61 protein-coding genes (2 of these 61 only partly in view) are annotated in these 54,556 nt (G+C 67.9%); 36 read left to right on the plus strand and 25 right to left on the minus strand.

Annotated elements, in window-relative coordinates; translation table 11 throughout:
* Positions 1 to 85, minus strand: partial view of an Lrp/AsnC family transcriptional regulator gene (locus tag ACQPYH_RS43390; protein WP_432884191.1) — the beginning only. Its footprint begins 359 nt before the window's first position; the window shows 85 of its 444 coding nt (coding positions 1-85); its start codon is at positions 83 to 85; its stop codon lies off the left edge, out of view.
* An 86-nt stretch (positions 86 to 171) separates the two neighbouring features.
* On the opposite strand from ACQPYH_RS43390, the gene ACQPYH_RS43395 reads away from it, so the two are divergent.
* Entirely contained in the window at positions 172 to 1,068 is an 897-nt protein-coding gene (locus ACQPYH_RS43395) for a DMT family transporter (protein ID WP_432884193.1), read from the plus strand.
* Positions 1,065 to 2,039, plus strand: coding sequence for a TIGR03560 family F420-dependent LLM class oxidoreductase (locus ACQPYH_RS43400; protein ID WP_432884196.1), 975 nt, complete (start codon positions 1,065 to 1,067; stop codon positions 2,037 to 2,039). Before ACQPYH_RS43395 ends, ACQPYH_RS43400 begins: the two co-directional genes overlap by 4 nt.
* Here the strand turns inward: ACQPYH_RS43400 and ACQPYH_RS43405 are convergent.
* On the minus strand, positions 2,032 to 3,024 hold the full coding sequence (locus tag ACQPYH_RS43405; RefSeq protein ID WP_432884198.1) for an acetamidase/formamidase family protein: 993 nt from the start codon (positions 3,022 to 3,024) through the stop codon (positions 2,032 to 2,034). The genes ACQPYH_RS43400 and ACQPYH_RS43405 overlap by 8 nt on opposite strands.
* A gap of 116 nt (positions 3,025 to 3,140) precedes the next feature.
* Between ACQPYH_RS43405 and ACQPYH_RS43410 the strand changes: the two genes are divergently transcribed.
* From ACQPYH_RS43410 to ACQPYH_RS43430, 5 genes are all read left to right on the plus strand, one after another.
* Positions 3,141 to 3,833 carry a response regulator transcription factor gene (locus ACQPYH_RS43410; protein ID WP_432884200.1) on the plus strand — a complete coding sequence of 231 codons (693 nt, stop codon included), beginning with the start codon at positions 3,141 to 3,143 and terminating at the stop codon, positions 3,831 to 3,833.
* Positions 3,830 to 5,431: a sensor histidine kinase gene (locus ACQPYH_RS43415; RefSeq protein ID WP_432884203.1), complete on the plus strand. Its 1,602-nt coding sequence runs from the start codon at positions 3,830 to 3,832 to the stop codon at positions 5,429 to 5,431. The genes ACQPYH_RS43410 and ACQPYH_RS43415 overlap by 4 nt, the downstream gene beginning before the upstream one ends.
* Positions 5,432 to 5,532: 101 nt before the next feature.
* Positions 5,533 to 6,939, plus strand: coding sequence for a trypsin-like peptidase domain-containing protein (locus ACQPYH_RS43420; RefSeq protein ID WP_432884205.1), 1,407 nt, complete (start codon positions 5,533 to 5,535; stop codon positions 6,937 to 6,939).
* A gap of 90 nt (positions 6,940 to 7,029) precedes the next feature.
* Entirely contained in the window at positions 7,030 to 7,533 is a 504-nt protein-coding gene (locus tag ACQPYH_RS43425; RefSeq protein ID WP_432884208.1) for a DinB family protein, read from the plus strand.
* A gap of 5 nt (positions 7,534 to 7,538) precedes the next feature.
* A complete protein-coding gene (locus ACQPYH_RS43430) occupies positions 7,539 to 8,237 on the plus strand; it encodes a pirin family protein (RefSeq protein WP_432884211.1) in 699 nt (232 codons plus the stop codon).
* Here the strand turns inward: ACQPYH_RS43430 and ACQPYH_RS43435 are convergent.
* Entirely contained in the window at positions 8,234 to 8,563 is a 330-nt protein-coding gene (locus ACQPYH_RS43435) for an L-rhamnose mutarotase (protein ID WP_432884214.1), read from the minus strand. The two genes, ACQPYH_RS43430 and ACQPYH_RS43435, sit on opposite strands and share 4 nt — an antisense overlap.
* Positions 8,564 to 8,792: 229 nt before the next feature.
* Here ACQPYH_RS43435 and ACQPYH_RS43440 point away from each other — a divergent pair, with 229 nt between their 5' ends.
* The gene (locus tag ACQPYH_RS43440) at positions 8,793 to 10,694 is read left to right on the plus strand and encodes a penicillin-binding transpeptidase domain-containing protein (RefSeq protein WP_432884217.1); all 1,902 of its coding nucleotides are present in this window, start codon (positions 8,793 to 8,795) and stop codon (positions 10,692 to 10,694) included.
* A gap of 99 nt (positions 10,695 to 10,793) precedes the next feature.
* Positions 10,794 to 11,054 (plus strand): zf-TFIIB domain-containing protein, encoded by a 261-nt coding sequence (locus ACQPYH_RS43445; RefSeq protein ID WP_432884220.1) that lies wholly within the window; start codon positions 10,794 to 10,796, stop codon positions 11,052 to 11,054.
* Here ACQPYH_RS43445 and ACQPYH_RS43450 read toward each other — a convergent pair.
* Entirely contained in the window at positions 11,051 to 11,461 is a 411-nt protein-coding gene (locus ACQPYH_RS43450; protein ID WP_432884222.1) for a PaaI family thioesterase, read from the minus strand. The two genes, ACQPYH_RS43445 and ACQPYH_RS43450, sit on opposite strands and share 4 nt — an antisense overlap.
* Positions 11,462 to 11,530: 69 nt before the next feature.
* Between ACQPYH_RS43450 and ACQPYH_RS43455 the strand changes: the two genes are divergently transcribed.
* From ACQPYH_RS43455 to ACQPYH_RS43475, 5 genes are all read left to right on the plus strand, one after another.
* On the plus strand, positions 11,531 to 11,992 hold the full coding sequence (locus tag ACQPYH_RS43455) for an N-acetyltransferase family protein (protein WP_432884225.1): 462 nt from the start codon (positions 11,531 to 11,533) through the stop codon (positions 11,990 to 11,992).
* A 262-nt stretch (positions 11,993 to 12,254) separates the two neighbouring features.
* Entirely contained in the window at positions 12,255 to 13,274 is a 1,020-nt protein-coding gene (locus tag ACQPYH_RS43460; protein ID WP_432884228.1) for an ABC transporter ATP-binding protein, read from the plus strand.
* A complete protein-coding gene (locus ACQPYH_RS43465) occupies positions 13,274 to 14,086 on the plus strand; it encodes an ABC transporter permease (protein ID WP_432884230.1) in 813 nt (270 codons plus the stop codon). Before ACQPYH_RS43460 ends, ACQPYH_RS43465 begins: the two co-directional genes overlap by 1 nt.
* On the plus strand, positions 14,083 to 14,925 hold the full coding sequence (locus ACQPYH_RS43470; protein WP_432884233.1) for an ABC transporter permease: 843 nt from the start codon (positions 14,083 to 14,085) through the stop codon (positions 14,923 to 14,925). The genes ACQPYH_RS43465 and ACQPYH_RS43470 overlap by 4 nt, the downstream gene beginning before the upstream one ends.
* A gap of 18 nt (positions 14,926 to 14,943) precedes the next feature.
* Positions 14,944 to 16,134, plus strand: a complete 1,191-nt coding sequence (locus ACQPYH_RS43475) for a DNA polymerase IV (protein ID WP_432884236.1) — start codon at positions 14,944 to 14,946, stop codon at positions 16,132 to 16,134.
* Here ACQPYH_RS43475 and ACQPYH_RS43480 read toward each other — a convergent pair.
* The 3 genes from ACQPYH_RS43480 to ACQPYH_RS43490 are packed head-to-tail and all read right to left on the minus strand — an operon-like array spanning position 16,127 to position 18,982.
* Positions 16,127 to 17,044, minus strand: coding sequence for a phosphotransferase family protein (locus tag ACQPYH_RS43480; protein ID WP_432884239.1), 918 nt, complete (start codon positions 17,042 to 17,044; stop codon positions 16,127 to 16,129). The two genes, ACQPYH_RS43475 and ACQPYH_RS43480, sit on opposite strands and share 8 nt — an antisense overlap.
* Entirely contained in the window at positions 17,041 to 17,880 is an 840-nt protein-coding gene (locus ACQPYH_RS43485) for an amidohydrolase family protein (protein ID WP_432884242.1), read from the minus strand. The genes ACQPYH_RS43480 and ACQPYH_RS43485 overlap by 4 nt, the downstream gene beginning before the upstream one ends.
* 13 nt (positions 17,881 to 17,893) lie before the next feature.
* A complete protein-coding gene (locus ACQPYH_RS43490) occupies positions 17,894 to 18,982 on the minus strand; it encodes a mandelate racemase/muconate lactonizing enzyme family protein (RefSeq protein WP_432884245.1) in 1,089 nt (362 codons plus the stop codon).
* A 140-nt stretch (positions 18,983 to 19,122) separates the two neighbouring features.
* Between ACQPYH_RS43490 and ACQPYH_RS43495 the strand changes: the two genes are divergently transcribed.
* The 5 genes from ACQPYH_RS43495 to ACQPYH_RS43515 all read left to right on the plus strand — a co-directional run bounded on the left by ACQPYH_RS43495 (position 19,123) and on the right by ACQPYH_RS43515 (position 23,016).
* The gene (locus ACQPYH_RS43495; protein ID WP_130442950.1) at positions 19,123 to 19,824 is read left to right on the plus strand and encodes a GntR family transcriptional regulator; all 702 of its coding nucleotides are present in this window, start codon (positions 19,123 to 19,125) and stop codon (positions 19,822 to 19,824) included.
* A gap of 18 nt (positions 19,825 to 19,842) precedes the next feature.
* Positions 19,843 to 20,694, plus strand: a complete 852-nt coding sequence (locus tag ACQPYH_RS43500; RefSeq protein ID WP_432884248.1) for a fumarylacetoacetate hydrolase family protein — start codon at positions 19,843 to 19,845, stop codon at positions 20,692 to 20,694.
* Between the two features lie 33 nt (positions 20,695 to 20,727).
* Positions 20,728 to 21,330 (plus strand): class I SAM-dependent DNA methyltransferase, encoded by a 603-nt coding sequence (locus ACQPYH_RS43505; protein ID WP_432884251.1) that lies wholly within the window; start codon positions 20,728 to 20,730, stop codon positions 21,328 to 21,330.
* Positions 21,331 to 21,339: 9 nt separating this feature from the next.
* Complete coding sequence (locus ACQPYH_RS43510) at positions 21,340 to 21,717, plus strand: VOC family protein (RefSeq protein WP_432884254.1); 378 nt, start codon at positions 21,340 to 21,342, stop codon at positions 21,715 to 21,717.
* A gap of 390 nt (positions 21,718 to 22,107) precedes the next feature.
* Entirely contained in the window at positions 22,108 to 23,016 is a 909-nt protein-coding gene (locus ACQPYH_RS43515) for a phytanoyl-CoA dioxygenase family protein (protein WP_432884257.1), read from the plus strand.
* A 72-nt stretch (positions 23,017 to 23,088) separates the two neighbouring features.
* On the opposite strand, the gene ACQPYH_RS43520 is transcribed toward ACQPYH_RS43515, so the two are convergent.
* The 6 genes from ACQPYH_RS43520 to ACQPYH_RS43545 all read right to left on the minus strand — a co-directional run bounded on the left by ACQPYH_RS43520 (position 23,089) and on the right by ACQPYH_RS43545 (position 28,694).
* A complete protein-coding gene (locus ACQPYH_RS43520; RefSeq protein ID WP_432884259.1) occupies positions 23,089 to 23,472 on the minus strand; it encodes a hypothetical protein in 384 nt (127 codons plus the stop codon).
* A 56-nt stretch (positions 23,473 to 23,528) separates the two neighbouring features.
* Positions 23,529 to 23,864: a hypothetical protein gene (locus tag ACQPYH_RS43525; protein ID WP_432884262.1), complete on the minus strand. Its 336-nt coding sequence runs from the start codon at positions 23,862 to 23,864 to the stop codon at positions 23,529 to 23,531.
* A gap of 32 nt (positions 23,865 to 23,896) precedes the next feature.
* On the minus strand, positions 23,897 to 24,043 hold the full coding sequence (locus ACQPYH_RS43530; RefSeq protein ID WP_432884264.1) for a hypothetical protein: 147 nt from the start codon (positions 24,041 to 24,043) through the stop codon (positions 23,897 to 23,899).
* Positions 24,040 to 25,224: an alpha/beta hydrolase gene (locus ACQPYH_RS43535; RefSeq protein WP_432884267.1), complete on the minus strand. Its 1,185-nt coding sequence runs from the start codon at positions 25,222 to 25,224 to the stop codon at positions 24,040 to 24,042. Before ACQPYH_RS43535 ends, ACQPYH_RS43530 begins: the two co-directional genes overlap by 4 nt.
* A 117-nt stretch (positions 25,225 to 25,341) precedes the next feature.
* Complete coding sequence (locus ACQPYH_RS43540) at positions 25,342 to 25,893, minus strand: histidine phosphatase family protein (protein ID WP_432884270.1); 552 nt, start codon at positions 25,891 to 25,893, stop codon at positions 25,342 to 25,344.
* Between the two features lie 83 nt (positions 25,894 to 25,976).
* Positions 25,977 to 28,694 carry an AAA family ATPase gene (locus ACQPYH_RS43545; protein ID WP_432884273.1) on the minus strand — a complete coding sequence of 906 codons (2,718 nt, stop codon included), beginning with the start codon at positions 28,692 to 28,694 and terminating at the stop codon, positions 25,977 to 25,979.
* A 158-nt stretch (positions 28,695 to 28,852) separates the two neighbouring features.
* Here ACQPYH_RS43545 and ACQPYH_RS43550 point away from each other — a divergent pair, with 158 nt between their 5' ends.
* From ACQPYH_RS43550 to ACQPYH_RS43570, 5 genes are all read left to right on the plus strand, one after another.
* Positions 28,853 to 29,710, plus strand: coding sequence for a DUF427 domain-containing protein (locus ACQPYH_RS43550; RefSeq protein WP_432884276.1), 858 nt, complete (start codon positions 28,853 to 28,855; stop codon positions 29,708 to 29,710).
* Positions 29,707 to 31,347 carry an MOSC domain-containing protein gene (locus ACQPYH_RS43555; protein ID WP_432884279.1) on the plus strand — a complete coding sequence of 547 codons (1,641 nt, stop codon included), beginning with the start codon at positions 29,707 to 29,709 and terminating at the stop codon, positions 31,345 to 31,347. Before ACQPYH_RS43550 ends, ACQPYH_RS43555 begins: the two co-directional genes overlap by 4 nt.
* Positions 31,347 to 31,769, plus strand: coding sequence for a VOC family protein (locus tag ACQPYH_RS43560; protein WP_432884282.1), 423 nt, complete (start codon positions 31,347 to 31,349; stop codon positions 31,767 to 31,769). The genes ACQPYH_RS43555 and ACQPYH_RS43560 overlap by 1 nt, the downstream gene beginning before the upstream one ends.
* A complete protein-coding gene (locus ACQPYH_RS43565; RefSeq protein ID WP_432884284.1) occupies positions 31,766 to 33,616 on the plus strand; it encodes a Na+/H+ antiporter NhaA in 1,851 nt (616 codons plus the stop codon). The genes ACQPYH_RS43560 and ACQPYH_RS43565 overlap by 4 nt, the downstream gene beginning before the upstream one ends.
* Positions 33,617 to 33,686: 70 nt before the next feature.
* A complete protein-coding gene (locus tag ACQPYH_RS43570) occupies positions 33,687 to 34,328 on the plus strand; it encodes a LysE family translocator (protein ID WP_432884287.1) in 642 nt (213 codons plus the stop codon).
* Here the strand turns inward: ACQPYH_RS43570 and ACQPYH_RS43575 are convergent.
* The 4 genes from ACQPYH_RS43575 to ACQPYH_RS43590 all read right to left on the minus strand — a co-directional run bounded on the left by ACQPYH_RS43575 (position 34,318) and on the right by ACQPYH_RS43590 (position 38,767).
* Entirely contained in the window at positions 34,318 to 35,685 is a 1,368-nt protein-coding gene (locus ACQPYH_RS43575) for an MFS transporter (protein ID WP_432884290.1), read from the minus strand. The two genes, ACQPYH_RS43570 and ACQPYH_RS43575, sit on opposite strands and share 11 nt — an antisense overlap.
* A gap of 29 nt (positions 35,686 to 35,714) precedes the next feature.
* On the minus strand, positions 35,715 to 36,083 hold the full coding sequence (locus ACQPYH_RS43580) for a DUF1304 domain-containing protein (protein ID WP_432884292.1): 369 nt from the start codon (positions 36,081 to 36,083) through the stop codon (positions 35,715 to 35,717).
* A gap of 15 nt (positions 36,084 to 36,098) precedes the next feature.
* Complete coding sequence (locus tag ACQPYH_RS43585) at positions 36,099 to 37,007, minus strand: phosphotriesterase family protein (RefSeq protein ID WP_432884295.1); 909 nt, start codon at positions 37,005 to 37,007, stop codon at positions 36,099 to 36,101.
* A 62-nt stretch (positions 37,008 to 37,069) separates the two neighbouring features.
* Positions 37,070 to 38,767, minus strand: coding sequence for a DEAD/DEAH box helicase (locus tag ACQPYH_RS43590; protein WP_432884298.1), 1,698 nt, complete (start codon positions 38,765 to 38,767; stop codon positions 37,070 to 37,072).
* 204 nt (positions 38,768 to 38,971) lie between these two features.
* Between ACQPYH_RS43590 and ACQPYH_RS43595 the strand changes: the two genes are divergently transcribed.
* A complete protein-coding gene (locus ACQPYH_RS43595) occupies positions 38,972 to 39,481 on the plus strand; it encodes a DinB family protein (protein WP_432884300.1) in 510 nt (169 codons plus the stop codon).
* Positions 39,482 to 40,158: 677 nt separating this feature from the next.
* Here the strand turns inward: ACQPYH_RS43595 and ACQPYH_RS43600 are convergent.
* The 3 genes from ACQPYH_RS43600 to ACQPYH_RS43610 are packed head-to-tail and all read right to left on the minus strand — an operon-like array spanning position 40,159 to position 41,637.
* Entirely contained in the window at positions 40,159 to 40,827 is a 669-nt protein-coding gene (locus ACQPYH_RS43600; protein WP_432884302.1) for a TetR family transcriptional regulator, read from the minus strand.
* Entirely contained in the window at positions 40,799 to 41,209 is a 411-nt protein-coding gene (locus ACQPYH_RS43605) for a thiol-disulfide oxidoreductase DCC family protein (protein WP_432884305.1), read from the minus strand. The genes ACQPYH_RS43600 and ACQPYH_RS43605 overlap by 29 nt, the downstream gene beginning before the upstream one ends.
* Before the next feature lie 14 nt (positions 41,210 to 41,223).
* Positions 41,224 to 41,637, minus strand: a complete 414-nt coding sequence (locus ACQPYH_RS43610; RefSeq protein WP_432884307.1) for a hypothetical protein — start codon at positions 41,635 to 41,637, stop codon at positions 41,224 to 41,226.
* 126 nt (positions 41,638 to 41,763) lie between these two features.
* On the opposite strand from ACQPYH_RS43610, the gene ACQPYH_RS43615 reads away from it, so the two are divergent.
* The 3 genes from ACQPYH_RS43615 (at position 41,764) to ACQPYH_RS43625 (ending at position 44,744) form a co-directional block, all read left to right on the plus strand.
* The gene (locus ACQPYH_RS43615) at positions 41,764 to 42,801 is read left to right on the plus strand and encodes an amidohydrolase family protein (protein WP_432884310.1); all 1,038 of its coding nucleotides are present in this window, start codon (positions 41,764 to 41,766) and stop codon (positions 42,799 to 42,801) included.
* Entirely contained in the window at positions 42,798 to 43,157 is a 360-nt protein-coding gene (locus tag ACQPYH_RS43620; protein WP_432884313.1) for a YybH family protein, read from the plus strand. Before ACQPYH_RS43615 ends, ACQPYH_RS43620 begins: the two co-directional genes overlap by 4 nt.
* Positions 43,158 to 43,301: 144 nt before the next feature.
* Positions 43,302 to 44,744, plus strand: coding sequence for an ankyrin repeat domain-containing protein (locus tag ACQPYH_RS43625; RefSeq protein ID WP_432884315.1), 1,443 nt, complete (start codon positions 43,302 to 43,304; stop codon positions 44,742 to 44,744).
* Here the strand turns inward: ACQPYH_RS43625 and ACQPYH_RS43630 are convergent.
* The gene (locus tag ACQPYH_RS43630; RefSeq protein ID WP_432884317.1) at positions 44,710 to 45,816 is read right to left on the minus strand and encodes a calcium:proton antiporter; all 1,107 of its coding nucleotides are present in this window, start codon (positions 45,814 to 45,816) and stop codon (positions 44,710 to 44,712) included. The two genes, ACQPYH_RS43625 and ACQPYH_RS43630, sit on opposite strands and share 35 nt — an antisense overlap.
* 62 nt (positions 45,817 to 45,878) lie before the next feature.
* On the opposite strand from ACQPYH_RS43630, the gene ACQPYH_RS43635 reads away from it, so the two are divergent.
* Positions 45,879 to 46,385 (plus strand): N-acetyltransferase family protein, encoded by a 507-nt coding sequence (locus ACQPYH_RS43635; protein WP_432884320.1) that lies wholly within the window; start codon positions 45,879 to 45,881, stop codon positions 46,383 to 46,385.
* Entirely contained in the window at positions 46,382 to 47,251 is an 870-nt protein-coding gene (locus tag ACQPYH_RS43640) for an SCO6745 family protein (protein ID WP_432884323.1), read from the plus strand. Before ACQPYH_RS43635 ends, ACQPYH_RS43640 begins: the two co-directional genes overlap by 4 nt.
* Here ACQPYH_RS43640 and ACQPYH_RS43645 read toward each other — a convergent pair.
* Positions 47,235 to 47,903 (minus strand): TetR/AcrR family transcriptional regulator, encoded by a 669-nt coding sequence (locus ACQPYH_RS43645; protein WP_432884325.1) that lies wholly within the window; start codon positions 47,901 to 47,903, stop codon positions 47,235 to 47,237. The genes ACQPYH_RS43640 and ACQPYH_RS43645 overlap by 17 nt on opposite strands.
* A gap of 99 nt (positions 47,904 to 48,002) precedes the next feature.
* Between ACQPYH_RS43645 and ACQPYH_RS43650 the strand changes: the two genes are divergently transcribed.
* Together ACQPYH_RS43650 and ACQPYH_RS43655 are read left to right on the plus strand one after the other, a co-directional pair.
* Positions 48,003 to 48,989, plus strand: coding sequence for an FAD-dependent monooxygenase (locus ACQPYH_RS43650; protein ID WP_432884328.1), 987 nt, complete (start codon positions 48,003 to 48,005; stop codon positions 48,987 to 48,989).
* Positions 48,905 to 49,225: a hypothetical protein gene (locus ACQPYH_RS43655; protein WP_432884330.1), complete on the plus strand. Its 321-nt coding sequence runs from the start codon at positions 48,905 to 48,907 to the stop codon at positions 49,223 to 49,225. Before ACQPYH_RS43650 ends, ACQPYH_RS43655 begins: the two co-directional genes overlap by 85 nt.
* Here ACQPYH_RS43655 and ACQPYH_RS43660 read toward each other — a convergent pair.
* Complete coding sequence (locus ACQPYH_RS43660) at positions 49,161 to 50,063, minus strand: LysR family transcriptional regulator ArgP (RefSeq protein ID WP_432884332.1); 903 nt, start codon at positions 50,061 to 50,063, stop codon at positions 49,161 to 49,163. The genes ACQPYH_RS43655 and ACQPYH_RS43660 overlap by 65 nt on opposite strands.
* A gap of 73 nt (positions 50,064 to 50,136) precedes the next feature.
* Between ACQPYH_RS43660 and ACQPYH_RS43665 the strand changes: the two genes are divergently transcribed.
* The 3 genes from ACQPYH_RS43665 to ACQPYH_RS43675 all read left to right on the plus strand — a co-directional run bounded on the left by ACQPYH_RS43665 (position 50,137) and on the right by ACQPYH_RS43675 (position 52,600).
* Positions 50,137 to 50,733 carry a LysE/ArgO family amino acid transporter gene (locus ACQPYH_RS43665; RefSeq protein ID WP_432884335.1) on the plus strand — a complete coding sequence of 199 codons (597 nt, stop codon included), beginning with the start codon at positions 50,137 to 50,139 and terminating at the stop codon, positions 50,731 to 50,733.
* Positions 50,734 to 50,918: 185 nt separating this feature from the next.
* Entirely contained in the window at positions 50,919 to 51,809 is an 891-nt protein-coding gene (locus tag ACQPYH_RS43670; RefSeq protein WP_432884338.1) for an Abi family protein, read from the plus strand.
* Between the two features lie 149 nt (positions 51,810 to 51,958).
* Positions 51,959 to 52,600 carry an MBL fold metallo-hydrolase gene (locus ACQPYH_RS43675; protein WP_432884341.1) on the plus strand — a complete coding sequence of 214 codons (642 nt, stop codon included), beginning with the start codon at positions 51,959 to 51,961 and terminating at the stop codon, positions 52,598 to 52,600.
* Here ACQPYH_RS43675 and ACQPYH_RS43680 read toward each other — a convergent pair.
* A complete protein-coding gene (locus tag ACQPYH_RS43680) occupies positions 52,597 to 53,508 on the minus strand; it encodes an SDR family oxidoreductase (RefSeq protein ID WP_432884344.1) in 912 nt (303 codons plus the stop codon). The two genes, ACQPYH_RS43675 and ACQPYH_RS43680, sit on opposite strands and share 4 nt — an antisense overlap.
* Positions 53,509 to 53,554: 46 nt before the next feature.
* Here ACQPYH_RS43680 and ACQPYH_RS43685 point away from each other — a divergent pair, with 46 nt between their 5' ends.
* A complete protein-coding gene (locus tag ACQPYH_RS43685; protein WP_432884347.1) occupies positions 53,555 to 54,247 on the plus strand; it encodes a TetR/AcrR family transcriptional regulator in 693 nt (230 codons plus the stop codon).
* On the opposite strand, the gene ACQPYH_RS43690 is transcribed toward ACQPYH_RS43685, so the two are convergent.
* Positions 54,169 to 54,556: the 3' portion of a DMT family transporter gene (locus ACQPYH_RS43690; RefSeq protein WP_432884349.1), read on the minus strand. 542 nt of this gene lie beyond the right edge of the window; only the last 388 of its 930 coding nucleotides appear in the window; the start codon falls outside the window, past its right edge; its stop codon occupies positions 54,169 to 54,171. The two genes, ACQPYH_RS43685 and ACQPYH_RS43690, sit on opposite strands and share 79 nt — an antisense overlap.

Raw genomic sequence — 54,556 nt, forward strand, 5'->3', positions numbered from 1 at the left:
CGAGCCGGCGCGCCAGCTCGGTGGTCCGCAGCCGGGGGTCTGCGATCAGCTCGTCCAGGATTCGGGTATTGAGCTCATCCAGCATCTGGCTTCTCGTTTCGGTAAGCAAAACGCCTCCTAGGCTCCGATCTGCCATGGAAACTCGCAGACTCCGTTCCTACTGTAGTGACCGTGACAACCCTCGCAGAAGCCCCGCCCCGGACCGGTCTCGCCACCGGCGCCGCTGCCGTGACCGTCGTCCTGTGGGCCTCGTCGTTCGTCGCCATCCGGCACGTCGGCACCGAGATCTCCGCCGGCGCCCTCTCGTTGGCCCGGCTGGGACTCGGCAGCATCTTCCTCGGCGTACTGCTCTTCACCCGCTCCCGGCCGACGGCTGTACGCCGATGGCCCTCGCAGCGCGACTGGCTGCCGCTGATCGCCTGCGGAGTGCTGTGGTTCGGCGTCTACAACATCGCCCTCAACGAGGCCGAGCGCCGTCTCGACGCCGGTACGTCGGCCATGCTCGTGCACATCGCCCCGCTGCTGATCGCCGTACTCGCGGGCTTGGGCCTCGGCGAGGGCTTCCCGCGGCAGCTGGTGATCGGCGGCCTGGTCGCGTTCGCAGGCATCGTCATCATCGGTACGTCGACCTCCAGCGGCCGCGCCGAGACCTGGGGCGTGGTCCTCTGCGTCATCGCTGCGATCTCGTACGCCGTCGGCGTGGTCACACAGAAGCCACTGCTGAGCCGACTGCCTGCCGCAGAGGTCACCTGGCTCGCCTGCACGATCGGTGCGGTCGTTTGCCTGCCCTTCGCGCCCACGCTGGTCGATGAGCTCCGCACTGCCGACGCATCAACCATCTGGTGGGTCGTGTACCTGGCTGCCTTCCCCACCGCTCTCGGCTTCACCACCTGGGCCTTCGCGCTCCGCCGTACCAGTGCGGGACGCATGGGCGTGACGGTGTACGCCGTACCGGTCGTAGCGATCGTGCTCGGCTGGCTGTTCCTGGGCGAGACCCCTGCCGTGCTTGCGCTGGCCGGTGGGGCGCTGTGCCTGACTGGGGTCGCAATCTCTCGGAGGAGTGCATGAAGTTCGGAGTGTTCGTACCGCAGGGCTGGCGGATGGATCTGGTCGAGCTGGCAGACCCGGTCGAACAGTGGGAGGCCATGACCGCAGTGGCCAAAGCAGCGGACGCAGGTCCGTGGGACTCGATCTGGCTCTTCGACCACTTCCACACCGTCCCTGAGCCCGTCCGCGAAACCGTCTTCGAGATGTGGACCACGACGGCCGCTCTGGCGCGTGACACCTCGCGGGTGAACCTGGGCCAACTGGTCGGCTGCAACGGGTACCGCAACCCCGCACTGGTCGCCAAGATGGCCGCCACCGTCGATGTGGCGAGCCACGGGCGCATGTACGCCGGACTGGGCGCCGGCTGGTCCGAGCACGAGTGGAAGGCCTACGGCTATCCGTGGACGAGTCAGAAGGAGCGGATGAGCTCGTTCGTCGAGTCCATCGAGCTGTTGCACCGGCTGTGGACCGAGGACGACGTGGTGTTCGAGGGGCAGTATCACTCGGTCGACAAGCCGTTCGTCGTACCGCGGCGCAAACCCAAGCTCTGGATCGGCGGCGGCGGTGAACGCGTCACATTGCGACTAGTTGCAAAGTACGGCGACGCCTGCAACTTCGGCACCGGACGCGTCGACGTCATCAAGCACAAGCTCGCGATCCTCCGGCAGCACTGCGAGGAGGTCGGCCGCGACTACGACGAGATCATCAAGTCGACCAGCCTGAACGTGTTCCCGATCGAGTCCGGCGCCGATCCGGAAACGGCCACAGCCAAGGCCCGCGGGCGGTACAGCCTGGAGGAGTTCCTGGAGATCGGCTCCGGCGGCACGTCCCACGTGCTAGCGGACGTGATCACGACGAAGGAGCTCAGCGAGCACATCGAGCAGTTGGCCGAGGCAGGGGTCGACTACGTGATCTCGTACATCCCCGGCGTCGCGTACGACCACGAGCCGATGCAGCGCTACGCCGAGGACGTCGTACGGCAGTTCAGCTGAACGCGGAGCGCAGGTGCTGGTGGATGCCGTCGTACACCGTCACCGCCGGGAGTAGGCGCTTCGGGATCTTGGTGACCACGCTGTAGTTGACGTCGACGACGTTGGCCAGCGGGACTTCACTGACCTGGCTCAGCAACTGGTACGCGTCCAGCTTGTCGAGTCCGTAGAGGTCGCCGAGCCAGTGGACCATGTCCACCTGGCCGGCCCGCCAGGCGTCCTCGAGCGGCCTGCTCGACCCGACGACGGCCAGGTACTCGTCGTTCTCGATCCGCGGCCAGACCGGTCCGGGCGTCTTGAGCAGGTCGACGATCAGCACCACGTTCATCGCGCCCTCGACCGCGGTCCCGCAGGACTCGCCCTCGCCCTGGCGGTAGTGGCCGTCACCGACCGAGAACAGCGCGCCCTCGACGTTGACGTTGAGGTAACACGTCGCACCCGCGCGCATCTCCGGGGTGTCCATGTTGCCGCCGAACATGTCCGGCACCAGCGCCGAGCGAACCTCACCCGCGGCCGGCGCGACACCGACCGTTCCCAGCATCGGCTCCAGCGGCAGCGCGATCTCCAGGTCACTGCCCTGCGCCTGGAACCCGACGGTCTGCTTGTCCGAGTCGACCTCGTAGATCCAGGTCCGCTCCGGCAGCGGGTCCTGGAGCGTCGCCGTCCGGTCGGTGCTGGTCAGACCGCCGAAGTACGGGATGGTCGCGGACACGCCCCAGCTCCGGGCCGGCGTCAGCTCGACGAGGTGCAGCACCAGGGTGTCTCCCGGCTCGGCGCCCTCGACGTAGAACGGCCCGGTCTGCGGGTTCACGTACGGCATCTTGAGCGAGGCGCTGGCGAGATCCGTTGTGCTCCGGAGCGTGCCGCAGTACGCGTCCTCGGTCCACAACCGCAGGGCGGTACCCGGCCGGATCCTGCGGATCGGCGGCACTCCGCCGAAGGTCCAGGCGTACTCGGCGGGCTCAGGCGTGAATTCGATGACGTCCACCTCTGAAACCTAAGGTGTCCAGGAGGTAGTGGGCTACCGATCAGCGGGTTCTCAGGCGATTCTCACAGAAGCGACTTACTCTCGATTTCGGAACTTCGAGCGGAGCGGGGCAGACGATGCGGGTACTGGTGGTGGACGACGACCGGGCGGTCCGGGACTCGCTGCGCCGTTCGCTGGAGTTCAACGACTTCGAGGTGGTGACCGCGTCCGACGGCGCCGAGGCGCTCGCGGTGATCGGCAACGTCGAGCCGGACGTCATCGTGATGGACGTGATGATGCCCCGGCTGGACGGGCTCGAGACCACCAAGGCCTTGCGGGCCGCGGGCAACAATGTCCCGATCCTGGTGCTGACCGCGCGGGACGCGGTCGCGGACCGGGTCGACGGCCTGGACGCCGGCGGCGACGACTACCTGACCAAGCCGTTCGCGCTCGAGGAGCTGCTGGCCCGGCTGCGCGCGCTCCTGCGCCGTAGTACGACGCCCGGCGAGGGCGGCCAGCGCGGCGAGGTGCTGCAGTATGCCGACCTCGTGGTCGACGTCGACGCGCACGAGGTGCACCGGGGCGACGTCGCGATGCAGCTCACCCGGACCGAGTTCTCGCTGCTTGAGCTGCTGATCCGCAACCCGCGCCGAGTGCTCGAGCGCGCGGTCATCCTGGACGCGGTCTGGGGCTACGACTTCCCCACGACAGCGAACTCGCTCGAGGTCTACATCGGCTATCTGCGCCGTAAGACCGAGGTCAACGGCCTGCCCCGCCTGATCCACACCGTCCGCGGCATCGGGTACGTGCTGAGGGACACCCCGCCGTGAGTCAGCAACACCCCGACGAGTTCCCGTCGTACGCCGGACGACCGAAGCAGCCGCCGCAACCGCAACAACCCGCGCAGCCTGTTGCCAATGGCAACGGAAACCGGGTTGCGGCGACGGCTGCCCGCACCCAGACCTGGTGGAACGACACCCTCCACAAGCTCAGCCTGCACGCCCGCGTGACGCTGCTCGCCGCGGTCGCGGTGGGCCTGGCGGTCGCGATCGTGAGCGTCGCGGCGTACATCACCGTGCGCCAGCAGATGTACCAGAACCTCGACAACAGCCTCACGCAACGAGCTGTCCAGGCGTCCCAGAAGGGCGTCCTGACCAACCTCTACAACCTCCAGAACGCCTCTGCTGACGCGTTCGGTCTGAGCGACATCCGCGTCGGCGTGCTGAGCGCGGACGGCGACAAGTACGCCCCGGTGAACAGTCCCCTGCCGCCGATGGGCGTCGACGAGATGCAGATCGCCCAGAACCAGGGCGACCAGGCCAGCCTGCGAACGGTCGGCGTCCGCAACGGCGGCACCCATTTCCGTGTGGTCGCGGTGCCCGCTCGGTTCTGTCCGGTCGATTACAGCCGCCAGTGCGCCGTTGACCAGGACCTTCTGCAACCCGGTGCGCTCGTTGTCGCGCAGTCGCTGGGGCCGATCGACGAGACCCTGCACAACCTCGGCGTCGTGCTGTGGGCGTTCGGGCTGATCGGTGTGATCGGCGCCGCGCTGGCCGGCAACGCCGTCGCGCGGTCCGGTCTGCGACCGTTGGCGCGGCTGACCGGCGCGGCCGAGCATGTAGCGCGGACCGAGGACCTGAAGCCGATCCCGGTGGGCGGAACTGACGAGATCTCTCGTCTCGCGATGGCGTTCAACGCGATGCTCGGCGCGCTCGCACAGTCGCGCGACCGGCAGCGCCGGCTTGTCGGTGACGCGGGGCACGAGCTGCGTACGCCGCTCACCAGCGTCCGCACCAACCTCGATCTGCTCGCACAAGCGGACAAACGCGGCGGACTCCGGCCGGAGGATCGCCAGCAGCTGCTGGACGACGTACGCGCCCAGATGGACGAGCTGACCACGCTGATCGGCGACCTGACCGAGCTGGCTCGCGACACACCCCAGGTGCGCAACGCGGAGCTGATCGAGCTCTCCAACGTCGTCGAGGATGCGGTGATGAAGGTACGCCGCCGCGCACCCGGACTGGAGTGGGATGTGCAGATCACTCCGTTCCCGGTGTGGGGTGACGAGCGGCTACTCGGGCGGGCTGTGACCAACCTGCTCGACAACGCCGCAAAGTACAGCCTCCCCGAAGACGCGGAGCAGCGCAGCGACGGGCAGCCTGCCGGACACGTCACGGTCCGCCTGCTGGACGGCGTACTGACAGTCACAGACTCCGGCCCGGGCATAGCCGAGTCGGACCTGCCACACGTCTTCGAGCGCTTCTACCGCTCCAGCGAGGCCCGCAGCCGCCCCGGCTCAGGCCTGGGCCTGGCCATCGTGAAGCACGCAGCCGAGCAGCACGGCGGCATGATCTACGCCCGGAACGTCCCCGGCGCAGGGGCGCAGTTCACCCTGTGGCTGCCGCACGCAGCGACCCAGACTCGCTGAAAGGTTCCTGACAGATCCTTCAGAGGATCTTCATGGAGTTCTTCGGTCACTCCGAGCGGATCTTCAGGGCCCTCTCAGGTCCGGCGGCGAAAGTACTTGCCATGACCGAGAACCAGCCGCCGCAGAACCAGCCCGGCCAGAACCCGCAAGGTCCGCTGGGGCCGGAGCGGACGCAGCAGTTGCCGATGTATGGGCAGCATCAGCAACAGCAGTTCGCGCCGCAGGGTGGTCAGCCGGGACAGCAGAGGCCGGAATCGGGGCCGCAAGGGCAGCGGCCGGGACAGTACCCCTCAGGTGGGAGTGCTTACCCGCAGTTCGGAGCGCCGGGGACGCATCAGGGGGCGTCTCCGGACCCGAGCTGGCCTTTCGGACCGCAGCCGGCCACGGCTACGGCGGAGAAGCCGAAGAAGCGGGCCGGTCTGGCGGTAGTGGCGCTGACCGCGCTGCTCGTCGGTCTGGCCGGCGGCGTCGGCGGAGCGGCCGTGTACTCGGCGACCAACGACCACACCACGAACAGCCCGTCCGTGACCGCACCGCTGAACGGCAACCAGGCCGCACCCGCGGCCGCGCCGGACGGCTCCGTGCAGAGCGCGGCGGCCAAGGTGCTGCCGAGCGTGGTGAAGATCGCGGTCGCGACGTCGCAGGGCGCGGCGACCGGGTCCGGCATCGTCATCAGCAAGGACGGCCTGATCGTCACCAACAACCACGTGGTCGCGGGTGCCGGGCAGGGCGCCACGATCACCGTGATGCTGAACGACGGCCGCACGGTCAACGCCACGGTCAAGGGCACCGACCCGCTGACCGACCTCGCCGTCATCCACGCCAACGCGACCGACCTGACCCCGGCCACGTTGGGGTCGAGCGGCAAGCTCGCGGTCGGGCAGGGCGTGGTGGCGATCGGTTCGCCGTTCGGCCTCGAGGCGACCGTCACCAGCGGTATCGTCTCGGCGCTGAACCGCCCGGTGACGTCGGGCGACGAGCAGCAGGACAGTACGACAGTCTTTCCAGCAATCCAGACGGACGCCGCGATCAACCCGGGTAACTCCGGCGGCGCCCTGATCGACCTCGCCGGCCAGGTGGTCGGTATCAACAGCGCGATCAAAACCGCCGGCGGATCGGGACAATCCGAAGGCGGCAACATCGGCCTGGGGTTCGCTATCCCGATCGACCAGGCCAAGCCGATCATCGATGAGCTGGTGGCCAAGGGCAAGGCCACGCATGCGCGGCTCGGTGTGACGGTCGGCGACGCGCAGTCCTCCGACGGGCTCACGAACGGAGCACGCCTAGGCGAGGTCACGTCCGGCGGTGCGGCGGACAAAGCCGGTCTCCAGTCAGGTGATGTGGTGACCGCTGTTGACGGCAAGGCGATCGCGTCAGGGGACGCGTTGGTCGCCGCAGTCCGTTCGCACCGCCCGGGCGACCAGGTGACGCTGAGCGTCACCCGTAGCGGCAAGCCGCAGTCGATCAAGGCCACCCTCGGATCCGACAACGGGAACCCGACCGGCTGACCGACCGTCGTACCAGAACCGGGACTGCGCCGCCCACCGAGCGGCGCAGTCCCTTTTTGCGTGAACTGCTCGGCTCGCTACGGTCTCGGCATGAGCTACGAGAAGCGACCACCGATGGTGGCGGACGAGCGCGTGCAGTTGACGGGTTGGCTGCAGCTGCAACGAGAGCTGGTACGGCGGAAGCTCGAGGGACTCGCGGCGGCCGACGAGCATCGGATGGTGTTTCCGGCGTCGCCGTTGATGACGCCGGCCGGGTTGGTCTCGCACCTGCGATGGACCGAGCACTGCTGGTTCAACGTGGTCTTCCTGGGCGAGCCGGAGACGGACAATCCGCAGTTCCAGAAGGAGCCGACGAGCGCGGACTGGCGCGTGGACGGCGTACCGCTGGCGCCGCTCCTCGACGAGTTCGAGGCGCAGTACACGCGGTCGAACGAGATCGTCGCGGCGCACTCGCTCGACGACGTCGGGCCGGACCCGGAGTACGCGCCGACGTTGCGCTGGATCCTCCTCCACATGCTGGAGGAGACCGGGCGGCACCTCGGCCATCTGGACACCATGCGCGAGCTGCTCGACGGCCAGAAGGGGTATTACTAGATCCCATGGAGATCCGGCGGGCGGACGAGCGGTTTCGTACGGCGAGCGAGTGGCTGGACTCTCGGCATTCGTTCTCGTTCGGGCCGCACTACGATCCGGCGAACGTGGGGTTCGGGTTCCTGGTGGCGCACAACGACGAGACTGTTGCCCCGGGCACCGGGTTTGAGACGCATCCGCATCAGGACCTCGAGATTGTGACCTGGGTACTGCGGGGCGCCCTGGCGCATCGTGATTCGCAGGGGAACAGCGGGGTGGTTTACCCGGGGCTGGCGCAGCGGATGAGCGCGGGCTCGGGGATCCGGCACTCGGAATGGAACGACGGCGACGATCCGGTGCACTACGTCCAGATGTGGGTCCGGCCGGAGCGGCTCGACCTGCCTCCGTCGTACGAGCAGACCGAGCTGGATCTCAGCACGGGTGAACTGATCCCGGTCGCTTCGGGGCTTTCCAAGCACGCTGCCAGCACTGCGATCCACCTGAACCAGCCCGCCGCCGGTATGTCGGTCGCCCGTCTCGCTGACGGGCAGAGCATTGAGCTGCCGGCAGCGCCGTACCTGCATCTGTTCGTCGCGGCGGGCACGGCGACGGTTGAAGGCGCGGGCGAGCTGGCCACCGCAGACGCCGTACGTCTGACCCCGTCCGACGGCGAACGCCTCACCGCGGGTCCAGAGGGTGTTGAGCTGCTGGTGTGGGAGATGTACTAGTCGGTTTGTTCGCTCATGGTCCAGACGTGGCGCAGGGACTGGCCTGCGACGCCTTCCGGGTTCTGGGCGAAGCCTTCGACGAACTGGCTCATGTGTTGCTGCCAGCGTTGGTCGGTCGGGTCGTTGCGGAGGTACGCGACCGAGGCCTCGAAGTCGTCGGCGACGACCAGGTGGAACAGGTCGCGGCCGCTGCGCCAGATCGACCAGTCGCTGATGCCGGCGGCGTGCATCGCGGTGATCAGTTCCGGCCAGACGCGAGCGTGCTCGATCTCGTAGGCCTCTTCGGTACCGGGAATCAGACGGCTGTGCAGCGCTAGGCGGGTCACAAAGGAGCAGAATACGCCGCGTCAGGCGGTGCTGGAACGCGGTTCCAGAATCAGGACCGGCCGATTCACGCAACCTCTTGCCCCTGATTCACGCTCGCTCTGACGCCAACTCCTGAGCGCTCAGGCGCGTCGTACTTGCGTGGATTGAGTAGTTTCGCCCTCGTGGCGAGACGCCACACGCCGAAGACTGTGCCCGGTGTCCACCCGTCGTCGTGCGAGAGTTGGGAAAGTGAAGCGAACCACTGCGATCGTTTGCCTGAGTAGTCTGCTGATCACCGCTGGTTGTTCCGACAGCAAGTCCGGCGGTGGGAAGTCCGGGAACGACGAGCAGAAGGCCTCCGGCGCGGTCATCAAGCAATTCGCCGATGCCTGGGTGGCGGCGTGGGCGCCGGACGGCAAGCCCGACGCGGCCGGGGCGCTCACCGACAACCCGACCGTGTTCGCGAAGCGGCTCGACGACACCGACACCGCGCTGGTCGCCAGCACCGTGACGGTAGCCCCGCAGGGCGACCCGAAGTGCACTGACGCCAACAACTGCACGCAGGAGCTCGCGGTCGAGGCGCAGTTGCGCGGTATCGGCGCGATGAAATGGACCAGTACGGCGACCGCGGTGAAGACCGGCGACGCGTGGAAGATCAAGGCCTCCGGCGACACCATCTACCCGGGCCTGGGCGACGCCAACTACCTCAAGCGTGTCCGTGCCCTGCCCGCGCGTGCCTCGATCCTCGACCGCAACGGTGTCGCGCTGACCGCGAACCGGCCGGTCGTGATCGTCGGCGTCGCATCGGGCGCCAAGGCGACGGCCGCGACGTACGCCGCGTTCACGAAGTACCTCGATGTCGACGGCGCCAAGCTCGCCGCCCGCGCGAAGGCGGCGCCGGCCGGGCAGTTCGTCGACGCGATCACGATCCGGGCCGAGGAGTGGGAGGCGCTCCGGCCGACGATGGGCACGCTGCCCGGCGTACTGACGATGGGCGGTACGCAGTCGCTGCCGCCGACCGCGACGTTCGCCAAGAACCTGATCGGCACGATGAAGACCGCGACCGCGGACACGCTGAAGAACGCCGGCACGGCCGCGTCGGCGCAGGACCAGGTCGGTACGACGGGTCTGCAGTACGCGTTCCAGCAGCAGCTCGCCGGTACGCCGGGCGGCACGGTCACGCTGCGGGACGGCAAGACCAAGCTGTCGATCAAGACCGTGTTCAGCCAGAAGGGCACCGCCGGCAAGCCGGTGAAGACCACGCTCGACACGGCGATGCAGAAGTCGGCCGAGGCCGCGCTGGCGACGAGCAAGCTGCCGGCCTCGCTGGTCGCCGTACAGGCGTCGACCGGGCAGATCCTCGCCGCGGCGAACGGCCCGACGCCGGCGAGCTACAACCGCGCGTTCCAGGGCCAGTACGCGCCGGGTTCGACGTTCAAGATCGTCACCTCGGCGGCGCTGATCGGCAGCGGCGAGACGGGTGCGACCGCGCTGCCGTGCACGAACACGATCAACGTCTTCGGCAAGACCTTCAAGAACTACGACGGTCTGGCGGCGTACGGCGCGGGCACGATGCAGAAGGCGTTCAACGAGTCCTGCAACACCGCGTTCATCTCGCAGCACGCGCGGCTGCCGAAGGACGGGATGACCAAGGCCGCGGCGATGTTCGGCATCGGGCGGGACTTGAACCTGTCGATCAACGCGTACGGCGGTCAGGTGCCGCTGCCGAAGGACGACGTGGCCGAGGCTGCCTCGATGATCGGCCAGGGCACGGTCACCGCCAGCCCGCTGGCGATCTCGCTGGTCGCCGCCACGGTCGACCACGGTACGGCGATGAAGCCCGTGCTCGTGCCGGGCAAGGACGTCGCCGGCGCGGCCGCCTCTCCGTTGCCTGCAGCAACTGTTGCGGCGTTGCGGACGTTCATGCGGACCACGGTCACCGGCGGTACGGCGAAGGTGCTGGCCGGCAACGGCGCGGTCGCGGCGAAGACCGGTACGGCCGAGCTCGTCTCCGGCGGCAAGGTCATCACCAACGCCTGGATGGCCGGCTACCGCGGCGACGTCGCATTCGCCGTCATCGTCGAGGGCGGCGAGTCCGGCTCCCACACCGCCGGCCCCATCCTCAAAACCTTCCTCTCCAGCTTCAAATGAGGACTTGCTGAGAGTTCGCTGAGAGTAGGCCCTCGGGCGGAAATCGTCACTTAGGGTTGCTGGATGGAGAGCCTGACGTGTCCCAAGTGTCGTGCTGAGATGCGGTCGTACGAGCGCAACGGCGTCACTGTCGACCAGTGCGGAGAGTGCCGGGGGATCTTTCTCGATCGGGGTGAGTTGGAGCGGCTGGTGGATGCCGAGTTGCAGTACAACTCCCCGTCGCCGCAGCCTCGCTACGAGGAGAAGCGGTACGAGGAGAAGAAGCGGTACGACGACCGCAGGTACGACGACGACCGGCGGTACGGGAACCAGCACCCGCGCAAGAAGAAGAAGTCGTTCCTCGAGGAGCTCTTCGACTAGCGGGCGATGACCGTGCCCTGGGCGATCGCGCACAACGTCGGCGTGCCGGCGTCGTCGAGCGTGGTGAGCTCGCAGGTGCACGTCGCCTGACGTCTGCCCGAGTGGGCAATCTTCGCATCGGCCCGGAGGATCGCGCCCCGGGCCGGGCGGAGGTAGCTGATCGTGAACCCGCCGGTCAGCACCTCCGGGCCGAGCGCCGAACCGCCGGCGAACGTGATCGCGTTGTCGGCGGCGTACGCGAGAACGCCACCGTGCAGAAACCCGTTCTGCTGCTGAAGATCCTCGCGAATGTCGAGCTCCAGCGTCGCGCCCCCATCCCCGAACGCCGTCAGCCGTGCGCCGACCAGCACGCTGAACGGCTGCGCAGCCAGCAGCTTCTGAGCAATCTCGAGGGTCAATTCCGTCACGCGCCGCACGATATGCCACTTGCTGCAAAGCACGGTGTACGGCGGTCTGCGCGGGTCTATCGTCAGGGCGTGACCACGCCACCTGTTCAGCTCCGCCCGATCACCGATTCCGAGTACCCGAGCTGGTCGGACCACGTGGCCGAAACGTTCGCGGCCTGGATCGGCCCAGCCCGTGGGCTGACCGCTGACGAGGCGCTGAAGTTCGCCCACGAGGAGACGAAGAGACTGCTCCCGCAAGGTCCCGCCAGCGAGAACCAGCTGATCTGGATCGCGCTGGCCGGCGACGAACCGGTAGGCAACCTGTGGATCAGCACGGCGCGGGTGCCGTTCATCTACGCCATCGAGGTGGACAGCAACCAGCGCGGCAAAGGCTACGGCCGGGCGATCATGCTGGCCGGTGAGGAGGAGTGCCGCCGCCTCGGCCACAAGCAGCTGGACCTGAATGTGTTCGGCGACAACACCGCCGCGATCGGCCTGTACGACTCGCTCGGCTACGCGGTCATCTCCCAGCAGATGCGCAAAGAGCTCTGAAAATCGGTTGGACGGCGCTTTCCGTCTCGGCTTACCGTGGTCGGCGGTAGCCGCATCGAAAGGACCACAGGGAGCGATGTCGACTCGTCGCCTGGATATGGGTTAGCGAACTCAGCGATCGGACCGGATCGCGCAGCCGGGACGGACCTCGGAGTCCCCCGGCCGAACCCTCCTGGCGACTTGCTCGTCCTGCGCTCTGCGCGTTTGCGCGGTGGCGCTGCCCGGTCCTGTCAACTGACTCTTTCGAAAGCGGTGTTCCTTCGTGACGCCTGTTCCTTCCTTGCCGCCTGTCATCGCGGCACATGATCTGACCAAGACCTACACCTTCCACCAGCAAACCGCCGGTCTCGGCGGAGCGCTGAAGAGTTTGGTGAAACGCAAGTACGAGACCCGGCTCGCCGTCGACCGGATCAGCTTCGACATCAACCGCGGCGAGGTCGTCGGCCTGCTCGGCCCGAATGGCGCGGGTAAGACGACAACCCTGAAGATGCTGTCCGGCCTGCTGTACACGACCGGCGGTGAGCTGGAGGTCCTCGGCCACACGCCGTCGGACCGCAGGCACGACTACCTGCGCCGGATCGCGCTGGTCATGGGGCAGAAGACCATGCTGTGGTGGGACGTCCCGGCCATGGAGAGTCTCCTTCTCCACAAGGACATGTACGGCTTGTCCACCGCGGAGTTCGACCGCAACGTCGCCGAACTCGCCGAGCTGCTCGAGGTCGAACACCTGCTCAACGTCCAGGTCCGCAAGACCTCGCTCGGTGAGCGGACGAAACTCGAGCTGATGGCCGCGCTCGTCCACGGCCCGGAGATCCTGTTCCTCGACGAGCCGACGATCGGGCTCGACGTGGTCGCGAAGGCCCGCGTCCGGTCGTTCCTCGCCGACGTCAACCGGCTCCGCGGTACGACGATCCTGATCACCAGCCACGACATGGACGACATCGAGGCACTCTGCTCGCGGGTGATGATCATCGACCACGGACGGCTGCAGTTCGACGGCGGTCTGGACGATCTCGTTCGTACGGCGCAACCGCGCAAGCTGGTGCGGGCGACGTACGCGACACCTGTCGACGGCACACGCCTCGCCGGGCTGGACGGCGTGACCGTGGTCGACGTCGACGGTCAGACGGTGAAGCTCGAAGCCGATCGGGAGCGGGCCGGCGTCGTGATGGAGCAGCTCACCAGGCTCGGACCGCTGGTGGACCTCGATGTCGCGGACGCGGATGTCGAGGACATCATGCGCGACCTGTTCCTCCACCGCAGCACGCTGGGGGACGCATGATGAGCACAGCGGTGCGGAACCTTCGCGTCGTACGCCGGATGACGGCGGCCGAGATCGCCCAGCAGTCCGTGTACCGCGGGGCGTGGATCATCTTCATGCTGGCCAACATCTGCATGCCGATCATCTCGCTGCTGATCTGGCGGACCGCGCTCGCGAACGGCGCGAAGCTCCCGGTCGACGAGCAGTACATCACGACGTACTTCGTGCTGCTCGGGTTCGTCACGATGGCGACGTCGTCGTGGATGGCGGCGTTCCTGGCCAACGACATCCGGCTGGGCAAGCTGTCGAGCTGGATGGTGCGGCCGGCGTCGTTGCTGGTCGGGTTCGTCGCGAACAACCTGTCGGAGAAGTTCCTGAAGCTGTTCGCGTTGGTGCCGATGATCGGCATCGTCTGGTGGATCTTCCGCGACTCGATGAACATCCCGGCCGGCTTCGGGCGGTGGGTGCTCTTCGCGGTCAGCATCGCGTTCGGTGCGGTGCTGGTGTTCACGATCGACATCCTGATCGCGGCGCTGGCGTTCTGGATGGATGACGTGGGTGCGCTCGTGCAGGCCCGCGTGATCATCGCGAGCGTGCTGTCCGGTGCCGTCGTACCGCTGGCGTTGATGCCGTCGTGGTCGCGCGGTTTCGTCGACCACCAGCCGTTCCGGTACACGGTCTCGTTCCCGGTCGAGATCGTCGCCGGTCAGCTGACCGGCCGCGAACTGCTTGCGGGGCTGGGGATCCAGCTCGGGTACGTCGTGGTGCTCGGCGTTCTCGCTCGAGTCGTCTGGGCGGCGGGGATCCGGGCGTACTCGGCGGTGGGAGCGTGAATACGTATGCAGAAGATCGGCCGTCGCTCGACCGGAACTGGCTGCGGATGCAGTGGCGGCATGTCCGGCTGTGGCGGCGGTTCTTCGCTCAGGCGGTTGTTCGCGAGACGCATTACCGCGCGCATTTCCTGACCACGCTGCTTGTCGGCCTTGTGCAGTTGGGGTTGGGGATCGTGCCGACCTTGCTCCTGTTCGGCTTCACATCCGAGGTGCACGGATGGTCGCGGGCCGAGGTCATTGCGCTGGTCGGCGTGTTTCAGATCGTCACGGGGCTGATCGCGACGTTCGTGGCGCCGAACCTGAACCGGATGACGACGTACCTGACCGAGGGCGAGCTGGACGGCGTCCTGCTCCGGCCGGTGTCGAGTCAGTTCTACCTGACCCTGCGCTGGATCAACGTCGCCGAGCTGACGAACGTTGCCAGCGGCATCGTTGTGCTGGTGATCGGGCTGGTGCAGTCCGATCTCCGGCCCGGCGCCGGGCAGGTAGCGCAGGCCGTCGTACTGGCCGGCTGTGGGTTGGTGTTGCTGACGGCGGTGTGGTCGGCGATGTCGTTCCTGGCGTTCTGGCTGCAGTCGGTGAACCCGATCGGGGTCGTCTACCTGAGCATGGTGGAGGCCGGGCGGTACCCGTTGGTGTTCTTCCCGGTCGCGGTGCGGACGTTCCTGACGTTTGCGTTCCCAGTGGCGTTCGCGACGACGTTCCCGGTGCGGGCGTTGGCCGGCGACCTCGGTTGGGGGCCGGTCGTGCTCGGGCTCGGGCTTGCGGTAGTGGCGATGACACTAGTTCGGTTGGTGTGGCGGCGCGGCTTGCTGACGTACTCCAGTGCGTCGAGCTGATGTGGTTACCTGTGAGGTATGAGCTGGTGGGTCCTACACGTGGACATGGATCAGTTCATCGCGGCCGTGGAGATCCGGCGACGGCCTGAGCTGCGTGGGCTTCCTGTCGTGGTGGGCGGATCCGGCGATCCGACCAAACCACGGCAGGTGGTCGCCACGGCGTCGTACGAGGCGCGCGAGTTCGGCGTACATTCCGGCATGCCGGTGCGGGCGGCGTACAAGAAGTGTCCGCAGGCGGTGTTCCTGCCGTCGGATCCGGCTGCGTACGACGCGGCGTCGACCGAGGTGATGGACACGCTGCGCTCGTTCCCGGTCGTGGTGGAGGTCTGGGGCTGGGACGAATGCTTCGTCGGCGCCGAGACCGACGATCCGGAGGCGCTGGCCGGTCAGCTCCGCGCGGCCGTTGCCGAGCAGACCGGCCTGACCTGCTCGGTCGGCATCGGAGACAACAAGACCCGCGCCAAGCTCGCCACCGGTTTCGCGAAGCACGAGCGCTCGCACGCCGTGCCGTTCGAAGGCGCGGAGCCCGCTCGTGACGCCTCGCTTGCCGCCGGCGTGGGCCTTGACGACGGCATGGAGCTTGACGACGGCGTGGGCCTTGACGACGGCATGGAGCTTGACGACGGCGTGGGGCCGGCCGCCGGCGTCTATCGGCTCACGGCCGCGAACTGGCGCGAGGTGATGGACCACCGCCCGATCCGCGACCTCTGGGGTATCGGCAGCCGGATGGAGAAGAACCTCAACGAGCTCGGCATCACCACCGTCGCCGAGCTCGCCGCCGCCGATGTCGACGTGCTGAAGAAACGCTTCGGCCCCAACATGGGCGCCTGGTACGCCGCCCTCGGCCGGGGCCTCGGCGACACGCACGTCACCGACGTCCCGCGCGAACCGGTCTCCCGCAGCCACGAGGAGACCTTCGCGACAGACCTGGTCGAACACCCCGACATAGAACGTGAGCTCCGCCGGATCGCCGAAGAGGTCACCCGCGAGGTCGTCGCCGACGGCCGCACGATCCAGCGCGTCTGGGTGAAGCTCCGCTTCATCAGCTTCTACACGCCGATCAAGAGCCGCAAACTCAAGGCCCCGACCCAGGACCCCGAGGTCGTCGCCGCCACAGCCCTCGAGCTGTTGCAGAAGTTCGAGATCCGCCGCCCGATCCGTCTGATCGGCGTGCGCGTCGAGTTCGTACCTCCCGACGCCGCTAAGTGAGGACCTTCGCCATCTCTTCGTAGCTCTCCCGGACTGCCTCGGCCTTGCCGAGGCGGTGGCGCTCCAGGCGGATCGCCGCGAGATGACGAGCTTCGTAGATCTTCGCCCGCCACAGCGCATCCGCTGAGCGATCCAGGTCGCCGTACGACTCCCAGAACGCTTCCCGCTCGTCCGGTTTCGCCTGCGCCATCCGGATCGTCCAATCCGCCGCCGGGTCGCCGAACTCAGCCCGATCGAAGTCCAGCACTCCGGAGATCAACGGCTCCGGCGCATCAGCGTCCAACATGCAGTTGACCGTCCACAGGTCCCCTGCCAGCAGCCGCGGCTCGCGCACCTCATCCAGCGTCGCTCGGCCTTGAGTTGCTAGGTCCGCAACCTTCCGCACATCTGCAGCCTCGAGCCCCACCCGCTCCAGGTCCTCCGCGATCTGCGTGAACGACGCGATCAACACTGAGCTCCAAGACGCGTACGCCGGCCCGTCCGGCCGACCGAAGTACGGACCGCGCACGTCGTGCACCAAGCGGGCGATCGCGCCGAGCTGCCGGAAGAACGTCGTACGCCCCGACCGTGGATACCGCCCCAACCCCTCCGGCGCCGGTACGCCGGGCAGGCACGACTGGATCATCCAATCCCGGTCGATGAGGTCGTGCGACCAGTCCACGGCCAGCACCCGAGGCATCAAGGATGCGATCACGCCGAGCCACGGCACAACGGCGTACTCGTTCCGCATCAGGTGCCGCTCCGAGTCGAACTGCTCGTCCTCCGCCGGCGCGACCCGCAGAATCACCGGCTCGTCCCGCCCGGCCAACTCGACCCGATAGACGCCGTTGTACGACCCGTACCCCAGCTCGACGGCTCGCGTCGCCTCCGCACCCAACGCACGCCGGCAGATCGCCTGGAGGTCGATCACAGCTTGTAGGTGCGGGTGGCTGTCGTCGCGAAGATCGCCTCGCGCTCGGCGGGAGTGAGACTGGAGGTGAGGGTCTCGGCGGTTTCCACAACCTGGTTGTAGGTGGCGGCCAGCAGGCAGACCGGCCAGTCGGAGCCGAACATGACGCGGTCGGGGCCGAAGGCATCCAGTACGACGTCGGCGTACGGCTGGAGGTCCGCGGGCTTCCAGGTGGTCCACGGGGCTTCGGTGACCATGCCGGAGAGTTTGCAGGTGACGTTCGGGAGGGCCGCCAGCTCGCGGAGCTGCCCTGCCCAGGGCTCGAGCGGTTCGCCGATGACGGGCTTGGAGATGTGGTCGACGACGAAGCTGAGCTGGGGGAGGTTGCGGGCCGTTTGGATCGCGGCGGGGAGATGCGGCGCCTTGGTGAGGAGGTCGTACGCGAGGCCGGCCTCGGCGATGGCGGCCAGGCCGCGCTGTACGTCGGCACGCAGGAGCCAGCCGTCGTCCGGCTCGTCGTGGACCTGATGGCGGATCGCCTTCAAATAGGAGCCGTCGGGACGGGACAGCAGACCGTCGAGCGCTTCGCCGATATCTTCGGCCGTCAGGTCGACCCAGCCGACGACACCGGCCACCAAGTCGTTGCCTGCGGCAATCTCCAGGAACTCGACGGTCTCCTCGACCAGCCCGACCGTCTGCACCAGCACGGTCGACGTGATGTCGGCCGCGGCGGCGAGCGGGGCGAGGTCCTCGATCGCGAAATTCCGCCGGATCGGGTCCAGCTCCGGGCCCACCATCCACGTCTGCTCACGAACGCTCAGATCCCAGACGTGGTGATGCGCGTCGACTCGGCTCATGCTGCGGACGCTCTCATCCGACGCGCCGATCGTCAATCGCGTTCTGGTCCCAGTCGATGCCCAGACCGGGTACGTCGGGCGCTACCGCATGCCCTTCGACCACGGCCATCTCTGACCGCGTGATTGCCCGCAACTGCGGGATGTGCTCGACGTACCGCCCGTTCGGCACCGCAGCGGTCAGACTGACGTGCAGCTCCATCAGGAAGTGCGGGCAGACCTCCAGGTTGAACGTCTCGGCCAGATGCGCGACCTTCAGCCACGGAGTGATCCCACCGATTCGTGCCACGTCCACCTGGACGATCCCGGCGCCACCAGCAGCGACGTACTCCCTGAACTGCGACACGGAGTAAAGCGACTCCCCCACCGCGATCGGGATCGACGTCGACTCGGCCAGACGCACATGCCCGGTCACGTCATCAGCTGGCAACGGTTCCTCGAACCAGGACAGGTCGACCGCTTCGAACGCCGCCGCGCGCCTGCGAGCCTCCGGGTAGGTCATGGACTGGTTCGCGTCGACCATGATGTCCATCGACGGCCCCACTGCATCCCGTACTGCGCGCAGCCGCTCCACGTCCTCATGTACGCGCGGTTTACCGACCTTGAGCTTCACACCGGGCCAGCCGGCCTTCTGCGAGGCCAGTGCGCCCGTGACCAGCTCATCGGTTGTCAGGTGCAACCAACCGCCCTCGGTGTCGTACAGCGGCACCTGCTGGCGATAGCCGCCTGCGAGTCGCCACAGCGGCTCACTGGCCCGCAGACAGCGCAGGTCCCACAGTGCGGTGTCTACGGCCGCCAGTGCGAGTGACGTGATCGCACCGACCGTGGTGGCGTGCGTGGACCACCACAGGTCAGACCAGAGCTCCTCCACGTTCCGTGCGTCCTTGCCGACCAGTCGCGGCAACAGGTGGTCCCGCAACAACGCCAGTACGGCGGTGCCGCCGGTGCCGATCGTGTACGAGTACCCGAGACCGGTGAGCCCGTCCGTTGTCGACAAAGAGACGAAGATCGTCTCCTGCTTCAGGAACGCTTGTACGGCATCGGTGCGTACCGTCTCGACCTCGAGATCGACCAGGTAGGCCGTAGCCTTGGTGATCGTGCTCACCGGCAGCTCACGACGGTTCGACGGAATCTGCTGATCACGGGGCGGCTCCAGATCCTATAGGATATTGCGTACCTGATGCTCCCGCTTCACACTGGAGCCGTCAAGTGTGGGGCAGAATGAGCGTTCCGGGAGGAGTGACAGTGACGGATGCGCATCTTGGGCTCGCGGGGCAGCTCGCCCGCCTGCCCCAGCGACAGGTGCTGAGTGACGATGTCTACGAGACGGTCAAGGGCCTGATCATGGACAGCGTGGTGGAGCCGGGGACCCGGCTGAACATCGACGCGCTGACCCGCGAGCTGGGGATCTCCCAGACCCCGATCCGGGAGTCGCTGGCCCGGCTGGAGTCCGACGGCCTGGTGATCAAGGAGCCGCTGCGTGGGTACCGCGTGTCGTCGCGGCTGACCCGCGAGGAGTTCGAGGACCTGTTCGAGTACCGCCTGCACATCGAGCCGTGGGCGGCCTCACGAGCTGCTGAGCGGTCCGGGTCGGAGGACCTGGCCCGGTTGAAGGCCGAGATGCTCAGCTACACCGACGTACCGGACCGTCCGTCGTACGAGAGCTACCGCGCGATGGCGGCGCACGACCAGCGGTTCCACGACCTGGTTCTGGAGCTGGCCGGCAACGAGACGGCCCGGCTGTCCTTCCAGCGAACACACTGCCACCTGCATCTGTTCCGGCTGTACTACGGTGGCGGCATCGCGACGAAGGCGTTGCGAGAGCACAAGGTAGTGGTGACCGCGGTCCGCAAGGGCAACCCGGAGGAGGCGGCCGCGGCGATGCGGTCGCACATCGAAGCCTCGCGCGCCCGGCTGCGTCCCATCTTCGACACCCTCTCAGACTGACTGACCCAGGGAGATTCTGTGGAACTGCTCCGCCTCGGTCCGATCGGCGAGGAGCGCCCGTACGTGCGCGCCGCCGACGGCACCGTCCACGACCTGACCCCGATCACCGTCGATATCGACGCCGCGTTCCTCGGCTCCGACGGGATCGCGCGCGCCCGCGCCGCCCTGGACGCCGGGGAGTTGCCGGTCTCCTCTGTCGACGGTCTCCGGATCGGCGCCCCGATCGCCCGCCCGGGCGCGGTGGTTTGCATCGGCATGAACTACGCGGCGCACGCGGCCGAGGGCGGCGCCGAACCGCCGAAGCAGCCGATCGTCTTCTTCAAGCACCCGAACACGGTCGTCGGCCCGAACGACGACGTACTCGTCCCGCGCGGCTCGACCAAGACCGACTGGGAGGTCGAGCTCGCCGTCGTCATCGGCAAGCAGGCCCGGTACGTCGAGACCGACGAGGAGGCGCTGGCCTGCGTCGCGGGGTACGCCGTCTCGAACGACGTGTCGGAGCGGACCTTCCAGATCGAGGTCTCCGGCGGGCAGTGGTCGAAGGGCAAGTGCTGCGAGACCTTCAACCCGCTCGGACCTTCTTTGGTGCCTGCTGACGAGGTCTCGGACCCGCAGGGACTGCAGTTGAAGTCGTGGGTGAACGGCGAGCCACGGCAGGACTCGAACACGCGCGACATGATCTTCTCGGTCGCGGCGCTGATCCGCGACCTCTCGAAGTACATGGTGCTCAGCCCCGGCGACATCGTGAACACCGGTACGCCGGAGGGCGTGGCGCTGTCCGGCCGGTTCCCGTACCTGTCTCCCGGCGACACGATGGAGCTGGAGATCGAAGGTCTGGGCCGGCAGAAGCAGTCCCTCGGCAAGGCCTGAAAACTGTCCCCGGCCGGCTCTAGGGTCGGCCGGGTGACTGACTTCCTGGACGACATCCGCACCTCTTACGACACCGTCGCCGTCTCGTACGCCGAGCTCGTGGTCGACGGCGCCGACTGGGAGACCGAAGCGTTCGACCTGCTGGCGAAGCTCGTCGCGGGTAGCGGACTTCCTGTGCTCGACGTTGGCTGCGGGCCGGGGCGAACAACCGGCCTGCTCGCGGAGCGCGGTCTGCGCGTGACCGGCATCGACCTGTCGCCCGGGATGATCGAGGTCGCCCGCCGCTCGTGCCCGGACCTGGACTTCCGGGTCGGCTCCATGACCGCGCTGGACATCGCCGACGGTTCGGCCTCGGGCGTCGTGTCCTGGTGGTCGATCATCCACCTCCCGCGCAACGTAGTACCCCAGGCCTTCGCTGAGTTCTACCGCGTGCTCGCTCCCGGCGGCGTACTGCTGCTGGGTTTCCACGTCGGTTCGGAGTCGACTCATAAAACCTCTGGGTACGGCGGCCACCCGATGAACATCCACGTCCATCGCTGGACAGCGGCGGGGTTGACCGAGCTCGCCGTCGCCTCCGGCTTCGCGCCGTACCTGGCGACGGAAATTCCCCACGACCGCCTGCTGTTCCAGAAGTAGCCTCTGCGCATGACATCTCGCGTGCGATCGGTGACGTTCGATACCCACAACCCGTACGAGCTGGCCGGCTTCTGGCTCCAGGTCCTCAACGCCCCACGCCCCGACGACGACCACCCCGGCGACCCGTACGCGGCCGTGGTAACTGACTCCATGGAACTCCTCTTCGAACAGAACAACGACGAGAAAGCCGTCAAGAACCGCGTCCACCTGGACCTGGAACCCGACATCCCCCGCGACGAAGAGGTCGACCGCCTCCTCGCCCTGGGCGCCACCATCGCCACCGACTTCCGCAACCCCGACGGCACCGGCTGGGTAGTAATGCACGACCCCGAATCCAACGAATTCTGCGTCCTCCGAAGCGCCGCCGAACGAGCTGCGACGAGCTGAGCTGGTGGGGAGGACTGGTGGTTCGCCCCCGCGTGCTTACGCAGTCGCTACCCTCGTCGCTCCGCTCCTCGACGCGCCTGCTGCGCCCGCTTCCCACCCGCCCCCGGGCTTAGCGCCCGTGCATCCTTTCCGGCTGACGCCGGGAGTTTGCGGCTATCGCCGCGGTTGCCCGCTTGCCGCCTGGGGATGCGGCCGCCGCCGCGGTTTGCGGCTTGCCGCCGGGGGTTTGCGGGCTGCTGCCCGCGGGTTCGCGCTGGCGCGTGGGTGACAGCTTGTCGGCGCCCGAGGTTCTCCAGACTGCGGCGACCGCGGGCCGCGAACGGGAACGCTGCGAACCCGGCCATCGGAAATCAGATTGCGTCTGTGTCGGGGCGTCGACAAGGTGGTCGCATGACGGCTGGGGATGTTGCGGCGGAGTGGCGGGCGCGGGGGTTTGTGATCCTGCCGGGGTTTCTCTCCGCGGAGGAGCTGGCGCCGGCGCTCGGTGATCTGGGAACGATGTTCCCGACGCCCGAGGGATTCCATGACGGAACGGATGAGCGGCGATCGCGGTACGTCGAGGACGAGTTCGACGGGATCGACGTGTTCCCGTTCGCCAGCCCCGCGTTCAGCTTGCTCGCCGTACATCCCAAGATCGTGGGTCTCGCCGAGACGTTGCTCGGGCAGTCCGACGTGCGGCTTTCGTCGGCCGAGGCATGGGCGAAGTACACGGGCGCGACGTCGTACGACCAGGAACTGCACCGCGACTACCTCAACCAGACGATCCTCGTACCGTCGCTCGAGGATCGGTATCAGCATCTCGAGCTGTTCGTCTTCCTCGTCGACGTACCCGAGGAACTCGGGCCGCCGCACCTGGTGCCGTACGAACACACCGCAGACCTACCGATGAACCCGAACTTCTACCCGCGATCCGACGGCAGGGGCGACTTCGTCTCGACCGAGGACAACACGCGCCTGTACGACGCCGAGCAGTCCGGCACGGGCCCCGCCGGGACGGTCATCGCGTTCAACACCCGGACGTTCCACCGCGGCACCGGCCTGAGGAAGCCGCTCGGCGCGCGGTACTCGATGCAGCTCATCTACCGCCCAGCTGAAGCCGACTGGGGCCAGCGCGTGGCCTGGGCAGCTCGCAGTCACGAACCCGCCTGGTACGAGTTCGTCCACCGAGCCACCCCACGCCAACTGCAACTCTTCGGCTTCCCACCCCCAGGCCACCCCTACTGGACCGAACACACCCTCACCGGCATAGCCCAGCGCTACCCCGCCCTCGACCTATCTCCCTGGCACAACTCCAACTGACCCCTCGCGCGGCAGCCACTCGCAGCGACGAGGGAGCGGCCGCGTAGCACGCTGGGGTCAACCCACCAGCTTCTACAGGTCGTCGACGTATGGGGTTTGGCCGGTGAAGGTGAGGCGCCAGTCGGTTGTGTGGGCGTCGACTGTGAGGTCGTAGCCCTGGCGTCGTGCTGTCAGTTGGTGGTGGTCGTCGGTTACGTCGGAGACTGTCACCTTCCAGCCGCGGGCCTCGAGGGTCTCGGCGGTGAAGCCGATTTGGGCGACCGGGTCGGGGGTGGTCGGATCGCCGGTTTCGACGGTGATCGTGCAGACGGACTCGCGGCCGCGGTCGTCGGAGAGGGCACCTTGGTCGGCGGGGCCGACGTCCTGGGTGACCGTCGGTGTCTGGTCCGGTACGACGATCGCCGCCACCGCCAGGAGCTCCGAGCGGAGGTAGTTTCGCGCTTCGGTCAACGTCACGGTATCCGTGATACACCGTGCGGCCAGGCCACGCGACACCACGCCGCGTTTCGATTTCAGGAAACGAGCGGTGTCTCCCCCGTGAACGTTATCCGCCAGTCCGACGCCCACGCGTGTACGGCGACCTCGTACCCGTCACGCGACGCCGCGACCCGGTAGTGCCCGTTCTCCGGCGCCGCCACCTCGGCGTTCCATCCTCGAGCGCGCAACACGTCCGCCGCAGCCGAGACCGCAGCCGCCGGGTCCGGGTCCGTCGGGTTGCCCGTCTCAACCGAAACCCGACACACGGTCGCGGCCCCACGCCCGTCGAACAACACACCCGGGTTCACCGGCCCAGGATCATGCGTAACCACCGGCTCCTGATCCGGTACGACGGCTGCCGCCACCGCCACCAACTCACTCCGCAAAAACTCCCGCCCGCCCATCATCCCCGCACCCCTCCGGCCTGAGCAGCGCCTCGGACAGCACCACGTCCAGAAGCGCCGGTCCGCTCGCGAGCATCCAACGCGCCGCCACCCGGTACGACGGTTGCCGCTGCCAACTGACTCCGCATCAACTCACGTCTCGTCATCGCCTCGGTCCTTCCGTCCGCCGGTCCCGCGTCACCCCGGTCGCCCGGGCAGCGCCAGGTCGCCCAGGAGCAGCACCCTGTCCAGTAGCTCCGGCCCGCTCGCCGGCACCCAGCTCACCGCCACCCTGTCCACCCGCACCTGAGGCAGCTGCTCGGGCCGATGCCGGCGACGGTTTGGTGAGTGATGCAACTCCGTCGTACACCTTTGAGGCTGCGCCGGCGACGGCATTCAACGGGCCGGCCCACGAGGCGCCGAGCACCAACTTCGTCTCGGCGGATCGGCTGGTGTCTGTTGTTGTGATCGAGGTCAGGTCGCCGCGGACCACTCGGCCGATGTTGCGGAGTGCCTCGCTGTTCGGGCGGTAGTATTCGTTGTGCCAGTGCACCGATACCGCCTCGTCGTTGGCGATCGGGTCGTTCGTCGCCATCCGGATCGCGTCGGGGAAGGTCGCCGGATCGGGCCCGTGCCATTCGGAGTACGCGACGTAGTCCCCCGGCGCGCGTTCGACGTACAGGCGGGTCGGTGGCTGCACGAAGTCTGCGGCTTCATCGACGTACTTCGTGATGCCCGGCGATCCGGTCATCACCACGCGCTTCGCTCGTCCGCCGTCCAGCAGCGCCTGCCCGAGTACGTCGGTGCCGTACGAGTGCGCGACCGCCGTGACCTCAGCGCCGTCAGCCTTCAACCCGTCGAGCTCGTTCAGGAACTCCGCCAGCCGCGGCCCGCCCTCGAGCGCCGCATCCTTGCTCGCAGCCTGCACCAAACCGTGCGGCGAGTCGTAGTCGAGCCACACCACGACAGCCGTCTCTGACGGACCGGCCTCCTGCCGGATCAGGCCGCCACGGTCCGACTGGCCACGAAAAGTGTCCAGGCTGTTCCCCATCCCAGGCACCAGCACCGCGACATTCTTCGCATGCTGAACATCGCCGAGTACTTCAACAGCGCGCCCTTGTCCGTCCACATCGACCTTGAGGAACTGCCGCGGCCGCTGAACCGCGACAACGTTGCCCTCGGCATCCACCGTCGATTCCGTGACCGGCGTGAGCAATTCCTTGACGGTCTCGAGCCGTCGCCGCTCGGCGTCGTCCGCAGTACCGGCGTCGACCGCTGCCTGCAGACGCACGCGGGCAGCTTCCAGCACCTCGAGGTTGGCGCGATATCGATCAGCCAGCTCGTCCATGGCGTGACTCCCCGTGACAGCCGGCCACCTGGGCGTGAGACCGGACTGCCCGCAGTCTGCCAGGCGACGAGGTCCCCCGCATCCCGTCAGGCGAGGACCTGTGGACATCCCGGTCGTTCAGTGGAGGGCGAGTGACCAGGAGCCGACGTGCAGGGACAGGTTGACGCTCGCCAGCGGCCGTACGTCGACATGCCGGAGCGACTCGGCCGGGGCGTCGACGACGTACAGCACGATCGCCCGGACCACCGCGGGGTGCACGACCGCGATCACCGAGCTGCGGTCTTTGTGGCGCTCGGCAACATCACCCAGCCAGTCGGCGACCCGCGCGATCAGGTCGTTCTCTGTCTCGCCGCCGGGCGTCGCGGTGTGCGGTCGGTCGAGCCATGCCGCCACCTGAGTCGGCTCTGCGGCTAGCAACTCCTCCAGCTCGCGCCCGGCCCATTCGCCGTACTCACGGTCCCGCAGCGCCGGCTCGACCACTGGGTCGAACCCCAGCGCGGAGGCGGTCCGTACGGCGGCACGCTCGGGCCCGGCGTACACGACGTCGGCCGACAGGTTGAGCTCCCGGGCCGCCTCCAGACTCGCCGCATCCGGATCCACGTCCCCGCCGAGCATGAGCCCCCGCAGCGCAGGCGTCAGGGCATGCGCGACCACAGCCAAACTCGTCAACCTGCAGCCACCTTCGTTCAAGCCCCACAACGACACCGTCCTAGCAGCGTAGCGGCCAGAGCCCCCAGAACTGCGCAGGTGATTTAGCGCGGCAGGACCTGGTCCAGCTGGCTGCGGCTGGCTATCTCCAGCTTCGAGAAGACCTTGCGGAGGTGGTACTGAACGGTGCGGGCGCTGATGAACAACCGCGTAGCGATTTCGGGGTTGGAGAGGCCGTCGCGGGCCATTCGGGCTATCTGGGCCTCTTGGGCGGTCAGCTCGGTGCGGGTCGGGACGACTCGCTTGCGGGCGGTGCCGCCGGCTGCCTGGAGTTCCCGTCGAGCGCGGTCGGCGAACCCGGCGACGCCCATGGCTTCGAAGGCGGAGTGCGCCGTGCGGAGGTACTCACGGGCATCCGTACGCCGCCGCTCCCGCCGCAACCACTCGCCGTACAGCAGCTGCGCACGGGCGAGTTCGACCTTCAGGACGGTCTTCTCCAGGTGTGCGATCGCCTCGCGGTACAGCCCCTCGGCCGTCTCGCCGGCAGTGACCATCGCACGGCACCGGGCGGACACTCCGAGCGCCCAGTCCGTCCCGGTCGCGTTTGCCATCTCCTCGACCGTCTGCGCGACCCGGTGCGCAGTGTCGATCGCGCCTGTGCGAACCGCCGCCTCGACCAGCTCAGTGGGTACGAGCATCATCGAGCGGTCCTGACTCGCACGTTGAGCCGCGTCGAACGCGTCCTGGTACCGGCCCAGCCCGTTGGCGAGCACCGCGGCCGCCCAGTCCGCGAACGCGACCCCGATGCCTTCGCCGCGTCGGCTCCCGTCCCGCTTGGTCGCTTCAACCAGCGCCAGCGTCTCGGACCGATCCCCACGGAACGCCGCCAGCGCCAGCCGACCGTACGGCGCGAGCTTGCCACCGGTCACCTCGTTCGCCGCCTCCACCTCGTCGGTCAGGCTGGCGGCCGTCTCCAGGTCACCGGCAAACACCGACACGTAGGCCAACGAGGTAAGGGCCAACGCAACATCACTGAGTACTCCGGTCTGCCGCACGAGCTGCACGTGTCGCCGGGACAACTGCGCCCACCGGTCTGCGTCCCACAACCGCAGTGCCGTCGTCGTAGCCATCCACAGCAGCTGCAGCTCCTCCTCGGCAGACAGACCGGGCCCGAACCCCTCCAACGCCTTGTGCAACGTCGGAGCACCCGCCGCGTACCCGTCCCGGAAGTAGCGCGCAGAGCCCTCCAGCAGCAGGTCCACGGAGCGTGTCACCTCAGGCTGCGGCGCTGCAGCGGCCTCCTGCGCGACTGCGAGCACATCGCCGTCCGGTGTGGCCAGGTGCCCGGCAAAGATCGCCGCCGACAACGCATCCAGGTACGTCGTGCGCGCCAGCACAACATCGACCTTCTCGAGCCGCCTGGCCGCCTTCAGCATCAGCTGCGGCGCGTCGTTGCCTCTGTTGGTCAGGAACGCCAGCTGTGCGTGCACGAGGTCCGCCCGGGCCCGCTGGAACTCGCTGAGCTGCTCCCCCTCAGCCATGGCGAGCAGCTCGGCCGCCGAGTCGAACGCACCGGTCTGCAGCTCGGCCTGTGCGGCTGCCAGCGCCCGCCCGGCTCGCTTGACCGGGTCGATCGTCAGCGCAGCGGACCGCTGCAGGAACGCAGCAGTCGCCGCAAACCCACTCCGAGCCTGCGCTCGCCCGGCAGACCGCTCAAGCTCCTCCGCAATCTCCTCGTCCGGCCCGGCCGCGCCCTGCGCCCGGTGCCACGCGCGCCGATCCGGGTCGGCCTCGGCGTCGGTCTCCGCAGCCAGAGCCTGGTGTACTTCGCGCTGCTCGGCTGCCGACGCGGAGCAGTACGCAGCCGACCGCACCAACGGGTGCCGGAACCGGATCCGGTTAGCGAACTCCGCCAGCCCCGCATCAGCCGCCGGAGTGGCCGCCTGCGGATCGATCCCGAGCCGTACGGCGGCCCGTCGTACCAGTGCGTCGTCGCCGGACGGCTCAGCCGCGGCGAGCAGGAGCAGACGCCGGGTCTCGGCCGGCATCGCGGTCACTCGCTGGATGAAGCTCTCCTCGATACCGGTCGCGCTGGGCAGCCCGAAGCCGCCGGCCAACTGCGCCGGGGTCAAACCACGCGGCAGTTCGAGCAACGCCAACGGGTTCCCGTGGGCCTCAGCAACCAGCTGGTCGCGCACCTGCGCATCGATCGGCGAAGTCAGTACGGCGTCGAGCAGCGAGCGCGCATCAGCATCACGCAGGCCGCCGACCTGGTACTCCGGCAGTCCCTGGAGGATCTGCCCGACCTGACGGGTCGCGAAGACGAGGCCAAGGGACTCAGCGCCCAGCCGCCGGGCCACGAACGACAGGATCTGCGCAGAGCACCGGTCCAGCCATTGCTGGTCGTCGATCAGGCACAGCAGCGGTTGGTCGACCGCAGCCTCGGCCAGCAGGCTCAGAACGCCCAGGCCGATCAGGAACATGTCCGGAGGCGGTCCGGCGCTGATGCCGAACACAGTCCGCAACGCGTCGGCCTGCGGCGCCGGTAGCCGGTCGAGCAGGTCGAACGCAGGCGCACACACCTGGTGAAGAGCGGCAAAGGCCAGCTCCATCTCCGACTGCACACCAGAGACACGTACGACCTGACCGCGGTGCGCCTGAGTCGCCAGGTAGTCCATCAGTGCGGACTTGCCGACCCCAGCCTCACCGGACAGCACCAGCGCCCGGCTCTCCCCGGAGCACACCGCAGTGATGAGCTGATCGAGCGCATCGCATTCCGCGTCGCGCCCAGTCAGCTCAGCAGAGCGATGGGGAGGAAGCACAGCCTCAAGGTATCCCCCGCTCGCGGCGTCGCCGAATGGCTAGCCACTGGCGGATGCGAACCGATTCGCGCCTGCCGCACCCTCTAGCGGTGCGACGAGCAGCGCTCAGAGCCGTTCGGGTTCCGTAAGCGATCTGCTGATCTGAACGGAGATGTGTGATGGGACTGGCCTGGCAACAAGGTCCATTGGGGACCGGTGCGATCGGACGGTTCTTGGTACCGGTCGAGCTCCCGGAGCGGATGCTGTACGCCGAGCCGGCGCGGCGGCGGATGCGCGTCCGTCTCGGCGACAACTGGATCGCCGACAGCGAGGACGTCGTACTGCTGCACGAGCCCGCTCGGTACCCGGTGGCGTATTTCCCGGTGGAGGACGTGGTGGCCGACGTACTGAAGTCGGAGGACCGGACCACACAGCACAAGGACCTGGGTGCGACCGCTTGGTACACGGTAACTGTTGGTGACGCGAGCAAGCCGCGTTCGGCCTGGCAGCACGTGGAGCTGCCGGACTACGCGAGCGAGCTGAAGGGACGGGTCGCCTTCGCGTGGCGGGCGATGGACGCCTTCTACGAGGAGGACGAGCGGATCGTCGGCCACGCAGCCGACGCGTACCACCGGATCGACATCCGGCAGACCAGCCGGCACCTGATCGTCCGTGACGGCGACCAGGTGATCGCCGACTCGTCACGTCCGCTGGTGCTCTTCGAGTCGGGCTTCGCGCCGCGCTGGTACGTACCGCGGGAAGACGTCACCGACGGATCACTCACACCGGTCGAAGGCCAGACCTTCTGTCCCTACAAAGGCCTCTGCAGCTACTACGACATCGGTACGGCGCAACGGGCCGCCTGGTCGTACGAAGACGCCTGGACCGAAGTACGCCGAATCTCCGGGATGGTCTCGTTCGAACCGGACAAGGTCGAGGTGGAGCTGGACGGGAAGCGGATGCGGCAGGAGCCTGGTCAGGGTGTGATCTCGCATGGTGTCGACCGCGACCTGACCGTGGAGGAACTGTCCGGATGAGCGCAGCCAGTGTTTTGTCGGTCAACGTCGGGATGCCGAAGAACGTCGAGTGGAACGGCAAGACCGTCTTCACCGGCGTCTGGAAGGAGCCTGTCGACGGACCGGTGATGGTCCGCCGGCTGAACCTGGACGGCGACGGGCAGGGCGACAAGGGCGGCCACGGCGGCGAGCAGCGGGCCGTGATGGTCTACCAGATCGATTCGTACCGTCACTGGGAGGAGCACTTCGGGCGGGACGACTTCGTGTACGGGCAGTTCGGCGAGAACCTGACCATAGACGGGCTGCCTGACGATGAGGTGTGCATCGGCGACCGGTACCGGATCGGTGGCGCCGAACTGGAGGTCACGCAGCCGCGAGTGACTTGCTACCGGGTCGGTCTGCGCATGGGCGAACCGGAGCTGCCCGCACTGCTCGTCAGCCATCACAGGCCGGGGTTCTACTGCCGCGTGATCACCGAAGGACCGGTCCGGGCCGGTGACCCGATCGTGAAGGTCTCTACTGGGCCGGGTGCGCTCAGCGTGGCCGACACGGATGCGCTGCTCTATCTGCCGCACCGGGATCGAGCCAAGCTGCAGGTCGCCGTACAGATCCCTGCGTTGAGTCCTGGGTGGCTTGGGTCGTTCCAGGACCTACTGGCTGAGGAGGACAAGCCGAAACCGGCATGGGACGGCTTTCGCCAGCTGCTGGTGACCGAGGTGGTTCCGGAGAGCACCAACGTGTTCTCCGTACGCCTCGCCACCATCGACGGCAGCGACCTGCCCCCAGCCCGCCCCGGCCAGTACCTGACCTTCCGGCTGCCGGACGCCGTGCGCAGCTACTCGCTGTCCTCGACGCCCGACTACCGCGTCAGCGTCAAGCGGGAGCCGCACGGGGTTGGCAGCGGCTACATGACTCGGCTGGCTGCCGGAGCGGTCGTCGACGTCGCTGCACCCCGTGGTGACTTCCTACTGCAGGACGGCACCACGCCAGTCGTGCTGCTCTCGGCCGGTATCGGGCTGACTCCCGTCCTGGCGATGCTGCACGCGTTGGCCGGCAGCTCTCGCGAGGTGTGGTGGATTCACACCGCCCGTGGACCATCCGAGCACCCGCTCGCCTCCGAGGCGCACGAACTGCTGGCCAAGATCCCCAACGGCCACGAGCGCATCTACTACAGCTCTGTCGACGGACGGCTCACCGAAGAGAAGCTGGCCGAGCTGGCTCTGCCGTCCGACGCAACGGCGTACATCTGCGGGCCAACGGCCTTCATGACCGCCATGCAGGCCGCACTGACCGCAGTCGGGGTGACGCAGGTCCACACCGAGCTGTTCGGTGCACTAGCTGCGATCAACCCCGGCCTGGTCGACCAGATCGCCCGTACGCCGCATCAGCCGGACGGTCCGCCCGGCGACGGACCGCAGGTGACTTTTGCCCGCAGTGGCATCTCTACTGCGATGCGGGACGGCAGTCTGCTGGACCTGGCGGAGGCATGCGATGTTCCGACGCGCTGGAGCTGCCGGACCGGGGTCTGCCAGACCTGTGTCACCCCACTGCTTTCGGGAGAAGTCACCTACTCTCCCACCCCACTCGAACCCCCGCCCGACGGTCAGGCGCTGCTCTGCTGCGCCCGCCCGACGACTGATCTCGTACTGGACATGTGATGGATTACAGAATCGAAGTTGTCACTCTGCCGGTCAGCGACGTTGACGCGTCGCTGGCCTTCTACCGATCGCTCGGCTTCAGCGTCGATGTCGACTATCACCCGCGCGACGGCTTCCGCGTCGTCCAGGTGACACCGCCCGGCTCCGCCTGCTCGATCCAGTTCGGCGAAGGGCTAACCGATGCGGTGCCGGGCTCCGCGCGGACCAACTACCTCGTCGTCGACGACCTCGAGGCCGCGCACCGGGAACTGGTTGCCAACGGCATCAAGATCGGCGACGTCCAGCACAAGCAGCCGATCGACACCTGGGCCGGCGAACTCGCTCCCGGCCTGGACCCCGAGCGCCGGCCGTACGCCAGCATGGCCGAGCTCAGCGACCCGGACGGCAACACCTGGACGCTGCAGGAGATCAACAACAGATGACCGAGCTCGACCCCAGCGGGATGTCGCAGACGAGTGCCGCGACGAGTCCGCTGCGCGCGTTCCTGCGCACCGAGGCGGCCAGTGCGGCGGTCCTGGTCGCCGCGATCGTGATCGCACTCATCTGGGCCAACCTCAGCGGCACCGGGTACGAGAGCTTCTGGACGACCGAGCTGCCGATCCGGATCGGACCGCTGTCCGCGAACCTCGACCTCCGGACCTGGGTGAACAGCGGCCTGATGACGCTGTTCTTCCTGGTCGTCGGACTCGAGGCACGCCGCGAGTTCGACCTCGGTGAGCTCCGTGAACGCCGCCGGCTGGTCCTCCCGCTTGCTGCCGGGCTGGCCGGGATGGTTATCCCGGTGCTGATCTACCTGGCGTTCAACCACTCCGGCGACGGACTGCACGGCTGGGGAGCCGCGATGTCGACAGACACCGCACTGGCCCTCGGCGTACTCGCAGTGGCCGGCAAGCAGGTGCCAGACCGGATCAGGACCTTCCTGCTGACCGTGTTCGTCGTCGACGACGTGGTGGCACTCGTGGTGATCGCGGTCGCGTACACGAGCGAGGTGCACGTGGTCGGGTTGCTGGTCGCGATCGCGGCGTACGGCGGTCTGCTGGCGACCAGGCGGGTGCCGTACCGGCAGCGGCGGGTGCTCTTCACCGCGCTCGCCGTGGTGCTGTGGTGCGCGCTGCTGGCCAGTGGGATCGACCCGGTGGTGACTGGTCTGGCGGTGGGGCTGGCCACGTCGGCGTACTTGCCTCGGCGTGATGCGCTCGAGCAGGCGACCACGCTGGTCCGGCTGTTCCGTGAGCAGCCGACGCCGGAGCTGGTCCGGGAGGCGACCACCGGGCTGACCGGGACGTTGTCGGCCAACGCTCGCCTGCAGCACACGTACCACAGCGCGACGAGCTATGTGATCGTGCCGCTGTTTGCACTGGCGAACGCAGGCATCTCGCTGCGGCCGAGTCTGCTGTCGGATGCGCTGACCGCACCTGTAGCTGTCGGTCTGTTCGTTGCGTTCGTGGTCGGCAAACCGATTGCTGTCGCTGGGACGTCCTGGGCGCTCATGAAGACCACGCACGGCTCGGTGCGGCCGTCTGTCGGCTGGGCCGGTGTCGTGGGGAGCGGACTGATCGCCGGCGTGCCGTTCACGGTGTCGCTGCTGATCGCCGACCTTGCTCTGACCGGTACGGCGCTCGAGGAAGCGAAGATCGGCGTACTCGCGGCTGCTGTAGCCGCCTCTGTCATCACGCTGGTCTTCTACCGCCTGATGGCCGGCCACACCCGGGCGTTGCTGGGCACCGGTAGCCAACTGGTCGACCTAGCGACTCCCGTGGACGCCAACCGTGATCATGTGCGTGGTCCGGCGGACGCGGTGGTCACAGTGGTCGAGTACGGCGACTTCGAGTGCCCGTGGACCCAGATGGCGGCGCCGACCGCCCGTGAACTGATCGCCACGAACAGCTACATACGCTACGTCTGGCGACACCTGCCGCTGCACGACGTACATCCGCACGCGCAGTTGGCGGCAGAGGCAGCCGAGTCGGCTGGGCGACAGGGCAAGTTCTGGCCGATGCACGACCTACTACTGGCGAATCAGGAGAACCTCGAGCTGGAGCACATCCTGAAGTACGCCGCGGAACTGCAGCTGGACCTCAAGCGCTTCCGGACCGACCTGACCTCCCACGACTTCGCCACCCGAATAGCGCAGGACATCGACTCGGCAGACCGCAGCGGCGTAGCCGGCACCCCCACCTTCTTCATCAACAGCCACCGCCACGACGGCCCCCAGGACCTAGGCTCCCTCACCGAAGCCATCCGCCAGTCCCTCGCCACGGCGACCTAGAGGGGTGTGATCTGTCCCACCCGGCGGATAGTCAGCTGCGCCGCGACCTGGTCGCACTTACTCTGGGGAGATGCCGTCCGCTCATCATCTGCTTGCGTTTGCGATTACTGCGTTCATCATCATCGTGGTTCCGGGGCCGAGTGTGTTGTTCATCGTGGGCCGCGCGCTCGCGGTCGGACGGCGCGAAGCGGTCTTGACGATGGTCGGGAACACGCTCGGTGCTGCCGTCATGCTGGTACTGATCGCGCTCGGGCTCGGCACGTTGATCGCGGCCAGTGCGATCGCGTTGACCGTGGTCAAGCTCGGCGGGGCGGCGTACCTGATCTATCTCGGCGTACAGGCGTTCCGCTCGCGGAAGTCGCTGGCGGAGGCGCTGGCCAGCGGTGTGAAGCCGGGCAGCAGCCGGAAGACCGTTCGCCAAGGCTTTCTCGTCGGCGTGACCAACGCCAAGACCGCGGTGTTCTTCGCGGCCGTCCTCCCGCAGTTCGTGGACAAGGGCGCGAGCAGCCCGGCGTGGGCTCAGATCCTCATTCTCGGGCTGATCTTCATCCTGATCGCGCTCTGCTCGGACAGCGTCTGGGCAGTCGTTGCCGGTACGGCGCGCGAGTGGTTCGCCCGCTCGCCGCGCCGGCTCGAGCTGGTCGGCGGCACCGGCGGCCTGATGATCATCGGCCTCGGCGCCAGCATCGCAGTGACCGGTTCTAAGGAGTAGTACGCCGACCCGCCTGTACGCCGAGCAACGCGAGCAACGCCGGGAACCCGAACGCCACGACGTACGCCGTGATGTCGGAATGCGGCTCGATTGCCGCGAACAACGATCCGCCGATCGCCAATACCGTTGCTGTCGACAACGAGTCGCTCAGCTGCGCGGCTGAGCTGTTCGCGCCCTGTTCCTCCCGCTCGGAGTAATCCAGGGTCAGCACCGAGAGCGTCGGGAACACCGTCCCCATCCCGAGCCCGGTCAGACTCCACCCGAGAATCCCGACGAGCACAGGGACGTGCGGATCGAGCGTCAACGTGGCGGTCACGATCCCCAGCACGATCAGCACCATCCCGCCCTGCAGGAACACCGAGTGCGAGAACGGCTGATTCGGCCGCCCGCGGTACCAGGACGCCGCCGACCAACTGAGCGCGCTCACTGTCAGCACCAGTCCCGCCAGCGTCGGCGACAACCCGCGCTCCCGGGTGAGCATCAGCGGCAGGAACACCTCAGCACCGAACCCGGACGCCGCGACCAACCCACGCAACGCGACCACCGACGGTAGTCCCCGCCCGAAGGTGAACGTCCCGGACGGCAACAACCGCGGACCGAACGCGATCACGCCAGCCAGCCCGACTACCAGCAGAACCACCTGCAGTACGCCGCGCTGCTGCCCGCCGTAATGCAGCAGCCCGACTCCGACCGCTGCCGCGACCGCCAACATCGCCCGCCTGTTCCACAGCTTTCCCGGACGTACTTCGTGCTCGCCCGCCCGCGCCAGACCGGGCCGCATCACCAGAGCAGCAGGGATCGCGAGCGCCGGTACGGCGAGGAACACGAACCGCCAACTGGTGTGTTCGACGATCAATCCCGCGATCGCTGGACCGACCAACGATGGGACGACCCACGCGGTCGCGAACGCGGCGAAGATCTTCGGGCGCAGCCGGGCCGGGTACAGCTGGCCGACGACGACGTAGAGCGCGACGGTCAGCAGACCCGAGCCGTACCCCTGGATGATCCGGCCGACGACCAGGACCTCCATCGTCGGCGCGAACCCGGCGATGAGCAGCCCGCCCAGGAACCACGCCGTACCGTGCCAGAGCGGGCGAGCCGGGCCCTTCAGGTCACTCCAGGTGCCGGAGACAACCATCGCGACCACACCGGACGCGAGCGGTCCGCCGAACGCGAGCGCGTACAGGCTGAGGCCGTCGAGCGCCTGCGCGACCGTCGGCATCGCGGTCGCGACGGCCAGTGACTCGAACGCGACGAGGGTGATCAGGGCAACCATCCCGATCGTCAGCGCGCGGTACTGCGGGGAGAGGACGCCGCCTGTTTCAGTGCTGGCCGTCGGCTCGGCAAGGGTGGTCATGCCGAGTAGGTTCCGTCCTCAAGTGCACTTTAAGTCAAGGCTGTCAGTACCAACGCGACGATCGGCGGCACGGCCTGCGTCGCCGCGGCGCGAACCATCCGGCGATCGGAGGCGACCAGGACGACGCCGGCACCCGCCATGCACGCACAGGCGAACAGCGCGATCGCGTGGCCCTTGTCGCCACCCCAGATCAGCCCGCCGAGCGCGCCGACTGCCAGGAACAGGTTGTAGAAGCCCTGGTTGAACGCCCACGGCCGCGCGGCCGCCATCTCGGTGTCGTCCTTGACCAGGAACCGGCGATAGGTGCTCGGCTTGCGGAACAGCAGGCTCTCCATCGCAAACACGAACAGATGGAACACGCCAGCAATCACCACGAAGACCTGCGCGATCACGCTCATGCCGGGAAGGTACCGCTACGCCCGCCAATCCGTCGTGAAGGCACGCGCTGGGTTGTTCCGGAACACGGCGTCCGCGACGTCGTCACCGAAGTACCGCGTGATCCGCGGCCGCAGGTGCGTCAGCAGGTACGGCATGCCCGGGCCTTCTCCGGTCGCGGCCCGCGCTCGAGCGGTCGTCGTGTCGCCGCCGAGCAGCAGGCGGTCGGCGTACCCGGCGTCGATCAGCGCGGCCAGACAGTCCATCATCCGCGGATCGGTGGCGCTGTTGGCCCGCGACGGCCCGTCGAACGCCAGCCACGCACCCCGCTGCGCCAACTCGAGCTGCACGCGATGATCCGGGAAGCGGTTCAGGTGCCCGAGGATGACAGCGTCCGGATGTACGTCGAGCTTGTCGACCAGCAGATCGAGTACTGCGTCTGCCGCCGAGCCCAGCTCGTGGTGGATCGCGATCGGCGCGTTCGTCGCGTGATGCGCCTCGGCCGCGGCCCGCATGACCAGGTCGGCATGTACGTCGAGGACATGGAAACCGCTGGCCACCTTGATCAGGCCCGCGCGCACCTGGGTGTCGCCGATGCCCGCGGTCACCTCGCGGACGAAGATCTCCGCCAGCTGGTCCTGCACCTTGTCGACGAATCCGTCGGGGTAGTGCTCGCGCCGGTGCAGACCGGTCGCTGCGACGATCGAAACCCCTGTCCTGGTTGAGATTCCAGGCAGCAGCTCGGCGCGCCGGTTCAGACCGTACGGCGTCCACTGCACGATCGCCTGACCGCCTGCGTCCGCGAACGCGCGTACCTCAGCCGTCGCGGCTTCCTCGTCGTCCAGCTCCTGACCGGGCAAGGCCGCCGAGCGGAAGAACAGGTGGTCATGCGAGTCGGTGATGCCGAGTGCGTCGGGCCGCAGGTCCCCCAGAACAGTACGAATCACAGAACCAACGTAGCGTTCCGAGGGTGCCTGCAACCCATCGTCTCGGCGAGCGACCGGTGGCGTCAGCGACCTCGGCGGGAGCTGCCGGCGCGCGATCCTGCGGAGAACGCGGCGGCACCGGCGGGACGGGCGGCCGACCCGGGGGTCGTCGTGGTGTAGCTCTTCGGGCCGCCCGAGCCGGCGCGGGACCTGGAGCGGCCGGAGCCTCGCGAGCCGCCGGCCGGCTGGCCGGCACCCGTTTGGCTTGACCGCTTGCCGGTCGCCGGCTGAGCGGATCCTGAAGCGCGCCGACGGCGATTGCCTCGGCCAGATCCACTACCGCCGGAACCCGCGACACGTTCCGTCTGAAGCGGCCTGGCCGGCGGCTCGACGTACGTGCGCTCGCCCGGAGCCAGCTCGGTCAGCAGCGGGTCGCCGGTGGTGAGCTTGGTGACCGTCGCGGCGATCCCGGCCTTGCGGGTCAGGTCGCGCACGTCGCGGACTTGATCGTCTGTCATCAGCGTGACGACGGTGCCCTCGGCGCCGGCGCGCGCCGTACGGCCGGAGCGGTGCAGGTACGCCTTGTGCTCGATCGGCGGGTCGGCGTGGATCACGAGCGTCACCCCGTCGACGTGGATGCCGCGGGCCGCGATATCGGTCGCGACGAGCGTCTTCGCAGTACCGTCCGAGAAGGCCTCGAGGTTGCGGGTCCGGGCACCTTGGGACAGGTTCCCGTGCAGCTCGACGGCCGGCACGCCTTGGGCGATCAGCTTCTTCGTCAGCGACTTGGCGCCGTACTTCGTCCGCGTGAACACCAGCGAACGCCCAGGCGCCGCCGTCAGATCGACCAGCACCGGGAGCCGGGTGTCCGGCTGCACGTGCAGCACGTGGTGGGTCATCTTGGCGACCGGCGAACGCGCCGAGTCGACGCTGTGCGTGACCGGGTTGGTCATGAAGCGCCGTACGAGAACGTCGACGCCGGCGTCCAGCGTGGCCGAGAACAGCAGCCGCTGGGCCGTGGCCGGAGTGGCCTCGAGGATCCGGCGTACGGCGGGAAGGAACCCGAGGTCAGCCATGTGGTCGGCCTCGTCGAGCACGGTGATCTCCACCGCGCCCAGCTTCGCGTGACCGGCCTGGATGTGGTCCTCGAGCCGGCCCGGGCAGGCGACGACGATATCGGCGCCCTTGCGCAGGCCATTGATCTGCGGGCCGTGTCCGACACCGCCGAAGATCGTCATCGAACGCAGGCCGAGCGTGTCCGCGAGCGGCGTGATCGACGCCTGGATCTGCGTGGCCAGCTCGCGGGTCGGCGCGAGGATCAGAGCGCGCGGCTGGTTGGGCCGGCGCTTGGTCCCGCTTGCGGCGAGGCGTGCGAGGACGGGCAGTACGAACGCGTAGGTCTTGCCGGAGCCGGTCCGGCCGCGACCGAGAACATCCTTGCCGGCCAGGGAATCCGGCAACGTCGCCGCCTGGATCGGGAACGGCTTGGTCACACCGGACGCATCCAGCGCGGCAACGAGCGGAGCCGGCACGCCGAGCTCCGCGAACGTACGGTTGTCAGGGGCAACCTCCGCCGCCACAAGGTTGTCAGAAGCAACAGTCTCGTTGTCTTCAGCAACTACAGGCTGCGCGGTCGACTCGTTGTTGCGCGCGGCACCTGTACGGCGCCGGCGGCGCGGTCGCGTGGACGCGGCAGGGCCCTGCGTGGTCGCGCTGGTGTTGCGGCGCGGGGAGGTGGATTGCGTGGGCGTGGTTGTAGACGTGGGGCGGCGGGCCGCCATAGAAGTACTCCAAAAGTCGGGGGTCGTCCTGCCCGGCGCGGCCTGGTGGGCCGCGGCGCGTGGTGGTCGACTGCTGGCGCAAAGTAGTTGCGCTCACCGGCCCGAGGCAGAACTGGGCGGGCCGTCGTCACTAGTCTACGTCACCGAAGGTCGAGATCCCGCCGGATATACACAGGACCCTCGTCACACCGTTAGGTTCTGCATGTGACGACAGAGTTCCGGGCCGACCCACCCACAGCCGCCGACGAGCGCACGCTCCTGCAGGGATTCCTCGACTTCCACCGCGGCACGCTGCTCTGGAAGGTCTCCGGACTGACCGGCGAACAACTGGTCCAACGCGCTGTCGATCCGTCGAGCATGTCGCTGATCGGGCTGGTCAGACACCTGAGCGAGGTCGAGAAGTACTGGTTCCACCGGGCACTCGCCGGCCACGACTCACCCCCGAAGCACTGGACCGCCGAACACCCCGACGGCGACTTCGACCTGGCCGACCCCACCCAAGCCGAACAAGACGTCGAAGACTTCCGCGCTCTCGTGAAGACATCGGACGCCCTGGCAGCCGGTTACTCCCTGGACGACACCTTCATCCGCCCCGGCCACGACGGCCCGTACTCCGTCCGCTACCTCTACATCCACATGATCGAGGAATACGCCCGCCACAACGGCCACGCCGACCTCCTCCGCGAACGCGTAGACGGCAGCACCGGCGAATAACCGCAGCCCCCGGACCAGCCCCCGCGTGCTCCGCAGCCACCCCGCACGGACCTGCCCCGCGTGCTCCGCAGCCGCTCTCCTCGTCGCTACGCTCCTCACCGCGACAGCTCCGCGCACCCCCCCGGCTCAGCGCGTGCATCCCTTCCGGCTGCCGCCGGACCTTGTCGGCTATCGCCGACGACTTGCGGCTGCCGCCGCGGGTGAAGACCGCACGGACCGGGGCGATGTGAATCACCCTGCGCTGACGCGTCCCGGGGTGGGGCACCGGGCCCAGCCCTTTGGGGGTGGGAAGCACGCAGGACTTATCCTCAGTCCCCGCCGCCGCACCCGCCCCCGCAGGCCGCCCCGCAGCCCGCCCCACGCAGCCCGACCCAGCCACCAGTCACGAAGTACGCGGGGGTTACCCACAAGCCCTCGCCCACGGTCCGCGCCAGCCAGTGCGACCACCTCGCAGTTACGCGCGCCGGCAGCCCGCAACACCCCGGCGGCGGTCGGAAACAGCAGCGGCAGCCGCAGGTCGTCGGCGATAGCCGACAAGATCCGGCGCCAGCCGGAAAGGATGCGCCGGCCGCAGCCGGGGGGACGGGTTGCGCGCGGAGCGGTCGCGCCGAGGAGCGCAGCGACGCGAGGCGGTCGCGAAGCACGCGGGGGACTCCTCCGCAGTACGCGGAGATCTTCTACGGCTTGATCGAGTGGATGAGACCCAGCAGGTCGGCGACCACCCCGCGGACACCCGGGATGCGGGTTAGACGAAGGAGACGGTCTACCAGGGGGACGGCTCGGTTGATCAGTGTGCGTGTTCGGCGTACGTCCTCGCTTGAGTCGTGGACCCAGAACAGGACGACGCCCATCTGCAACAGCCACAGCAACTCAGGGAGCTCGGCCCGCAGGTCCGCTGGCACCTTAAGGTCCGACCCCTCGACCACCCGGCGGAAGATCTCGACAGCCGCGTCCCTCGCCGGGCGTGACTCATCACTAAAGGGAGATAGCGGGCTCTTAGGATCGGCCGCCGTCTTGAAGAACGTGCCGGCGAACTCGTGGTACGGCGCGGCTACCTCCAGCCAAGTCCGCAGTACACCAGTCATCCGCGGCACGAACGCCTTCTCGGACGCCAGAAGCTCCTCGACGGCTTCGCGGTGCTGGTCCTGGAGCAGGTCGTAGTACGCCTGCATCAGGTGGTCCTTGGAGCCGTAGTAGTAATACGCGTTGCCCACCGAGACCCCGGCCTCGGTGGCGATCGCGCGCATCGTGGTCTTGCCGTACCCCTGCTCCCGGAACAGCCGTAGCGCCGTCGACAGGATCAGTTCGCGCGTCTGTTCACCCTTCGCGGTCGCACTGTCCGTCACATCCGTCAGCGTAGTCACCTCCACTCAACCGCCGCAGTCCCGCGGCTGCTTGCACCATCGCTCGCGCCACCGGTCGCATCGCCGGACTCGCCAGTCGTACGGCGGTGTGCCTGTGCTCCCCCGTTGCCCACAGGCACACGATCCAGGCGCGATCGCCGACGTACACGGATCCGTCGTCGGCGACCACCGTCACCTCGCGCAGCGTCGCGTCGTGATCCAGACCGGGGTAGAGCGCCCGCGCATCCGTCGACCCCGCCGCAACGAACCGCAGGCGCACGACACCGCCCTCCCCGTTCGACGCCGGTCGCTGCGCCGCCAGCCAGTCCTTGAACCGGCGGCACAGTCCGCAGTGGGCGTCGTACAGCACCGTCAACTCGCGCACGATCCGCGCAGCCTTCAGTACCCGTACCGCGGTTCGCCCACCGGCTGCACGGTGTCGTTGGGCGGCACGGGCGGGGTCGTCTGCAGCTCGAGGCGGCTGCGGGTGCGGATCTTGTTGAAGATCCAGACGTTGGTCAGATGCACGGCCCCGAGCACCAGCATCACGATCCCGAGCTTCACGCTGAGCTGCTCGAACACCCCGCGCGCGTCCACCACCACGCTCCCACCGCGCAGGAACAGCGTCACGAACCCGAGGTTGATCAGGTAGAACCCGACCACGAGCAGCCGGTTCACCGCGTCGGCGAAGTCCTCGTTGCCGTGGAACACGTCGACCAGGAAGATCCGCCCGTTCCGGCTCAGCGTCCGCGCCACCCAGATCGTCAGCGGCACCGCAATGGCCAGGTAGACCAAGTACGTCGTCACCGTCATGTCCATCTCATCCCCACTCTTCTTGAACACGTTCAAATTCCGACAACCCGACCGTACGCCGTCTTTTTGAACATGTTCAAGTCGATGATCACGTGACGTGGATCTCCCCTGAGGCAGGATGGCGACATGACGACCTGGGTCTTCGAAGGAACCGTGCTCCCGTCCGGCGACACCGCGCGCGTCACGTTCGGCCCGGGCCAGATCGGCGAGGTGCTGCCCGGCCGGTACGGCGTTCCCGGTCTGGTCGACTCGCATTGCCACCTGACCATGGCCCCCGGCGCGAACGGCCCCGTGCTGCGCGGCGCGGACTTCGCGGCGGAGCGGCTCGGCGAGCTGGCCGGCGCCGGCGTGAGCGTTGTCCGGGATGTCGGCGGCAACCGCGAGGTCACGCTCGAGCTGGCGCGCACGCCCGACGACAGCCGGCCGCTCGTCCTCGCGGCCGGCCGGTTCCTCGCGCCGAAGGGCTGCTACTTCCCGCAGGCGCACGAGCCGGTCGCTCCCGAGGACCTGCTCGCGGCGGTCGAGGCCGAGATCGCCGACGGCGCCACCTGGCTGAAGCTGGTCGGCGACTTCCCCGAGGTGGGTCCGGACGGCCCGATCCGCGGCAGCAAGGTCAGTCCGACGTACGGTCTGGACGTGGTTGAGGCCATGATCGAGCTGGCCCACTCCCGCGACGCCCGGGTCGCGGCACACGTCAACACCGACCACGTCAGCGACCTGATCCGGGTCGGCATCGACTCGGTCGAACACGGTACGGCGCTCACCGAGCGGGACCTGGAAACCCTCGGCGCCCGCGGCGGCGGGTGGACCCCGACGCTGTGCGCCTCGGTCAGCCCGAGCCCCGACGAGACCCCCGAGCAGACGGCTCGCCGCCGAGCCCGCTCCGAGTACCTGGCGTCGATCCTGCCGCTCGCCGAGCAGTACGGCGTCCGTGTGCTGACCGGATCCGATGTGGTCGGCACGGTCGCGGGCGAGATCGACCTGCTGGTGAAGCACGGGCTGTCCGTCGAGCAGGCCCTCACCGCAGCCTCCACCGGCGCGCAGGACTTCCTCGGTCTAACCGGCGCGGGCAACCTCGTCACGTACGACGCCGACCCGCGCGAGCACCCCGAAGTACTGGCGACGCCGGCTTCCGTCGTACTGAACAACCGCCGGATCTCATGAAGGAGAAGGACCTCGACCGCTGGGTCGACCGGTACCGGAAGGCGTGGGAGAGCAACGATCCCGCGGATATCGCCGCGCTCTGGACCGAGGACGCCGCCTGGTACCGGCGTCCGGACGAGGCGCCGGTGCTCGGGCGGGATGCGATCGTGGCGGCCTGGCTCGATGTCGCGGACGGTCCGGGCGAGACGGATTTCGAGTACCAGGTGCTCGGGTTCGGCGACGGGGCCGGATTCGTGCGCGGCTGGACGACGTACCTGACCAATCCACCGGCCGAGTTCAGCAACCTGTGGGTGATCCGGCTGGACCGGGACCGGGCGCACGAGTTCACCGAATGGTGGATGGAGAAGCCGCTCTGAGCTACCCTGCCGGGTAGGCACTCAGGGTGCCACCGGTCCGCGGGAAGGGCTCAGCCCACCTGACATGAGCACGGTTGTGGCAGTTGTTCACCTCCTTTCTCGCCTGACGACGCGGACAGCGGGCTCGTAGAGAGGAGGTCGGTGATGCCGACCCGAAATCTTCCGGACGACCCACACCTCGAACACCTTCGCAAGCAGGCCAAAGCGCTGCTCAAGGGTGTCCGCGCCGGGGACCGCGAGGCGATCGCGATCGCGGACGAGTTCCATCCCGTGCACACGCTGGCGGACGCGCAGCTGGTCGTTGCCCGCAGCTACGGATTCCCCAGCTGGCCAAGGATCGTGCGGCACCTGGAGTTGGTGGACAAGTACAGCCGGTCACCGCATCGGCAGTCCGTCGGCGGCCCGCTCAACACCCCGGAGCAACGAGCCGACGAGTTCCTCCGCCTGGCGACGTTGCACTACGGGCAGGACGATCCGGCGCGGCAACGATCCGCACGTGATCTCCTCGAGCAGTTCCCAGAGATTGCCCAAAGCAACATTTATACGAAGGTCGTTGCCGGCGACATCGACGGCGTGCGCGCGGATCTCTCCAAAGCAGCGCAAGAGGGCGGACCGTTCGACTGGGAACCGTTGCTCTACCTCGCTTACAGCCGCCTGGACGCACCCAATCAGGTCGAGATCGCGCGTCTCCTTCTCGAGAATGGCGCCGACCCCAACGCCGGATACCTCTGGCAGGGACTCCCGTCACCCTTCACCGCGATCACGGGAGTCTTCGGTCGTGGCGAAGGTGACCAACCACCGCACCACAACCGCGTCGAACTGGCTCGCGTGCTGCTCGACGCCGGCGCTGACCCGAACGACAGCCAGACCATGTACAACTGCGGCCCCGGTTGTCCCCCGCCGTACGACGATGTGCATCTGGAGCTGCTGATCGAGTACGGACTGGGCCGCGGCGACGGCGGCCCGTGGCACGAACGGATGACGACCGCACACCCGACTCCCCAGCAATTGATGGAGGACGAGCTGGTGTTCGCGTCCTGGGCCGGTCTGCTGCACCGGGCCGAACTAGTGCTTGCCCAAGGCACCGATCCCGAAGGCACTGGCACGAGGCATCCGGTGTACGGCGGCAGTCGACCGTACGTTCTGGCCGCGGTGCAAGGCCATGCGGAGATCGCGGAAATGCTCCGAGCGCGTGGTGCGGCGCCGCTGGACGAGATCGAGGAGGTGTACGCCGCGGCGATGCGTGGCGAGACACCGGACATCGACGCCGATCTTGCCGCGCGGGCCGTGAAGCGCCAACGTCATCTGCCCGTTCGAGCCGCCGAGATCGGCCGTACCGAGGCGCTGGAACCGTTGCAGCGACTCGGGTTCGATCTGAATCGGATCTCGGGCGGATCGGCGCCGATCCACCGCGCGGCGCTCAACGGTCACCTGGACACGGTCAAGAAGCTGATCGAGCTAGGCGCGGACCCGGAACTACGCGATCCCAACTACGACGGGAGTGCGCTCGGCTGGGCGGAGCACAACCACCAGCAGGCGGTGATCGACTACCTCAAGGGCTTACCGCAAGGAACAGGAACGCGCTGAACACCGCGAGGTGAACGGCACCCTGGAGCAGCGTGGCGCGCCCGGTCGCGAGAGTCAGCATCGCGGTCACGACCGTCAGTGCGAACAGCACCATCTCCTTGCCGCCGAGCCCGAGGACGAGCGGTCCGCTCAACCAGATGGACGCGACAGCGATCGCGGGGATCGTCAGTCCGATGCTCGCGAGCGCTGAGCCGAGCGCCAGGTTGACGCTGGTCTGGAGGCGGTTCCGCAGTGCCGCGCGTACTGCGGCAACCGTCTCCGGCAGCAGCACCAGCAGCGCGATCACGACACCGACCACGGCCAGCGGCGCGCCGGCCGACTCGACCGCGGACTCGAGCCTCGGCGAAACAGTCTTGGCCAGACCAACGACCGCGATCAAACAGACGAACAGCAAGCCGAGGCTGAGCAGCGCGGTCTTGCCGCTCGGCGCCGCCGCGTGATCGTCCTCGTCGGCGACGTCGCTGTCCTCGTCGGCGCGCACGGGAAGGAAGTAGTCCCGGTGCCGGATCGTCTGGATGAACACGAAGACGCCGTACAGCACCAGCGACGTCACACCCGCGAACGCGAGCTGCGCCGAGCTGAACCGCGGCCCCGGCGCACTGGTCGTGAACGTCGGCAGCACCAGGCTCAGCGTCACGAGCGCAGTCATCACGGTCAGCGCGGAGTACGACGCCTGCACGCGGAACTCCTGCACGCGGTGCCGCAGCGAGCCGACAACGAGTGCCAGACCGAGGATCCCGTTGCAGGTGATCATCACCGCGGCGAACACGGTGTCGCGAGCCAGTGACGCAGCCTTCTCCCCACCCGACGCCATCAGTGTGACGATCAGCGCGACCTCGATGATCGTCACGGCGAGCGCGAGGATCAGCGTGCCGTACGGTTCGCCGACACGATGTGCGACAACCTCGGCGTGATGGACGGCGGCGATCACCGCAGCCCCGAGACCGAGGCATACGAGGGTCAACAAGAACGGACTCAGGTCGCGATGCCAGGTCACCAGCAGGTCAACGAAAGCGAGCAGCGGCACGGCCAAGGTCCAGCGCGGCAGCCGTCGGATCCAGGAGATTCTCATCCCCAGGCAGTCTATCGGGAATCCCCTTGGCATCCGGGGAACATCGGGTGATGCTTCTCCCAATGACTGTGCAGATCAGGAACGCAACCGATGCCGACTGGGCGGCCATCTGGCCGTTCTTCCACGAGATCGTGACGGCGCGCGAGACGTATACGTACGACCCCCACGTCAGCGAGGAAGATGCCCGGGCGATGTGGATGTCGCCAATGGATTTCCCGCTCGGCCGGACGACGGTCGCGGTCGATGCCGACGGCACCGTTCTCGGTACTGCGAACATGTACCCGAACCGGCCTGGTCCCGGCGCGCATGTCTCCAGCGCGAGCTTCATGGTCGACGGCAAGGCGCGCGGCAAGGGCGTCGGCCGGCTGCTGTGCGAGGACATGATCGAGTGGGCCGGGCGATCCGGGTTCCGCTCGATCCAGTTCAACGCGGTCGTGGAGACGAACGAACCCGCCGTACATCTCTGGCAGTCCCTCGGCTTCCGCATCGCCGGCACCGTTCCCGAGGCTTTCGACCACCCCAGACTCGGGTACGTCGGTCTCCACGTCATGTACCGTCCCTTGCCATGAGTCGTGCTCGCCGGATGTGGAAGGCGCTTGAGCCGTATCACGCGATCACGTACTTCTCGCCGGAGACGCGGAAGGCGACCGACGCGCTCGGGCTGAAGGGCGGCTGGATGAGCTACTTCGGCTGCCGGGCCGCGCCGCTCGGCACGGTCGGGCCGGAGGTCGTCGCCGCGACGTTCTACAACTTCCACCCGGCGATGGTCGCCCGCTCCCTGCCGGACGCGTGGGCCTACGCGACCCCGGAACAACTCCTCGACGCGCGCCTGACGGCAGTGGACAACGCCGTACGCCGACTGTTCCCGGACGAGCCGCCATACCAAACCGTATGGTCTGGTGAGGCCGTCAAGCGAGCAGCCGAGCTGGCTCGACGGGCGGCTGAACTCGCGCCGGTTGCCGGGCGCCCGATCGCGGCGGCCAATGCCGCGCTGGAGTGGCCGGACGAGCCGCATCTCGTGCTGTGGCACGCGACCACGATCCTGCGGGAGTCGCGCGGCGACGGGCACGTCGCGGCGCTGGTCGCAGCCGAGCTCAGTCCGTGTCAGGCATTGGTGACGATCTCCGCTGCGGGCGGGCCGTCCAAGGAGGTGTTCCAGCTCAACCGCCGGTGGAGCGACGAGGAGTGGGCTGTCGCCTCCGACGATCTGCGCAGCCGCGGACTGCTCGACGCCGACGGCGCGCTCACCGGCTCCGGACGAGCCCTGCGGCAGGAGGTCGAAGACACGACAGATGCGCTGGCCGATCAGGGTTGGCGCGCGCTGGGTGACGAGCACGCCGGCGAGTTGCATGACGTCGTACGGCCGATGAGCGCCGTACTGATGTCGGCCGGGCTGATCCCGGCAGACAATCCGATGGCTATGCGCTGGGACTGATCCGGTCAGCCAGCGTCCGGAGCGACTGAGCGAGCTGCTCACCGGTCGGCGCGCTGTCCGGATCGAACATGCCCTGCGCGACCACCCCGAGCAGCAACGCCTGCAGGAGTGAACCGATCGCCTGGACCTCGGCAGGGTCGGCGTCCGGATCGACGCCGCCGAACATGTGCGCCAGCCCTTCGCGCGCCTCGCCCTGCATCTTCGTCAACTCCGCGACCAGCTCGGGCATGCTCGCGCCGAGGCTGAGGACCTCGAACTGCGTCGCCCACAACGCCTTCAGTCGCGGGTTGGACAGGCTGTCGATGATCTGACCCCACGTCGCGACGAACTGCTCATGCGGTCCGGCCGCAACCGCCGCACGCTCATCACCGCCCGAGCCCGCCGCGCCGCCCGCGCCGCTCGAGCCCCCCGCGCCGCTCGAGCCCCCCGCGCCGCCTGCGCCCGCCGCGCCCGCCACCTCGGTTGCCCACTCGTCGGTGAGCAGCGCGCGCAGCGCCTCGTTGAGCAGCGTCTCCTTGGACCCGAAGTGGTAACCGATCGCCGCCAGGCTCACCCCGGCCGCGGTCGCGATGTCGCGCGCCGTCGTCCGGCTGTAGCCCTTCTCCAGCAGACACGCCTTCGCGCCCTCGACCAGCGCCTCGCGGTTACCCATGCCAGAACCCTAACACATTCGTCTCACACGAACGTCTTGCACATTTGTCTAAGACCGTCGTACAGTCGTGGCACACCGACAACTTCTGGAGGGGTTCCGATGACGACAGTTCTGATTTCCGGCGCGAGTGTGGCGGGTCCGGCCCTGGCGTACTGGCTGCAGCGGTACGGCTTCACCACCACCGTGGTCGAGCGCGCTCCGGCACCGCGGGCCGGCGGGTACGCGGTCGACTTCCGCGGCGCCTCGATGAAGGTGCTCGAGCGGATGGGCATCCTGGACGCGGTCCGGGCCAAGGCGACCGACATGGGCGACATCACCTACGTGAACGAGCAGGGCAAGCGCGTCGCGAGCACTCCGCCGAGCGCACTCAGCGGCGAGTTGGAGATCCTCCGCGGCGACCTGGTCGAGATCCTGTACTCACGGACCGCCGACACGACCGAATACCTGTTCGGCGACTCGATCGCCTCCTTGACCGACGACGGTTCGGGCGTCGACGTCGTCTTCGAGAGCGGCCTGACCCGGCGGTTCGACCTGGTCATCGGCGCGGACGGGCAGCACTCGAACGTACGCCGGATCGCGTTCGGGCCGGAGTCGTCGTACACACACGACCTCGGCTACTACGTCTCGGTCAGCACGGTCGCCAACCACCTGAACCTGGATCACACCGGGCAGATCCTGAATGTCCCGGCAAGACCGTCGGCACGTACAGCGCACGCAACAACACCGAGGCGAAGGCGCTGTTCTACTTCACCGCCAAGGACAAGCTGGACTACGACCGGCGCGACCCGGAATCCCAGAAGGCGATCATCGACGAGCAGTTCGCCGGCATCGGCTGGGAGGTGCCGACGCTACTGGCGGGGATGCGGCAGGCGCCAGACTTCTACTTCGACTCGATCACCCAGATCAAGCTGGACAGCTACTCCCGTGGCAGAGTGGCGCTGGTCGGCGACGCCGGGTACTGCGCCTCGTCGCTGTCAGGCATGGGCACGAGTCTCGCGATCGTGGGCGCGTACGTCCTCGCCGGTGAGCTGCACGCGGCCGACGGCGACCACGTGCGAGCCTTCGCGGAGTACGACGTACGCATGAAGGGCTTTGTCGCCGCGTGCCAGAAGCTGGCCCACGAGGGAGCGATGTGGTTCATCCCGGGCAGCAAGTGGTTCATGAAGCTGCGCAACCTGACCTTGCGGATGATGCCGTACCTGCCGTGGCGGAAGGTGATCGAGCAGGCGCCGTTGAAGGTCGGCAACGCGATCGAGCTCACGACGTACGAAGTGTCGTCGTCCGAAGGCCTTCCTGTGCAGCCCGCAACACCGCGTCCGTGAGCGCGTCCAGGATGCCGGACTCGAGCTTCCAGTGCTGCCAGTACAACGGCACGTCGATGTACTTGCCTGGGGCAACTTCCATCAGGCGGCCGGCGGCGAGCTCGGATCCTGCGAGCTGGTCCTCGATCATCCCCCAGCCGAGCCCGATCCGGACCGCCTCGTGGAACGGCGCGGACGCCGGGATCGCGTGCGAGGGAGGATCCAGCTTCCGCCGGGTCACCTTGCGCAGCAGCCGATGCTGCAGCACGTCCTTCTCGTTGAACACGACCATCGGGGCCTCGGCAAGTGCCTCCGGCAACGGTCTCCCGGTCAGCCAGCGCTCGGCGTACTCCGGGGTGGCGAGCGGGAGGTACCGCATCTTCCCGAGCGGTACGACGCGACAGCCCTGCACCGGCCGCGGATCGGCGGTGACCGCGGCCAGGACCGTACCGTTGCGGAGGTACTCCGCCGAGTGCTCCTCGTCCTCCTGGTGCACCAGGAACCGGGCGTTGTGCGTACGGGACAGGTCCAGCATCGCGGGCAGGAACCAGTTGTTGAGCGAGTCCGCGTTCACCGCGAGCGGGATGCGCTGCGCGTCGACCGTACCGCGGACAGCGGCGATCGCCTCGAGCTCCAGCAGCGACACCTGGCGGGCCAGCCGGAGCAACGCCTCACCCGCCGCGGTCGGCCGGGCCGGCTTGCCGCGCATCACCACGACCTGACCGAGGCGGCTCTCCAAGGCCTTGATCCGTTGGCTGATCGCGGACGGCGTGACGCGCAAACGCCGGGCCGCCGCGTCGAAGCTGCCCTCGTCGACGACGGCCACGAACGTCTCGAGCTGCACGGAGTCGAACTGCATGATGAAGCAATCCTAATGGTGCGTCAGAATCTTTAGCTGGTTTGAAGCCCCACAACTGCCTACCGTCGAAGACATGCCCCTCTTCGCCGGATTCGCCACGTCGATTTCCCTGATCGTCGCGATCGGCGCCCAGAACGCTTTCGTACTCCGCCAGGGCCTGCGCCGCGAACACGTCCTCCCGGTCGTCCTGACCTGCGCACTCTCCGACGCACTCCTGATCTCCAGCGGCATCCTCGGCCTCGGCGCCCTCCTCACCCGCAGCCAACTCGCCCTCGACATCGCCAAGTTCGGCGGCGCCGCCTTCCTCTACACGTACGCCGCCCTGGCCGCCAAGCGTGCCTTCAACCCCGGCGCGATCACCCCCGCCGACCACGCCCCCGCCGCCCTCCGCAGCGTCGTACTCACCTGTCTGGGCTTCACGTACCTCAACCCGCACGTCTACCTGGACACCGTCGTCCTCCTAGGCTCCCTCGCCAACCAACGAGGCACCGACGGCCGCTGGCTCTACGGCCTAGGCGCCGTAGCCGCCAGCTTCACCTGGTTCTTCGCCCTAGGCTTCTTCTCCACCAAACTGACCACCCTCTTCGCCCGCCCCCGAGCCTGGCAATTCCTGGACTCCGCCATAGCCCTCATCATCACCACCCTGGCAACCTGGATGCTCCTCGCCTGATATCCACAGGCCACAATCACAGTTGGTCGCCACCCGCACTCTCGGATAAACTGTGAGTAGCAAGACCAGCCCCTCTGCCCACTCGGGCACGGGCTGGTCGTCTTTTCCGAGGGATTCACGTGACTTCCTACGCCAAGCCACATCTGTCCTTCGATGCCCAGGTCCAGCTACTTCAGAGCAGAGGCATGGTCATCGACGATCCTGCCACTGCGGCGCAGTTGTTGAGCGCGATCGGCTACTACCGGCTGAGCGGCTACTGGTACCCGTACCGTCGCCAGCTCGGCGCGAGGCAACGCGACGATCAGTTCGTTGCGGGCACGAACTTCACCACTGTCGTCCGCCTGTACGACGCCGACCGGCGACTCAAACTGCACGTCCTCGATGCGATCGAGCGGGTTGAGATCGCGCTTCGAGTCATGATCGGATTCACCCTGGGGAAGCGCGGCGCCTATGCCCACCTCGACCGGACCAACCTCGACGGTCAGTTCACCCAGTCCAACGGCGGGCGGCGGAGCAAGTACGACAACTGGGTTGCCAAGGTACTGGACACCCAGGGCCGATCCTCGGAGGACTTCGTCGTGCACTTTCAGCAGAAGTACGACGGCCGCCTGCCCGTGTGGGTGGTCACCGAGATCCTGGACTTCGGCTCAACGGCGCATCTGTACCGCGGTCTCAAGGCCGCTGACCGCAACTCCATCGCACGCGAGCTCGACATCGTGGATCAGTTCGGGCAGGGCAATGGACACACGCTGGGCAACTGGCTGCGGGTGCTGAACTACGTCCGCAATATCTGCGCACATCACTCCCGGCTGTGGAACCGGCACATGGTCAACAAGATCGGGGCACGGCAACTAGCGAGCATCCCCGATCTCCGGCACCTCAGCGAACCGGAGGTGTCCCATCACAGGATCTACTCCACGCTGTGCGTTCTGGCGTTTCTGTTGGAGCGGGTCGGGCGAGGGGATTGGGTAGTCGGGCTTCGAGAGTTGGTGGGGGTAGAGATGCCTGGGTGCGGACGGAGTCTGTCGGAGATGGGGTTCCCGGTGGGATGGGATGGACGTTGGCCGTGGATGTGACGGTGTTGTGTGATGCGGTGGCGGTGTTTCCGGAGGGGGTTGCGGAGGCCTTGCCTGGTTGGGGGTTGGAGGCCGCGGCGTGGACGGGGCGGGTGATGCCGGGGAATGTTCGTGGGGGTGGGTGGTTGTTGCATTTTCATAGTTACTTGGTGAGTTCGGGTGACGGTGTGGTGTTGGTGGATGCGGGGGTGGGGCCGGCGGGTGGGGAGGCGGCGGAGTGGTTGGGGGTGGCGGGGCGGTTGCCTGGATTGTTGAAGAAGGTGGGGGTTCAGGCGGCGGATGTGGATGCGGTTGTTCTGACGCATGTGCATCTGGATCACGTGGGGTGGGCCTCGGATGGGGTGCGGCCGGCTTTTCCGCGGGCGGAGTACGTCGTACAGCGGGATGAGGTGGAGCAGGTGCGCGGCGGATCGACGTACGTGAGCAGGATCCGGCCGATTGAGGAAGCTGGGCAGTTGCGGATCGTGGAGGGGGAGACGGCGCTGCGCGGGATGCGGTTGGTGCCTACGCCGGGGCATACGCCTGGGCATCAGTCGGTGGTGACGGATCGGGCCGTGCTGGGTGGTGATGTGTTGGTGCATCCGGCGCAGGCTCGGTGGCCGGAGCTCACGTATGTGTACGAGCGGGATCCCGCGCAAGCCGTGACCTCGCGGCGGGAGGTGCTGGCGATGGCGGCCGCGATGGGTGTGCCGATCGCGGCCGCGCATCCGCATGCTGCACTGGAAGCCGACGCCACGCCAGTTGCCACCCCAAGCACCGGCGACGACGTCTGCCCGCCGTACAAGCTTTAGCGGTAGCCCGTAGTGTCTGCAGGCTTGCCGGCGCCCTCCACCTCGACGATGTAGCGCCAAGCATCCGGACGGCTGCCGTCCAGGTCTGTGAACCCGTAGAGCTGAGCGAGTTCCCCGCTCGAGGTGGACTTGCCGTTCCACCGCCGTACGTCGGGGTCCGCTGCCAGCGCCGCCACCGCGCGGCCGACGTACGACGGGCTCTCGGAGATCGCGAAATGCGGGACCTTCGACGTCGCGTCCCGCCAGTTCTCCTCGCGTACGCCGAACCCGTCGAGCATCGCCTCCGACCGCAGCCACCCCGGCGTGAGCAGTACGGCGGCCGCGTCGTACTGCTTCAACTCGTGCGCCAGCGCGAACGCCATCCGGCTGACCGCGCCCTTCGCGACGTCGTAGAAGAACGAGACGCGATAGTTCGACGCGTTGTACTCGTTGGTGCCGTCCGTCGTCTCGACGACCAGCCCGCCCGGCGTCTTGATCAGCAACGGCAGCGCGAAGTGGCTGGTGATCGCGTGCGTGTTCACGCCCAGCTCCAGCAACCGCAGACCATCAGAGAGCGAGCTCTCCCACACAGTCTTGTCCCACTCGGGCTCGCCGAACTGCCCCCAGATGTCGTTCACCAGGATGTGCAGCGCGCCCTGCTCAGCCTCGATCCGCGCCACCAGCTCACGCACCTGCGACGGATCGAGATGATCCACCGGTACGGCGATGCCGCGGCCGCCGGCCTTGTCGACGAGCTCGGCCGTCTCCTCGATCGTCTCCGGCCGGTTCATCTCCGACGGCCGGCTCCGGGTGGTCCGGCCGGTCACGTACACGGTCGCGCCGGCCGCACCGAGCTCGACCGCGATCCCCCGCCCGGCCGCTCGGGTCGCCCCGGCGACCAACGCCACCTTCCCCGCCAACGGCTTCATCGCTCCTCCTAATCCATACGTTGTACGATTATGTACCATACGGCGTATGGTTAACGTCGGCAAGCGCTCCGGGCGGCCCCGCGCCGGGGAGGAGCGGCTGAGCCGGGAGGCGATCCTGACCGCGGCGCTGCGGATCGTCGACGACGAGGGCATCGACGCGCTGACGATGCGGCGACTCGCGGCGACGCTGCAGGTCAACCCGATGTCGCTGTACCATCACCTGCCGAACAAGGCCGCCGTGTTGGCCGGCCTCGCGGAGCTGGTGTTCGCCGGGCTGGAATTGCCCGACCCCGGCGACGCCGTGCCGTGGGACGAGCAGCTGAAGGAGGCAGCGCGTGCCTATCGCAACGGCCTTCGGCAACATCCGAATCTCGCGCTGCAGGTGCTGTCCGACACGTCCGCAGTCTCGGACGTCGTCGTGGTCACGATGGAGCCGTTCTACCGCGCACTCGACCGGGCCGGCCTGTCACCACGTCAGATTTTCGAGGCGGCCAACACCCTGATCGACTTCATCCACGGGTTCAGCCTCGGCGAGGCGTCCGTACGGGCCGAGACGTTCGAACTGGCGCCGGACCTGCTCACCCGCGTGCGCGCACTCCCGGCGGACAAGGCGCCGACGCTGAAGAGGATCGTCGGCGGCCTCGGCGTCGAGGGCCTCGCCTACGACTTCGACGGCGGGTTCGAGTCGGGGCTCTCCACGCTGACCGCGGGCATAGCGGCAACCGCACGCCGTCGGTAGCGCGAGATCGCGACCCCGACCAGGCAGAGCGCGCCACCGCCGTACGCGAGCGGCGCCGGGCTCTCGCCGAGCAGCAGCCAGCCGAGGAAGATCGTGATCGGCGGGACCAGGTACGTCGTCGCGCCCATCCGGCCGGCCGTCGTACGGGCCAACGCGTAGGCCCAGGTCGTGAAGGCGATCGCGGTCGGGAACGCGCCGAGGAACACGACCCACCAGATCGTCGACGGGCGCGCATCAGCCGTCTCACGAACGAGCGTCGGTGCGAACGGCAGACACGCGATCGCACCGATCACGCACGACAACCAGGTC

Source organism: Kribbella sp. CA-245084, assembly GCF_050942355.1.
Lineage (GTDB): Bacteria > Actinomycetota > Actinomycetes > Propionibacteriales > Kribbellaceae > Kribbella.

Excerpts from the sequence above, each read along its gene's own strand:
- ACQPYH_RS43400 (WP_432884196.1), top strand. The coding sequence starts at position 1,065 with ATGAAGTTCGGAGTGTTCGTACCGCAGGGCTGGCGGATGGATCTGGTC.
- ACQPYH_RS43410 (WP_432884200.1), top strand. The coding sequence starts at position 3,141 with ATGCGGGTACTGGTGGTGGACGACGACCGGGCGGTCCGGGACTCGCTG.
- ACQPYH_RS43420 (WP_432884205.1), top strand. The coding sequence starts at position 5,533 with ATGACCGAGAACCAGCCGCCGCAGAACCAGCCCGGCCAGAACCCGCAA.
- ACQPYH_RS43425 (WP_432884208.1), top strand. The coding sequence starts at position 7,030 with ATGAGCTACGAGAAGCGACCACCGATGGTGGCGGACGAGCGCGTGCAG.
- ACQPYH_RS43430 (WP_432884211.1), top strand. The coding sequence starts at position 7,539 with ATGGAGATCCGGCGGGCGGACGAGCGGTTTCGTACGGCGAGCGAGTGG.
- ACQPYH_RS43445 (WP_432884220.1), top strand. The coding sequence starts at position 10,794 with ATGCGGTCGTACGAGCGCAACGGCGTCACTGTCGACCAGTGCGGAGAG.
- ACQPYH_RS43465 (WP_432884230.1), top strand. The coding sequence starts at position 13,274 with ATGAGCACAGCGGTGCGGAACCTTCGCGTCGTACGCCGGATGACGGCG.
- ACQPYH_RS43475 (WP_432884236.1), top strand. The coding sequence starts at position 14,944 with ATGAGCTGGTGGGTCCTACACGTGGACATGGATCAGTTCATCGCGGCC.
- ACQPYH_RS43485 (WP_432884242.1), bottom strand. The coding sequence starts at position 17,880 with ATGAGCCGAGTCGACGCGCATCACCACGTCTGGGATCTGAGCGTTCGT.
- ACQPYH_RS43510 (WP_432884254.1), top strand. The coding sequence starts at position 21,340 with ATGACATCTCGCGTGCGATCGGTGACGTTCGATACCCACAACCCGTAC.
- ACQPYH_RS43515 (WP_432884257.1), top strand. The coding sequence starts at position 22,108 with ATGACGGCTGGGGATGTTGCGGCGGAGTGGCGGGCGCGGGGGTTTGTG.
- ACQPYH_RS43530 (WP_432884264.1), bottom strand. The coding sequence starts at position 24,043 with ATGACGAGACGTGAGTTGATGCGGAGTCAGTTGGCAGCGGCAACCGTC.
- ACQPYH_RS43535 (WP_432884267.1), bottom strand. The coding sequence starts at position 25,224 with ATGGACGAGCTGGCTGATCGATATCGCGCCAACCTCGAGGTGCTGGAA.
- ACQPYH_RS43550 (WP_432884276.1), top strand. The coding sequence starts at position 28,853 with ATGGGACTGGCCTGGCAACAAGGTCCATTGGGGACCGGTGCGATCGGA.
- ACQPYH_RS43555 (WP_432884279.1), top strand. The coding sequence starts at position 29,707 with ATGAGCGCAGCCAGTGTTTTGTCGGTCAACGTCGGGATGCCGAAGAAC.
- ACQPYH_RS43560 (WP_432884282.1), top strand. The coding sequence starts at position 31,347 with ATGGATTACAGAATCGAAGTTGTCACTCTGCCGGTCAGCGACGTTGAC.
- ACQPYH_RS43565 (WP_432884284.1), top strand. The coding sequence starts at position 31,766 with ATGACCGAGCTCGACCCCAGCGGGATGTCGCAGACGAGTGCCGCGACG.
- ACQPYH_RS43570 (WP_432884287.1), top strand. The coding sequence starts at position 33,687 with ATGCCGTCCGCTCATCATCTGCTTGCGTTTGCGATTACTGCGTTCATC.
- ACQPYH_RS43575 (WP_432884290.1), bottom strand. The coding sequence starts at position 35,685 with ATGACCACCCTTGCCGAGCCGACGGCCAGCACTGAAACAGGCGGCGTC.
- ACQPYH_RS43580 (WP_432884292.1), bottom strand. The coding sequence starts at position 36,083 with ATGAGCGTGATCGCGCAGGTCTTCGTGGTGATTGCTGGCGTGTTCCAT.
- ACQPYH_RS43590 (WP_432884298.1), bottom strand. The coding sequence starts at position 38,767 with ATGGCGGCCCGCCGCCCCACGTCTACAACCACGCCCACGCAATCCACC.
- ACQPYH_RS43610 (WP_432884307.1), bottom strand. The coding sequence starts at position 41,637 with ATGACGGTGACGACGTACTTGGTCTACCTGGCCATTGCGGTGCCGCTG.
- ACQPYH_RS43615 (WP_432884310.1), top strand. The coding sequence starts at position 41,764 with ATGACGACCTGGGTCTTCGAAGGAACCGTGCTCCCGTCCGGCGACACC.
- ACQPYH_RS43620 (WP_432884313.1), top strand. The coding sequence starts at position 42,798 with ATGAAGGAGAAGGACCTCGACCGCTGGGTCGACCGGTACCGGAAGGCG.
- ACQPYH_RS43625 (WP_432884315.1), top strand. The coding sequence starts at position 43,302 with ATGCCGACCCGAAATCTTCCGGACGACCCACACCTCGAACACCTTCGC.
- ACQPYH_RS43630 (WP_432884317.1), bottom strand. The coding sequence starts at position 45,816 with ATGAGAATCTCCTGGATCCGACGGCTGCCGCGCTGGACCTTGGCCGTG.
- ACQPYH_RS43635 (WP_432884320.1), top strand. The coding sequence starts at position 45,879 with ATGACTGTGCAGATCAGGAACGCAACCGATGCCGACTGGGCGGCCATC.
- ACQPYH_RS43640 (WP_432884323.1), top strand. The coding sequence starts at position 46,382 with ATGAGTCGTGCTCGCCGGATGTGGAAGGCGCTTGAGCCGTATCACGCG.
- ACQPYH_RS43645 (WP_432884325.1), bottom strand. The coding sequence starts at position 47,903 with ATGGGTAACCGCGAGGCGCTGGTCGAGGGCGCGAAGGCGTGTCTGCTG.
- ACQPYH_RS43650 (WP_432884328.1), top strand. The coding sequence starts at position 48,003 with ATGACGACAGTTCTGATTTCCGGCGCGAGTGTGGCGGGTCCGGCCCTG.
- ACQPYH_RS43660 (WP_432884332.1), bottom strand. The coding sequence starts at position 50,063 with ATGCAGTTCGACTCCGTGCAGCTCGAGACGTTCGTGGCCGTCGTCGAC.
- ACQPYH_RS43665 (WP_432884335.1), top strand. The coding sequence starts at position 50,137 with ATGCCCCTCTTCGCCGGATTCGCCACGTCGATTTCCCTGATCGTCGCG.
- ACQPYH_RS43670 (WP_432884338.1), top strand. The coding sequence starts at position 50,919 with ATGGTCATCGACGATCCTGCCACTGCGGCGCAGTTGTTGAGCGCGATC.
- ACQPYH_RS43680 (WP_432884344.1), bottom strand. The coding sequence starts at position 53,508 with ATGAAGCCGTTGGCGGGGAAGGTGGCGTTGGTCGCCGGGGCGACCCGA.
- ACQPYH_RS43685 (WP_432884347.1), top strand. The coding sequence starts at position 53,555 with ATGGTTAACGTCGGCAAGCGCTCCGGGCGGCCCCGCGCCGGGGAGGAG.